The organism is Sorangium sp. So ce295 (genome assembly GCF_051527405.1).
GTDB lineage: Bacteria > Myxococcota_A > Polyangia > Polyangiales > Polyangiaceae > Sorangium > Sorangium cellulosum_B.
This window is the reverse complement of sequence record NZ_CP150324.1, coordinates 11,579,560-11,637,230: the sequence shown is the minus strand read 5'-3', so window position 1 is coordinate 11,637,230 and position 57,671 is coordinate 11,579,560. Positions and strand designations below refer to the sequence as shown.

Genomic DNA, 57,671 nt, shown 5'->3' with positions numbered 1-57,671 from the left:
CGCCAGCGCGTTCCGCTGGAAGAGCGCCTCATCCGGCGAGATCCGCGGCCCGCTCGGCGTCTTTCGCAGGACGAGCACCTGGCCGTTCGACGGGTCCTTCTCGTAGGTCCAGTCCGCCGACTCGCGCTCCGTCCGGCGCCCCAGCTCGCTGAGCGGCGTGAACTGCTGATCGGCCCCGATGAGCGAGCGCTGGATGAGCGCGTCATCGAATGAACGCAGCGTCAGCCGGGCCGCCGGGAGCCTCGCGGCGGGCGCCGTGGCGAGCTCCCGCGCGTCGAACGTGAACCCCTCGAGCGCCTGCGCGGCCGCGGCGATCTCGCTGTCTTCGCCGCCCCCTTCGGTCGCTACCTCCGGCGCCCCGCAGGCGATGAGGGTCATCGAGAGCGCGGCCCAGAAACCAATCGTTCGCGTCGTCATCGTCATGTCTCCTGTCGTTCGAATCCTTCGGGCAACACGCAGCGTTCGTCGTTCATCCGCCGGGCAGCACGCGCCCGTTCGAGGGGTCGCAGCCGGCGATGTAGTAGATGGTCGAGCCGGTCTTCAGTCCGGTGTTCTTCCGGTCGCGCCACCCGCCGTACTCGTACATGAGCTCCCGCGACGCGAACGACGAGCCGAACACGATCGAGACGGGGCAGTCGTCGTCGTTGCTGAACTGGCTGTCGTCGTAGGCCTCGTCGATCCAGTTCTCTCCCACCCCGTTGGAGATGGAGCTGATCGAGTAGTCACCCACGTAGTCCTTCACGTGATTGCCGCACGACGAGTCGCCGTGGAACGCGTTCCACATCGTCATGGTGCTGTCCGAGGTCGTGATCTGCTGACGGTATCCGCCGTTCTTCCACACGTCGTAGTCGCCCGACTGGCACGCTTTGACGACCGCGATCTCCAGATCCCCGCCCGTGCCCGGGTTGCCGAAGAGCATGTTCTCGTTCGTCAGGACGCGGCAGTCGTAGCTGCCGTTGCCCATGACCAGGCCGCTGAAGGCCGGCGTCGACGAACTCCCGGCGTCGTGCCAGCCGTGCGTGTGGATGAAGACGACATCGGCCTCGTCCGCGCCCGAGCCGGACGCCATGTCGTTCGCCGAGCACGCACAGGACGCCGCCTGGCTCGAGTCGGTCCAGTAGCTCCCCCGGGCGCTCGTGTTGTTGCGCGTCGAGACCTCGTCCCAGAGGGAGACCATGCTGAGGAGGTTGAACGTGCTCGCGAAGGCGGCGGCGGTGCTCGTGTGCACCGAGTGCGACAGGCTGGTGTCGTCCTCGCACTCCCCCGTGTGTCCGAAGTTCGCGACCCCGTAGACGTGCGTCTCGTGCTGCGCGCGCGCCGACGACGGCATCGCAAGGAGGCACCCGAGCACCGGAACCCCTGCGAGGACATGGAACAATCGCCTGTTGCTCATACGCTCGACTCCTTCGTTGTCTCGAACGGTGGATGTTCGCCGCGACCCGCCGCCCGGCGCGCGCTCCATGGGCGCGCCGCCCGTGGACCTCGGGCGTGGACCTTCGCCGGGCAGCGTCGACGGGCGCGGGCGTCAGCGCGCCGCGCTCCGTTCAGCGCGGTCGCGCGTCGTTGACGTCGACAACGGCGTCGACCTCGACGACGTCGCCAACGCACCCACGTTGTTCGCAGCTTCCGTGCCATCGCCTGGCGTCCGTCAACCGGGGCGTCGCGTCACCCCAGGCTTCAGCGATCTCCCTGGGATATGCGGGGATCGCGCCCACCCGTGCGCCGTCGACCGCCGTCGGCTGCCGTCGGCCGTCCTACGGTTCCGCTCGAGGTGGCGGCGCGATCCCGCGGGGTGATGGCGCGGGCCACCACCACCTCGAGGCGCCGGGCGGCGGTCCAGAAACTGGAACCCCCCGACGCCCGGATGCGCCGCTGAAAATCGCGGCGCGGCTCCGGAACCTGGGGCGGGCGGCGCTGTCGATCCCTGGCGTGGACGCGGTGAGCCGCGGCGCACGCAGAGAGCGGTGAAGCTCGCCGCGCGTGCGCCGGGGCGCGCCGAGAGAGGCGGGCCCTCGAGGGCTCGCTCCATTCAGACCGCTCGCCGCGCGGACATGCGCGCGAGCGCGAGCAGGGAAAGGGCTGTTCTCCGATGGACACGTTCAAGATGGCTCCGGGCATCGCACCCTCGAATCCATTCCTCAGCAACCTGCCCTTCAGCCCGTACCCGGCCATCGAGGCCGACGTGCCCGCGGACGCGCCGGAGGGCTCCTATACGTACGCGCTCGTCAAAAGCGCGCCGGACGTCCCCGCCGACGAGTGCGAGACCGACGCGCTGTCGCTCGAGGTGATCATCCGGTGGGGGAACACCCCGCTTCACGTGGCGCACCTGACGCCGCCGCGCGCCTTTCATGTCGGCGAGGCGGAGGGGGCCGGGGGCGTGTGCGATTTCTTCCTACCTGCGGAGCGCCTCGGCGCGGCGCGGGCGCCGCTCGTGCTCGTGAGCGAGGGTGGTGAGGTGAGCGCCGTCATCCCGCCGGGCGCGTCGGGATCCATCGACTTCGGCAGCTGCAGGATGACGATCGCGCAGGCGATCGCCGCCGGCCGCGCGGCGCCGTGCGCGGAGCTCGACGGGGCGCGGCGGATCACGTTGCCGCCCGGCGCTCGCGCGAGGCTGGAGCTCGGCGATTTCGGGTTCGAGGTGGCGGTGGGCAGGGCGGGCCGCCGCGTCGCGGGCAAGGCCGGCATGGACCGCCGCAACCTGCCGTTCACCGCGCTCTCGACGCTGCTCCACGTCGGCATGCTCGGGGCCATGGCCGCGTTCATGCCCCCGCTCGCCATGGCCGACGACGGCGGCGTGAGCGCGGAGCAGGCCTACCTCATGGCGCAGGCGATCGGCGCGATCGCCGAGAAGGAGCTGCCCGAGCCGAAGGACGTCGCCGACGCGAGCGGTCAGACCGAGCGCGAGGGCGGCTCCGGCGCGGCCGCGATGGGCGAGTCGGGCAAGGCCGGGAGCGAGACGAGCCGGAAGACGGGCGGGCGCTTCGAGATCCAGGGGCCGAAGGACAACCGCGACGTGCGGATCTCGCGGTCCCAGGCGCTCGACGACGCGGCGCGCTTCGGCATGATCGGCGTGCTCAACGCGGGGTCCGGCGGCGATCCGAACGCGCTCTCGGCGCCCTGGGGCGGCCCCGACACGCTCGGCAACGGCGAAAGGAGCGTGATCGGCAACATGTGGCGCGAGACGATCGACGAGTCGGGCGGCGTGGGCGGGCTCGGGTTGACGGGCGTCGGCGAGGGCGGCGGCGGGCATCTCATGGGCATCGGGATCGGGTCCATCGGCACCATCAACCACGGGAGCGGCGTCGGCGATGGGCCGGGCTTCGGCCCTGGCGGCGGCGCGTCGCGCTTCGCCAACGGCCCTGGCCACAAGGTGAGCGCGCCGCGCATGCGGGTCGGCTCGCCCTCGGTGTCGGGCCGGATCCCGCCGGAGGTCATCCAGCGCATCGTGCGCCAGAACTTCGGCCGCTTCCGGCTCTGCTACGAGAACGGGCTGCGCAACAGCCCGAACCTCACCGGGCGCGTGTCGGTCGGCTTCGTGATCGGCCGCGACGGGGCGGTATCGAGCGTCCACAACGGCGGCTCCGATCTGCCGGACGCCGGCGTGGTCTCCTGCGTGGTGCGCTCGTTCTACGGCCTGTCGTTCCCGCCGCCGGACGCAGGCATCGTGACCGTGACCTATCCCCTCCTCTTCAGCCCCTCTGGCGGCTGATTCCTCGCCTCGACCCCCCGAGAGGCTGATTCGCCTTCTCAGCCTCTCTGCCGGCTGCTGCGTCCCTCTCTTCCGCCGGATCCCTACGGCCCGCCGCGCGCGGCGATCTGCCCGACGGCCCGCTCCGCCTCCGCGATCTCCCGCTCTCGCTGCTGGATCATCACCCCCTGGGGCGGGCCCTGGAAGCGGCGGCGCTCCAGCGCGAACCAGACGACGGCCGTCACGGCGAAGACGATGAGCATGATACCAAGGGCCTTGTCGTTCGGCGGCTGGACGCTCACCACGATCAGCATCAGGCACGCGAGGACGCTGATGATCGCGAGCGGCCGGTACAGCGGGCCGAGGTCCCACGGGCCCATCTTCACCCAGGTGCGGCCGTAGGCGCGCACGCCCATCATCGTGGGCATCACGTACGAGATGTAGAGGAAGATCACGCAGACGGCCGTGATCGTCGAGTAGACGGGCGTGTACACCGTGAAGCCTATCGTCAGCGCGCTGACGACCCAGATCGCCGTCGCCGGCGTCCTGAACTTCGGGCTCACCTTGCGCAGCTGCTCCGAGAGCGGCAGCCCCCCGTCGCGGGCGAACGCGAAGGTCATGCGGGAGGCCGACGTCACCGTCGCCAGCCCGCAGAGGTACTGGGCCACCGAGATGCCGGCGTAGAGCGCGATCCGGAGGTTCTCCGGGATGACGCGCTCCATGACCCAGAAGAAGACGCCGCCGCCCTTCGACGCCGCCTCGTCCATATCGGGAATCGCGAGCACGATCGCGCTCAGCATCAGCGCCCCGAAGACGCCGGAGACGAGCACCGCCCGGACGATGCCCCGCGGGACCGTCTGCGCCGCGCCGATCGTCTCCTCCGACGTGTGCGCCGACGCGTCGTACCCGGTGATCGTGTACGCGGGCAGGAGGAAGCTCAGGAGGAACAGCGTGGTCATGCTGCCCGTCTCCGGCCACACGTCGCCCCCCTTCGGGCCGCTGTAGTTCGTGAACGTGACGAGCCGGCCGGGGTCGATCGCGGGCGCGTAGAAGAGCATCGCGGCGGTGAGGATCACCGAGACGACGAGGATGAGGTACCCGCTGAAGTCGGTGAGCAGCGTGGTGACGCGGATGCCGAGGTGATTGAAGAGCGCCTGCGTCCCCGTGATGAGCGTGACCCCGACGGCCTGCGTCACCAGCGCGCGATCCGGGGGCATCGCGGCGAGATCCACGCCGAACAGCGGGCCGAGCGAGCTCATGATGAACAGGTAGGCGCCGACGTTGATGGCCGCGAGGACGGTGATCAGCCCGATCAGGTTGAACCACGCGGTGGCCCAGCCGAAGCCCCGGCCGCCGAGGATCGAGGCCCAGTGGTACAGGCCGCCCGCGGTCGGGAACGCCGACGCGACCTGGCCCATCGTGAGCGCGATACAGAGCGTGAGCGCGCTGCACACCGGCCACCCGATGCCGATGCCGGCGCCGCCGACGCTGCAAAAGCCCATCTGGAACGACGTGATGCCGCCCGCGATGATGCAGATGATCGAGAACGAGATCGCGAAGTTGGAGAAGCCCCCCATCCTGCGCAGCAGCTCCTGCGCATAGCCCATGCTGTGGAGCGTCTTCACGTCGTCCGCGATCACGCCCTCCACGCTGCCCGGCGCGCCGCCTGCGCGCGGCCCGACGTCCCCCTTCGTCTCACGGCTCATGAGCGGTCCCCTTTCGTCACGGGTCTCTCGCCCGGGGCCGACGGAGCCGTGCGGGCCTCGTCAGGATCGGCGCGTCTCGCCGATGAGCGCTCCCCCGTTCGAGGGCCCTCGCCCGGACCCATGCAGCCTACATGGGGGCACGTGGGCCTGCCCAGGGCTGCGCCCGCGCCCCGCTGCTACCCTCGCCGCCGATGGCCGCCACGACGATCCCCCCGCTCTCGCGCCGGCGCGCGCTGCTCGGCCTCGCCGCGCTCGCCGCGCCCTCGTGCCGGCGAGGCTCCTCACCGCCGGCGCCGGAGGAGGCGTCCCCCTCGGCCTGGAAGGATCTCCCGTTCGAGCCCGCCTCCGAGGGCGAAGGCCCGCAGCGCGCGCTGCTGCTCGCGCCCGAGGCCGCGCCGGCGCCGCCGCTCCTCGTCGCGCTGCACGGGCGCGGCGAGGCGGTGCGAGGCCTCGAGGTCGGCGCGCGCGGGTGGCGCGACGACTACGGCCTCGACGCGGCCCTCCGGCGGCTCCGCTCGCCGCCGCTCACGCCGGACGATCTCGGGCAGATGGTCACGCCCGAGCGGCTCGCGCAGCTCAACGCCTCGCTCAAGGAGCACCCTTACCGCGGGCTCTGCATCGCCACGCCGTTCACGCCCGACCTCCGCGACCGCTCCGTCGAGGGGGCCGCGGGCTTCGGCCGTTTCCTCGTCGAGCGGCTCCTGCCGCGCGCGCGCGCCGAGGGCGGCTGCCAGGCCACGCGCGAGGCCACCGGCATCGACGGCGTGAGCCTCGGCGGCCGCCTCGCGCTGCTCGTCGGCCTGTCGTTCCCCGACGTCTTCGGCGCGGTCGGCGCCCTGCAGCCCGCGGTGCGGGCGGGCGAGGCGGAGGTGTTCTCCGCGCTCGCGCGCCGGGCCATGGAGCGCCGCGCGGTCGCGCTCCGGCTCGTGTCGAGCGAGGCCGACCCCTTCTTGCCCGCCATCCAGGCGCTCAGCGATCGGCTGCGGCAGGACGGCGTGATCCACACCCTGCTCGTCGTTCCCGGCCCGCACGACTACGCCTGGAATCGGGGGCCGGGCGGCGTTGAAATGGTGCTCTGGCACGAGCGGATCCAGCGCGGTTTGCCGCCGCCGTGATCGCGGCGGCCCGGCCGTCACATGCCCCTGACCCAGGCCGCCGAACCGTGTTACTCCCTCGGCATCGACGTGGCCGACCCCACACGCACCGCCCGCGCCGACGGCGCGACCGACCCGCCCACCGTGCGCGAGTGGCTCAAGCCGCTCGAGAGCGCCGGCCTGCGCCGCCACACGAGCGCGAAGCGCGTCGGCGGCAAGGCGGCCTCGCTCGGCCGCCTGCTCCGCGACGGCTTCCCGGTGCCGCGCGGGTGGGTGCTCGACGCGCGGTGCTTCACGGAGCTCGTCGACCGGCAGCTGCCGCCGGGGCACGACCTCGCCACGCTGATCCGGCTCTCGGGCACGAGGGCGGGCGTCGACCGGGCGGCGCGCGCGCGCGACCGCATCCTGAGCGAGCCGCTGCCCGAGGCGCTCTCGACCGCGCTGCGGGCGCTCTGGCAGGCCGTCGAGCAGGAGGCGCCGTGGGGCCTCGCGGTGCGGTCCAGCGCCACGTGCGAGGACAGCGAGGAGACGTCGATGGCGGGGCTCGCGACGTCCGTGCTCGGCGTGCGCGGCGAGGCCGGGCTCGACGCCGCGATCCGGCAGGTCTGGGCGAGCGCCTTCCTGCCGCGCGCGCTCGCGTACCTCGCGCACGCCGGCATCCGCGACGTCGCGATGGGCGTCGTGCTGCAGGTCATGGTGCGCGCCGAGGCCGCGGGCGTGCTGTTCACCGCGCCCCCGCCTGGGCTCGAGGGCGAGCACTGGCACGCCGGCGAGCGGCTCGTGAACGCCACGCTCGGGCTCGGCGCGCCGGTCGTCGACGGCGCCGCGGCGGCCGACACGATCCGGCTCGCGCGCGACGGCGGCAGGGTCGTCGCGTCGGCGGTGGCGCAGAAGCGGCGCGCGCTCGTCGTGGGCGCGGCCGGGCTCGAGGAGGTCCCTGTGCCCGAGGCGAGCGCCGAGCAGCCGGCGCTCGGCGAGGCCGCGCTGCGGCAGCTCGCCGAGCTCGCCGAGCGGCTCGAGCAGGGCGGCAAGGGCCCGTTCGACGTGGAGTTCGCGGTCGAGGCGGTCGAGGAGCGCGGCGAGGACCCGCCCGGCGCGGCGCTCGTGGTCGACGGGGAAGGGCCGTCCGACCCGCCGGAGGCCGCCGCCGCGGCGGGCGCGTCCGCTCCGGTGGCGCGGGAAGCCGGGGAAGGCGCGCCCTCCCCGGCGGCGTCGGAGGCCGGCGAAGGCGCGCCCTCCTCGGCGGCGCGGCGCGTGTGGCTGCTCCAGGTGCGCCCGGTGAGCGGCGGCGGCTTCCCCGAGGGCGGCGACGCCGACACGATCTGGTCGCGCGCCAACGTGGGCGAGGCGCTCCCCGGCGCGGCGACGCCGCTCACCTGGTCGGTGGCGCGGGCGTTCTCCGACCGGGGCTTCCGCGAGGCGTTCGCCGCGCTCGGCTGCCGCGTGCCGCGGGGCGCGCGCCTCGTGGCCAACGTGCACGGGCGCTTCTACCTCAACCTCACCGCCTTCATGCGGATCGCGGCGCAGGTCCCGGGGCTCTCGCCGCGCGCGCTGCTCGGCATGAGCGGCGGGGCGAGCGAGGCGCTCATCGCGCGGCTCGCCGAGCAGAGCGAGGGCGTCTCGCGGCGCGGCTTCTATGCGCGGCTGCCGCTCACCGGGCCGCGGCTCCTCCTCCGGCAGGCGCGGCTCGAGCGCGAGGTGGCGGCCTACGAGGGCGAGGCGCTCTGGGCGCAGCGCGCCCTCTCCGAGCTCGACATGACGCTCCTGCCGGACGACGCCATCGGCACCACGCTCCGGAGCGTCTTCCTGCTGCTCGAGCGGACCGGCACGCGGATGCTGCACTGCGCGTCGGCGTCGCTCGCGAGCCACCTCGCGCTGTGCAAGGCGCTCGAGCGCATCGCGGGCCGACGCGCCTCCGCGCGCTCCGCCTCCGGGGAGGCGCACCTCGACGCGCCGGCCGGGCGCGCGGAGACGAACGTCGAGCACCTGGCGCAGGTGCTCGCGGGCGGCGTGCGCGAGCTCGACAGCGCGGGGCCGGGCATCGAGCTCGCGCGGGTCGCCGAGCTCGTCATGCAGGATCGGACGGCGCGCGAGCGGCTCCTCGCCGGCAACGTCCTGTGGCCGCGCGACCTGCCCGAGGGGCCGGCGCGCGACGCGTACGCGCGGTTCCTCGACGCCTACGGCGATCGCGCCGTGCGCGAGGCGGAGCTCGCGACGCCGCGCTGGCGGGAGGACCCGTCGCCGGTCGTCGCGATGCTCACGGCGTCGCTGCGCGGGGCGCCGGGTGATCCGGAGCGCGCGCTGGCGCGCGCCCGGGCGCTCGCCGATCGGGAGATGGCGATGCTCGAGACGCGCGTGCCGCGGCTGGAGCTCGCGCTCCTGCGCACGCTCGTCGGCCGCGCGCAGCGCTACGTGCGCCTGCGGGAGCGCATGCGCACGTGGGTGACGCGCGTCCTCGGCATGCTGCGCAGGGTCGCGCTCGACATCGACCGGCGCCTCCGGCGCATCGATCCCTCGCTGGAGCCCGGGAGCGTCTTCTTCTGCACTTACGAAGAGCTCGCGACGGCGCTCTCCAGCGGTCGCGCCGACGTGGGCCACCTCGTCCGGCTGCGGCGCGCCGAGCACCTCCGCGACGCCGCGCGCCCCGATCCGCCGGCCACCTTCATCGGCCGGCCGCCGCCGGTCGTGCTGCCGCCCGCGTCCGGGGAGCGCCTGCTCGGGCTGCCGGCGAGCCCTGGGGTCGTCGAGGGGCGGGCCCGCGTGCTCGATCCGGGCGCCTCGGCGCTCGACGCGGTGGCGCCGGGGGAGGTGCTGGTCGCGCGCACGACCGACGTCGGCCTCTCGCCCCTGTTCCTGGTCGCCGCCGCGGTCGTGACCGAGCTCGGCGGCCCCATGTCGCACGCCTCGATCGTCGCGCGGGAGTACGGCATCCCTGCGGTGGTGAACGTCCCCGGCGTGACGCTGGCGATCAAGACGGGCGATCGGCTTCGCATCGACGGCGATCGCGGCGTGGTCGAGCGCCTGGACGAGCGCGCCTCGCCGTCGTCGCCGGGCGTCGTCGCCGGGGGAGCTCCCGGGGGCGGCGTTGCCCCGCGCGCGGCGCTGCCCGGATGACGGCCGCGCGCTTCCGCGTCGGGCCCTCGGACGGCCCCACGGTGGCCGACGTCCTCGAGCGCGCGGGCGGCGCGTCACGGGGCCTCGCGGGCGCGGCGGCGGAGGGGCGCGCGTTCCTGAACGGCCGGCGCGCGCGGCCTGGCGACGCCGTGGCCCTCGGCGACGAGCTCGCGGTGTGGCCGGCGCGGCGCGACGCGCCGGGGGCGCCGCCGGTGGAGGTGCTGGCGCGCTGGGGGGAGCTCCTCGTCGCGTCGAAGCCTGCGGCGCTGCCGACGGAGCCGGAGCGCCGGGGCACGCGGTCGCTGGTCACGGAGATCGCAGAGCTGCTCGGGCTGCGCGACCCGCCGCACGCGGCCTCGCGGCTCGACGTCGGCGTGAGCGGCGCGGTGCTGTGCGCCACGGGCGCGCGGGGCCGGCGGCACCTCGCGGCGATGCGCGAGGCGGGGCGCATCGCTCGGGTCTACGTGGGCATCGCCGGGGGTCGCGTCGACGGGGCGGGCACGTGGGATGCGCCCATCGGCGCGGCGCGGGCGCGGGGCGGTCGCAGCCTGCCTGCGGTGGGCGGCGCGGACGCGAAAGACGCGGCGACGCGTTACCGCGCGGTCGCCTCGGCGGGCGGCGGCGCGGCGCCGGCCACGCTGCTGCGCCTGGATCCGGTGACGGGCCGCACGCACCAGCTCCGGGTGCACGCGGCGCACGCGGGGGCGCCGCTCCTCGGCGATCGCGACCATGGAGGGGCCAGGTCGGTGACCACGGCGAGGGGCCGGGTGATCCCCCTCTCGCGCGTCGCGCTGCACGCCTTGCGGGTCACGGTGCCGGACGAGCGCGGCGAGCTCTGCGCGGCGATCGCGCCGGTGCCGGACGAGCTCCGCGAGCTCTGGGGGGCGCTCGACGGCGACGGCTCGGCGTGGGAAGAGGTGCTCTCCGCGACGCTCGAGGCGGCCCTGCCGCTCGGGCCTCCTTCCGGTACCCGATGACCTCGCCTCGCCCTCTCACCCGCGCCGCCCTGGGGCTCCTCGCTGGCCTTGCTCTTGCTGCCGCCGGCGTGGTTGCCGTCGCCGAGCCCGAGGCTCCGCCGTCCCGCGCGGGGTATGCGCCGGACCCTGCCCCGCGGCCCAGCGCGAAGCAGTGGGTCTTCGACGTGCAGTACGCGAAGGGGAGGGGCTCGATCGTGCGCGTGCGGCCGGTGGCGCTCGACCGGCCCCTGGCGACGGCGCGGGTGATGGGCCGGTTCGCGATCGAGCTGTACGTGGGCCAGGAGCTGCTCGATCGGGTCCGCTTCGACGTGCCGCTGACGGGGGACGCGCCGGAGCGGCCGCCGGGCGCCCTGCTCCGCCGTCCGACGTTCGACAACGGCGTGACGACGCGGCTGCGCGTGCAGATGGCGGACAACCCGCGCGCGAGCTGGGCCAAGCTGGTGGACCGGAAGACGGGCGCGGAGGAGCGCTTCCTCTGGCCGCCGGAGCCGGACGGCCGCCTCGTGTCGCTGAGCGCGCAGGGCGGGGTGGCGCTCGACGGAGGCGCGCCGGGGGATGCGGGCAAGGTGCCTGCGGACGCCGGGGGACCGGCGGATGCGGGCTGGCTGGACGCGGGCCCCGATGGGGGCTCTCCGCCGGTGGACGCGGGGTGGCCGGACGCGGGGAGGCTGCCGGTGGACGCGGGGTGGCCGGACGCGGGGAGGCTGCCGGTGGACGCGGGGTGGCCGCCGGTGGACGCGGGGCAGCCGCCGGTGGACGCGGGGCAGCCGCCGGATCCGTTCAGGCCGCGGCGGAAGTAGCGCGGCCTGCCTGAGCTGCGGTACCTTGGCGGGCATGCAGGACCGCTCGCTCGCTGTCGTCGCATCGCTCGCCCTCGCCGTCGTCTTCTCCGCGGCGCCGGTCGCCGCCCAGCCGCCTGCGGGCAAGGAGAAGCCGCAGGCGGCTGCGCCTGAGCCGGCGGCAGCCGCGCCCGACGCTGCTCCGTCGCAGCGCAAAGATCCCAGCGGGCACACCGGCATCAGCCCCTACACGGAGCAGGTCCTGAAGGGCCAGGCGTCGTTCGTGGCGCGCGACATCCCCGGCGCGATCGCGGCCTTCCAGGAGGCGATCAAGCAGGATTCCTCGAAGATGCTCGGCTTCTATCTGCTCGGCGAGGCGATGCTGGAGTCCGGCAACATGGCGGAAGCCGAGACGGCCTGGACCACGGCGACCGGCAAGAAGGGCACGGAGGAGCTCCACGCCAAGGTGCTCTTCTGCCTCGCCGATCTGCGCGAGCGTCAGAAGAACTGGCAGGCGGTGAAGGAGGCGTGGGGGGCCTACAGCGCGTACCTGACGAGCAACCCCAAGGCGACCGGCTATCCGGCGACCGCGGCGGAGCGGCAGAAGCAGGTCGACCGACGGATGAAGGACGAGAAGGACTACGCCGTGGTCAAGGAGCGTATCGTCCAGCGCGAGGCCGAGCGCCTGAAGGAAGCCGAAGAGAACGCCAAGAAGGACAAGATGAACCGGTAGCGCGCCCCCGGCCGCGCGCGGCGCCCGCCGCGCTCGCTCCCTACCCGCGGCGCCAGCCGTCGCTGGGCTGGGCCCCCGCCTCCGTCCACCGGTAGAACCCTTCCCCCGTCTTCTTCCCGAGCTTCCCCGCCCGCACCATCTGCCGCAGGATCACCGGCGGCCGGAACTGCTCCCCCACCTCGCGGTGGAGGTGCTCCAGGATGGCGAGCCGCACGTCGAGCCCCACGAGATCCGTCAGCTTGAGCGGCCCCATCGGGTGCCGGTACCCGAGCTCCATCGCCCGATCGATGTCGACAGCCGACGCCACCCCGGCCTCCAGCATCCGCATCGCCTCTGCGCCGAGCGCCACGCCGAGCCGGCTCGTCGCGAAGCCGGGCGTGTCGTTCACCACGATCGGCGTCTTGCCCAGGCGCCTCGCCACCGAGAGCGCCGCCGTCACCGTCGCCTCGTCGGTCTCGAGCCCCCGCACCACCTCGAGCAGCTCCATCACCGGCGGCGGGTTGAAGAAGTGCAGGCCGATCGTGCGCCCGCCCGCGCCGAGCCGGCGCCCGAGCTCCGTGACGCTCAGGCTCGACGTGTTCGTGCCGAGCAGCGCCCGCTCCGGCGCCGCCGCCTTCACCCGGCCGAGCACCTCGACCTTGAGGTCCATCCGCTCGGGCACCGCCTCGATCACGAGATCGGCGTCCGCCGCCGCGCGCTCGAGATCCGGCGACGCCACCAGCATCCCGATCATCTCGCTGCGCGCCTCGTTGAGCATCTTGCCCTTCTGGACGAGGCGATCGGTCGCGCGCTTGAGGTCCTCGATCGCCGCGCCGATCCGCGCGGCGTCGACGTCGTACAGGCGCGTCACGTAGCCGGCGACCGCCGTGACCTGCGCGATCCCCTGGCCCATCGTGCCCGCGCCGAGCACAAGCACCGTGCGCATGCGCGCCGCGGCGGGGACCACCGCGATCTCGCTCACTTCGACGGCGCCGGGGCGCCGTCCTTCTGCCGCGCCTCCATGCGCTTGCGCACCTGATCCACCTCCTGCGGCGTCAGCTTGCGCAGGTTCGCCGGGCCCGGCGCGGCGGTGCCCGCCGCGCGCGCGGCTGCGGCGGCGCTCAGGGCCTCCGCGGCCGCCCCTGCCGCGGGCCCGGTCGGCGCCGCCGGGCGCGCGCCGGGCTGAGCCGCGGGGCGAGCCTCGGCGGTCGCCGGGCGCGCGCCAGCGGGGGCGGGGCGAGCGCCGGCCGCGGCCGGGCGAACCTCGGCGGTCGCCGGGCGCGCGCCCGCCGGCGCGGCCTGCCCTGCGGCGCCGTCGTCGTCGCTGCTCATCGCGAGAAACGTGACGCCAGCCACCACGAAGACCGCGAGCCCCAGCGCAGGGACCCAGTTCGGGGTGGGCGGCTCGTCCGCCGGCAGCGCGCGGGCGGGCTCCCCGTCGAAGCCATGGTGATCGCTCACGTCGTGCGCCGGGGCCGCGTGAGCCTCGTGATGGGCCGTGCTCATGCGCGGACAGTTGCCGCACTTCGAAAGCGGCGTCGAGGGGGTTCCACGCGCTTCCACGCGCTTCCACGTCCCGCCCACGTACCACCCGCGCCCCGCCGGCCAGAACGGCCGGGCGCGCTCAGCCCGCGAGCCGCCGGTGGCTGTCGAGCGCCGCGCGCTGATCCTCGAGATCGTCGCCGTAGACGGCCTCGATCGCCTCCGCCGCGAGGCGGTGCTGCCGCTCCGCCGTCTCCTTCGGCTGCATCCCGTACGCGGCGTCGCGGATCAGCACCGTGCAGAACTCGAAGCGGTGCTCCCCCATCCGCGACCAGATCCGCTGCGCCTCGCCGAAGCGCAGGTGATCCACGAGCGCCGAGGCGTCCGGGATCATCCGGGCGAGCACGCGCGTGTCGAACTCGCGCCCCAGCACCGCGGCGGAGATCACCGTCTGCCGCGTGCGCGGCTCGAGCCGCTCGAGCCGCGCGACGAGCAGGCTGTTCACGGTCCGCGGCGGCATGAACCGGCTCGATCGCGCGGCGTCGTGGGCCGACCCGTACCGCCCGTCCTCCAGCCAGTACGCGAGGATCTCCTGCGCGAAGAACGGATTCCCCCCCGCGGTCTGGCCGAGCAGCGACCCGAGCATCGTGGGGAGCGGGCCGCCGAAGAACGGCTCCGCGAGCGCGAGCAGCCGCTCCGCCGGGAGCGGCGCGAGCTCGATCGCCTGCGACGGGATGCCGGCGTCGAGCGGGATGCGGGCGTCCACGCCCTCCCCCGAGGACGCCGCCGGCCGCGCCGAGCAGATCACCGCCAGCGGCAGGTCCCTGCAGGCGGCCGTGATCGCGCGCACCGCGTCGAGCGAGGTCCGATCGGCCCACTGCGCGTCGTCGAGGTGCACCACCACCGGCTGCAGCGAGCTCTCCGCGACGAGCAGCGCGGCGAGCGCCTCGAGGACCTCGTCGCGCCCGCCGGCCTCGGCCCCCGCCTCCTGGCCGCGCAGCCTGAGCAGCCGCGCGAACGCCCCGCGCGACCTGTCGATCCCGGCCCGCACCTCGGTCCAGCTCTCGGGCAGCCGCTCCAGGAGCAGCTCCAGCGCGAGATCGAGCCCCGCCTCCTTGGCCCGCTGGCCGAGCTCCGACGAGATCCCGAGGTACTCCTTGAGCGCGAACTCGAACGCGTAGAGCGGGGTCCTCAGCGTCTGATCGCAGCGGGCCTCGATCCACAGGAGCGGGCGCATGTCCATGAGCTGCGCGCGCTGGTGGCGGTAGCTGTGCACGAGGTAGCTCTTGCCGATGCCCGCCTCGCCGAGGATGTACACGACGCCCGCGGAGCGCCCGGTGAACAGGGGCTCGAGCGCCTGCGTGAGCCGCCCGAGCTCGACCTCGCGGCCGATGGGGCCGAGGTCGTAGAACTCCTCCTGCACCGCGATGCGCCGCCGCTCGAGCGAGTAGACGAGGATCGGCAGATCGAACCCGTCGAACCGGAAGATGTTCTCCGTCGACCACTGGTGGCTCGCCTCGCCCGCGCGGAACGCCCGCTCGTCCGCCCAGATCGACGACGGCGCGGCCTTCCGCGCGATCTGCGCGGCGAGGTGGATGGCGCGGCCGACGCACGCGAACTCGCGGCGGCCCACGGCGCCGAAGAAGCCGACCAGGCAGCGCGCGCGGGTGACGCCCACCGCGAGCCGGGGCACGCCGAGGCCGTTGCTCTTCAGCTCGAGCGCGAAGTCGAGGGCGCGATCGTGGTCGCTCTCGTGCGCGACGGGCGCGCCGAAGTAGAACTGCGCGCCGAAGCCGCGCTCCGTCACGGTCATGCCGGCGAACGTCGCGCCGTACATCGCCGAGATCTCGTGCAGCTGCTGGAGGAGCTCCGTCGGGCTCGCCACCCGATCGAGCGAGACCGACACCGTCGTCACCTCGCGGATCTCGCCCTCCGGCGCGAGATCGCCCGCGCCCGGCGGCAGGAACGCCTCGACGTCCGCGTCCGTCGGGGCCGACGTGATCGTCAGCGAGGGGGGCCCGCTCAGGAGATCGGCCTCGTCGAGCTCCGCCACGCTCTCCCGCGCGCTCGCCGCGGGGAGCCGCTCGCGGAAGCTGCGATCGAGGTGGAGCTCGCTGTCGTCCACCCCGCGGTCGGTCGCCTGACAGGCCTCCATCGCGGGGCCGTAGATCAGGTAGTACGCGCGATCCGGGGCGATGCGCACGATCGTCCAGTGGACCGTGCCCCAGGCGAGCCCGATCCTGAACGGCGTCTGCGCGCCCCCGGCGCCCAGCGCGCGCCGCGCCGCGAGCTCCAGGAGGCTGCGCCGCATCGCGAGCGCCGCGCTGCGGGCGTGCCGGGTGACGTTGCGCCCTGGCCGATCGGGGAACAGCGCCGTGAACCCGCCGGCGGGCGACAGCGTCGCGACGAACCCGCCCGACTGGTGCACGGCCTCGAACAGCGGATCGAAGAACGATCGCAGCGCGTCCGGATCGAGCGCCTGGCGCACGATCATCTGCTCGGCGAGCTCCACGATCGCCGGCAGCGAGACGTGCAGGACAGCCGCGTCGACCGCTCCCGCGTATTGCCCTTCGGCGTCCTGTTCGAGGATGAAGTCCGGGACGAGCGGATTCATGTCGAAACTGTATCGGGTATCTCCGCCCGACACGAGCGCGGCGGGAGGGCCGCTCGATCCCCGGGCGAGCGCGCCCGGGGGGCGACGAATAGGTTGTTACGGAAGCGCGCTGCGGGGGTCGTTCAGGACATGTGAAGGGAGGGGTGCGCAAGAGAGAGCCTCCGCGCGTGGGCGGAGGTCGGTCCCGTCAGGTTCGTCTTCGTCGTCGTCTTCGTCGATTCCGTCAGTTTCGTCCGTTTCGTCAGAACGGCGAAGCCGCCAGGCCGTCGACCGGCACCAGGCGGGAGGTGAAGAAGACGCGCACCGTGCCGAGCTCGAGGCGCGCGCCGTCGAGCGTGAAGGGCACCTTGCGGGTCTCTCCCGCGAGGCGCAGGGTCAGCTCGCCGCGGACCGGGCCCGGCGCGCGGGCCCCCGGGCTCGCGGCGCCGGCGCCTTCCTCGGCCGACGCGCGCGCGATCTCGACGACGTAGCTCCCCTTGGGGAGGCTCCGCAGCGCGAGGGACTCCGAACGCGTGCTCGTCGCGTCGCGCGAGCGCACACCCACCGACGGGAGGGTCGCGCCCATCCACGAGACGCGCCGCCCCTGCGCGTCGATGAGGGAGAGGTCGAGGTCGGCGCCGCCGGTCCACTCGGCGCTGAGCCGCACGTCGCCGGGCAGGTCGGCGGCCGGCGCCGGGTCCGGCTGCGCGAGCCGCCTGTCGATCTCCGCGCGGACGGCGGAGGTCGCGTCGAGGCGGAGCTGGCTCGCGAGCTCGCTCATGCCGCCCTCGCCGGCGCACCGGATCGCGGCGGCGACGAGCTTCGCGTCGGCGGGCGCGAGGTCGGCGAGCGCCACCCGGTGCTGGCACGCGAACGCGGGCCGCCCCGCGGCGTCCCAGAGCTCGGCGAGCCGCGCCTGGGTGGCCCGGTCGCCGGGGCGCACGTCGGCGAGGCCGCCGAGGATGCGCGCGGCGCGGTCGCGCTGCCCCTGCCGCGCCGCGAGGTCGGCCCGGGCGATGAGCGCGTCGGGATCGAGCGCGTCGCGCCCGCTCCAGCGCGCGGTCAGCTCCTGGGCCTCGCCGAGGCGGCCGGTCGTGGCGTAGAGCGCGTAGAGCCCCGCCGTCCTGTCGCGGCTGTCCGGGGCCGCCGCGAGCGCCGCCTCGGCGGCCGCGGTCTTCGCGGCGCTCTCGGGCGCGAGCGTGTTCGTCGCGTCGAAGCTCACCTTGCGATCGAACACCCGGCGCATCGGGATCATCCGCCGCGGGCGCGGGCGCGACCACTCCTCGGCGGCGACGAGGTCATCGCGCGACCTCCGGGCGCGCTCGTCCTGCGGGAGCGCCGGCTTCGGCTCCGCGGGGGCGGCGGCCGTCGGCGCCGGCGCCGGCGCCGGCATGTCGTCGAGCGAGCCCGAGAGGGGATCGAGCTCCTGGGATCGTCGCTTGGCGGGCGACGCCGGGCGGGCGCCGGCCGACGTGCGAGACTCCGCCTTCGCGGCCGGCGCGGCGTCCGGCCAGCCGGAGCCGCCGCCGCCCCTGCCGCTGCCCGACAGGCCGAGGCCCGCTCCGAGCGCGTCGCCCTTCTCCTCGGCGCCCTCGTCCGCCGCGTTGCCGGGCTCCTCCCCCTCGGCGCTCGCGCTCACGCGCTCGGCCTGCTCCTCGCCCGTGAAGGCGGAGGTGAGGCCGTCTCGATCGAGGCCGAACGCCTTGAACATCGCCTCGCTCTCCAGGACGAGCAGCGAGGTGAACCGGCTCGCCACCGAGAAGCGCCGCGACAGCTCGATGACGGCGGGCTTCTGCGCGTCGCCGCCGGTCTCCTCGAGCTCCGCGATCTTCGCCGCGGCGTAGAGGCGCGGGACGAAGGCGTTGCCCGCGCCGCTCGTGGCGACGATGTTGACGGGGTAGGTCTGCTCGAAGCGCTCGCCCGAGACGCGGCCGCGGAGGCGGATCGCGCCGTTGACGTCGGCCCCGGAGCTCATCCGCGCCACGACGAGCGCCTCGCCGCCGGCGCGGATCGGGTCGAGCCGCGCCGGCGTGACCTGGGTCAGGCCGGGCGGGAGCTCGATCTCGGGATCGCGCAGCGCGAGGCCGTACGCCGCGCCGAGGACCGACTGCGCCGCGCTCGCGACCTTCTGGCCGGGCACGTAGGGGACCATCACCCCGCCGCCGCCCCGCGCGAGCGCCCTGAGCGACGTCGTGTCCGCGTCGCTCCCGAGCGCGACCGCGACCACCGCGGCGGCGCCGTCCGCGGGGACCGCGCCGCGCACCGCGGCCTCGATGTGGGCGGGGCGCGTCGGGCCGACCGAGGGCGTGCCGTCGCCGAGGTAGATGATCCGGAGCTCCTTGCCGTCGAGCGGGCCGGCGGCCGCGCGCGCCGCGATCATCGCCGCGGCGAGATCGCTGCCCCCGTCGGGCTCGATGCCGCCGAGGAAGCGCTCGACCTCGCCCGCCGAGGCGGCGCCGGGGGCCATGGGGCGCGCGGCGCCGCCCTGGCCCGCGTCGCCGAGCGAGCGGCAGAGGGTGTCGCACGCGAGCACGACGACCTCGTCGCGCCGGTCCATCTCGCGGACGAGCGACGAGGCGAGCCGCGTCGCGCGGGCGAACCGCTCGCCGACCATGGATCGGCTCGAGTCGACGACGATCGCGTGGCGCCGCGAGGTCGACTCCTGCCACCGCGGGAGCCGGGGCCGGATCGCGATCGCGACGTAGGGCGACGTGTCGCTCGCGATGGCCTGCGCCGCGGCGAGGGAGGCCTCGTGCTCCGCGCCGTCGCGCTTCGACGTCCCGGCCGCGCCGCGCCGCGCGCTGTCCACCCGCGGCGCCGCGGGCGGCGTGGCCGGGGCCGGGGCGGGGGGCATCCGGTAGGCCCAGGCGGTGACGGGCCGGTCGCGATCGGGGAGCGCGTACTCGACCGTGAGGTCGCCGGCCGGCGTGAACCCGCGGGCCTCCAGCGTGCGGCGGTCGGCCGCGCCGTCCGCGGGCGCGGCGGCGAGATCGTAGCCGCGCGTCGCGACGCCGAACTCCCGGTCGTGGCCGAGCACCTGCACGTCGAGCGAGAAGTCGCCGATGTTCGTCGTGCCGCTCTGGTCGTGCGCGAGCGGGTAGGTGAAGCGCCGGACGCCGCCGGCCTGCTCGACGAGCTGCGTGTAGGTGAGCACGACGCGCCGCGAGCCGCGCTTCGGGATGGGGAAGATGCGCAGCTCGAACCGGCCGCCCCGCTGCCACTCGAGCAGCGCGGGGTCGCGCCACGGGCCGGGGACCCAGATGATCTCCTCGCGCGGCTTGGGCGCCTTGGGGGCGGCGTTCTGGAGGACGCCGCGCCAGATCGCGGCCCCGCGATCGCGATCGACGAACGCGCCCTCGATGAGCTTGCCGTCCACCTCGAGCGCGAGCCGCTCGATCTGCGCGCCCGGCGGGAGCGGGAACCGGAAGATGCCCTCGAGCTCCTCGTCGGTGTCGTTGGCGAAGGTCTCGTCGATCTCGGTCCTGGCGACGACGTCGACGATCCGCACCTTGACGGCGTGCCTGGCGAGCCGGACGGCCCGCTCTTTCTCCTGCGTCGCGCCCGGCTTGCGCGCCCTGAGCTCGCCGAGGCCGCGGAGCGCCGGGGCGTCGGCCTCCTCGGCGGAGCGGTCGCTCCACTCGAGCGTGTCGGCGAGCGACGTCGCGCTCGCGACCTCGGGCGCGGCGCCCTTCGCGAGCGTCGCCTCCTCGCCGGCGCGCACCTCGACGGGCTCGCCGCGCTCGCCGGTGACGCGCACGGCGCCGCGGGCCACCTCGACCGAGGCGCGCGCGGCGCCCGCGGTGATCGCGAGCTTGGTCCCGAGCACCTCGATCTGGCCGTGCGGCACCTCGACGCGCGCGGGCGGCGCGCCGGGGCTCGGGGTGACGTCGAGGACGACGGCGCCCTCGTCGACGCGCGCGCGGCGGCCGTCGCCGGCGATCCACACGCGGGAGCCGCGGTCGATGGCGAGCGCGGAGCCGTCCGCGAGCGACAGGTGGGCGCGCGTCCGCGCGTCGGTGCGCAGGGTCGCGCCCTCCGGGAGCGTGGCGCCCGCGGCGAGCGGCGCGCAGGCGCCCGAGGCGTCGCACGCCTCGAGGCCGCCCGACTTGTCGGCCGACGCGCGCGACACCGAGGCGACCTTGCCGGACCACGGCGCCCCGGCCGCCGCGGCGACGGACGGCGCCGTCGTTTCGCCGCCGCGCCGCAGGGCGACCCCGGCCGCTACCGCCGCCGCCGCGGCCAGGGCGGCGGCGGCGAAGGCCGAGCGCCGCCCGAAGGCCATGGGGCGCGCTGCCGGCGCGGTTCGCTCCGGCATCGTGGAGCGCGGTCCGCCCGTGCGCGCCTCGGCCGCGCCGGATCGCGCTCCGGACGTGTCGGAACGCGGCCTGGGCGTAGCGGAACGCCCCTCGGGCGTGTCGGATCGGGCGTCGGCGGTGTCGGATCGCTGCCCGGCGATGTCCGATCGCCCTTCGGCGATGTCCGATCGAATGTCGGCGGTGTCCGATCGCCCTTCGGCGATGTCCGATCGCCCTTCGGCGATGTCCGATCGAACGTCGGCGATGTCCGATCGCCCTTCGGCAATGTCCGATCGAACGTCGGCGGTATCGGATCGCTCTTCGGCGATGTCCGATCGCCCTTCGGCGATGTCCGATCGCCCCTCCGTCACGCCGGATCGCGCGCCAGCGGCGCCGTGTTGCTCCTCGGCGGCCACCTTCAGCACCGCACCGCTCGTTGCGCCCTCCGAAGGGCGCGCCGCCTCGATCCGCCGGAGCAGCGCGTCCGCGAATCCGTCCGCCGGCCGGAAGTCCGCGCCCGCCGCCGCGACCACCTCCGCGGCGCGTGCTGCGTCGTGGCGGAGATCGCGGCACGCGTCGCAGCCAGCGATGTGCTCGTACAGCGCCGGTCGCGCCGTCCCGTCGAGCACCTCCGCGAGCTGCTCCTCGACCTCGCCGCAAAGCCCAACCGAACCCGTCTCTGTCGCGCCCATCGCCCTCACTCCTCGCCCAGCTCGGCCCTGAGCCGCGAAAGCGCGCGGCTCACCCGCTTCCGCGCCGCCGCCTCATCGATCCCGCACGCGATGGCCACCTCATTGAAGGAAAGGCCCGCTTCGAAGCGCAGCACCACCGCCTCGCGCTCGCTCGGCTTGAGCCGCGAGAGCGCGGCGCGGGCGCGCTCGGCCCGCTCGCGCTCCGCGGCGAGCTCGCTCGCGTCGGGCCGCGGCCGGGTGTCGTGGACGAGGCGCAGCCGCGCCTCGCGCCGCGCCCTGAGCTCGGTGTGCCGCCCGCAGAGGCGCCGCGCGATCCCGAAGAGCCAGGCCCGCACGCTCCCCTCGGCGCGGTACTGCGGGAACGCATCGAACGCCGCGAGCAGCGTCTCCTGCACCAGCTCCTCGCTCTCGGCCTGCGACCCCGTGAACGCCATGCACAGCCGGCCCAGCGGCATGGCGTAGGCCTTCGCACACCGCGACAGCGCTTCCCGGAAGTCGCCTGTCCCGATCAGCCCCTCGATCGCGCGCGCCTCGTCGGCCCGCGCGTCGCCCTCCGACCCAACGAGCGCTAACCCAGCTGCCATCGCTGCCTCATCGCCGGCCATGTGCCCCCGTCCCCCGAGTTCGTGACCGGATTTTTTTTCGCCCCCCGCCCCCGGCGGACTCCGGTGTCCGATCCCACGGTACAGCGCGGTCCGACCTTTGCCTTTTGCAATGCGATCCCCGCCGCAGCAGAATCTGCCGTCGCCTCAGGAGCCGCGCTTATGAACGAGACAAGCCCGCCTGGTGTCACCAAGGTCGCCGCGCCCCGAGGCGCGGCGCCGAGCGATCCCGTTGACAGGTCGCGTGTGAAGCGATGGAGACGGTCGCTGGCGCTCGCCGCTGCCGTGTCCGCCGCCGCAGCGCTCGCCGCCCCCGCGGCGCTCGCGCAGGGCGAGGCGCAGGCTCAGGGGGAGGGTGAAGCCCCGCCGGCCGGCAAGCGGGTGGTGCTCCCGACCCGGGCCAGCGCGGGCGGGAAGGAGAAGAAGGCGGCCGCCGCCGAGCCCAAGGGGGGCCCGGCCGAGAAGGACAAGGCGGAGCCGCCGGTGGAGGAGCGCGCCGCGCGCGGCGTGGTGGTCATCGAGCGCGGCGGGCAGGTCCTCGGCCTCGGCGCGGCGCTCGCGGGCGACGGGCGCATCCTGACGGCGCTCTCGCCGCTCGGCGCGGGCAACGACCTCACGGCGCGCCTCGCCGACGGGACCACCGTGCGGGTGAAGCTCGGCCACCACGACCGCGTGTGGGATCTCGCGCTGCTCGTGCCGCAGACCGGCAAGTGGGCCGAGGGGCTCACCGCCTCGTCGCGCGATCCGGTGCGGCCGGACGCGCAGATCCGCTCGTTCTCGGCGGCGCGCGGCAAGGTCGCGGCCACCGCGCTCGTGCTGCGATCGCACAAGACGCTGATCGGCGGCGACGACCGGCCGCTCGATCGCGCGATCGAGCTCGGGTCGCGCGTCTCGCCGCTCGATCTGGGCGCGCCCATCATCGACGAGGACGGCCGCGTGGTCGCGGTCCTGGGCCGCGGCTGCGCCCCGAACGAGGGCAAGCCCTGCACGCCCGTCGCGTTCGGCGTGCCGATCAGCGCGATCAGGGCGTTCCTTCGCGCGGTGCCGCCGACGGCCGTGCCGCCCGCGGCGTGGCTCGGGATCCAGGGCGTCAGCGAGGCGGCGCCGGTCGCGAAGGGGGTCCGGGTCACCGTGGTGCACCCCGAGAGCCCTGCGGACGAGGCCCGCTTGACGGGGGGCGATCGCGCGGAGAGCGACATGATCCTCGCCGTCGACGGCGTGCCCGTCACCAGCCCCGAGGCGCTCTCCGACGCGATCCGGACGCACGCGGTCGGGGAGAAGGTCCCGCTCACCTTGCTGAGCCGCGGGAAGTACCGGCAGGTCACGGTCGTGCTCCGCGCCGCGCCGGATCCGTCGGCCCCCGCGGCGAAGCGGCCGGAGGCCGAGCTCCCGCCGCCGAGCTCGAGCGGCAAGGCGACCGAGGAGTACCGCAAGTAAGCAAAAAATGATGCGGGGCCGCGCGCGGATTCTATAAGCTCGGCGCTCGGGCCCGACCCGGTTGACACCCCGTCAACCGAACCTCCAGGATCGGGCTCGAGCGGCTCGGACGGGCGCGCTCGCGGTTCTCATTCAACCTCGCGCCTCGCGCGGGGCCATCGATCGGGTGATCCGTGTCCCAAACGTTTCGAATCGAAGTGGCCGGCGAGACGAACGTCGGGCGCAAGCGCAACCACAACGAGGACAACTTCGGCATCATGGTGGAGTACGGCCTCTTCATGGTCGCCGATGGAATGGGGGGGCATGCGTCGGGCGAGGTCGCGTCGAAGATGGCGGTCGACGCGATGCAGGACTTCTTCGCCCAGACGCAGGACGACCCGGAGCGGACCTGGCCCTACAAGATGGACCGGTCCAAGGGCTACGAAGAGAACCGGCTGATCACGGGGATCAAGCTCGCCAACCTGCGGATCTACGAGACCGCGCAGCGCGAGGCGAAGAAGCGGGGCATGGGGACGACGTTCGTCGGCATCTTCACGGCGAACGACGGCGTCTACGTCGCCCACGTCGGCGACAGCCGGGTCTACCGCTTCCGCGAGGGCCGGCTCGAGATGCTCACCGAGGACCACTCGCTCCTCAACGACTACATCAAGATGAAGCGGCTCACGCCCGAGGAGATCGCGAACTTCCCGCACAAGAACGTGATCGTGCGCGCGCTCGGGATGAAGGACACGGTCAAGGTCGACACCCGCTTCGAGGTGCCGCAGCTGAACGACACGTACGTCCTCTGCTCGGACGGGCTCTCCGGGCCGGTGAGCGATCTGGAGATGACCCAGATCCTGACGGAGCATCAGGACATCCAGGTCGCGACCGCCAAGATGATCGAGCGCGCCAACGAGAACGGCGGGCCCGACAACGTGACCTGCGTCCTCGTCCGCTGGACGCAATAGTCCGCACGACGCTCGCCGATCCCGCCTGCGCGATGTGCGTCGCAGAGCGACGCTCCCCCGCACAGGAGACGGGTTCAGCTCGGCGTTTTCGGCGCGCAGGCGTGCTCCAGCACGCCGAGCACCGAAAACGTCGAGATGGGCCCGTATCCGCAGCGGGGGAGTGTCGCTCTAGGGCAGGGCGCCGCCGCTCCAGGGGATGAGCACCAGGAAGACGAAGGCGATGAGGGCGAGCATGAAGAGGCTCGTCATCAGGTAGGTCGAGCGCGGCGAACGCGCGGTGCTCCAGCCGTCGCCGTAGAACTTCCCCCTCGAGCGCACCCGGATCCGGCGCTGCACGCCGCGGAGCAGGCTCGGCGGCGCCGCGGGCGGCGGGCGCATCGCCCCGCGGACCAGCTCGCGCAGATCGAGCTCGTCGACGAGCGGCAAGTCGCCGTCCTCGGGGAGATCGCCGTCCTCGGAGAAGTCGTCTCGGGGCGTGGCGGCGGCGGGCGGGCGCTCCACGGGGGGCGCCGAGGGACGGCTGCCGCTCTCCGCGCCCGAAGCGGCCGGCTCATCGGCTCGCCCCGCGCGCTTCGGGTCGTCCGCTCCGCTCATTTCCCGCCTCTCACCTTCTCGCCCATCATCTTCTCGACCAGCGCGCGGAGCTGGCCGCGCGCGCGATGGATCCGGCTCTTCACCGTCCCGTCCGGCAAACCCGTGACCGAGGCGATCTCTTCGTACGACATGTCCTCGACGTCGCGAAGGATGAGCGCCTCCCGGAACTCGGGATCGAGCTGCCCGATGGCGCGCTTCACGACCGCCTCGAGCTGCATCCCCTCCACCAGCTCGTCAGGGCGGCTCACGTCGCCGACGCTCACGCCCTTGGCCGCGGACAGCGGCACCCGCTCGGCCATGGCGTCGACGTCGTCCTGGGCGCCGGCGTGCCGCCGCGAGAGGTACTTCGTCCGGTTTTTGCAGAGATTCACGGCGATCCGATAGATCCACGTCGAGAGCTTCGATTCGCCGCGGAACTGATCGATCGCCTTGAAGACCTGCACGAAGACTTCCTGGGACACGTCCTCGGCCTCGTCACGCCGGCCGAGCATGCGGTAGACGAGCGCGAACACGCGGCGCTCGTACATGATCACGAGCTCGTTGAACGCGCTCTCGTCACGGGCGACGAGCCGCGCGATGAACTGCGCCTCGCCCGCCTCGAGCGGCGCCGCCGACGCGCGCCCCTGCTCCGCGCCCGCAGCGGGCGGAGAGCCGCCTCCGCGGTCCGTATCTACATGGGTAGGGGCTCCGCGTCCGCGGGCCCCTTCATCGCTCGCCACGCCGTCCGGTCCTCCAGGAGCCAGGGGCTCGCGCACGCCGCGCGGCAGGCGCAGAGCCCTCGGTGAGACCACGGTAAACAACCCCGGCTCGACCGCGCCAGACAATAGCGAGCAAGTGACGGCGCAGGACGCGCCCGCGAGGCGGTGCGACCTCGCCCGAGGCGCTCCCGCCCACGCGATGGACATCGGCCGCCATGACCCCCCTCAGAGGGCGCGGGTGCTCGATGGTTCCGGCGCGTGGATTCGAACCACGATTAGGGGATTCAAAGTCCCCCGTCCTGCCCTTGAACGACGCCGGAGTGCTGCGGGACGGAGCCGACCGCCGCGCGGCGCGCACCTTAGCGCGAGTCGCGCAGGATGGCACCCGTCCCGATCCATGAGTCGGCTCTGCGGGCCGGATAGCTGATGCCGCGCGTGGCGTCCGCCTCGGATCGGCCTCGCCTCAGGCGGAACTGCCCGCGCTCGCGGCGACCCGCCGGCGCCGGCTTCGCGCCGGACGCCGAGGCCTTCTCCGCCCGGGGGAGCGGCAGCGCGGGCGCGCCTGTGTCCTCGCCCGGGGTCGCGGTCGCTTCCTCGCGCGCCGGGGCCGCTTCGGCCGCAGCGCCGTCGCGCGCCGGGGCCGCCGCGGGCGCCGCCGCGGCAAGCGCCGCAGCGCCGGCGCTCGCGGCGAGGTCCGGGGCAGGCACGGCGACCTGCGCGGCGGCGGCCGCAACGCCCTGGGCCACGCCGAGGTGCGCAGCCTGCGCGGCCGCAGGCCTCGCAGGCGAGGCCGCAGGGGCGACCACGCTCAGCACCGAGAGGCCCAGCACGAGCACGAGCGCCGCGCTGCCCGCCGCCGCTCCGGCGGCGCCGCGAGAGACGCGGGCGCGCCGCGCGAGCCGCGACCAGGCGCCCGACACCCGCCCGCGCGGCGTCTGATCCGCGTCGCGCGCGCCTCGCGCCGGCCCGGGCTTCGCGGCGCCGGGCTTCAGCGCCCCGGCGCTCGGGAGCGTGTCGGGCGGGGACGAGGGGGCTGCGGGGAAACAGGACGGAATATCAAGAGAAATCGGCTGCGAGGGGCTGTCCCGCCGCAGCACGGCCTCGGCCAGCGGGAACCGGCCGAGGGTGAAGGCCTCGGCGCGCTCGCCGCGCGCCTTCTCGGGGGCGCCCTGGTGGAAGCGGGGCGCCACGGAGCTGAGGTCGTCCGGCGTCAGCGCGAAGCTGAGCGGGCCGGTGGACTCGGGCGCCTCGCCCGCGGCGGAGAGGGCGGGCGCCTCGTCGCGCGGGGGCGGCTGGGAAATGGTCCAGCCGAGCGCCTTCACCTCGCCGGCAGGCGTCCAGCACTCGAGGCCTTCGCGCCAGACGCGCGTGCTGTGGGGGAGCTCCCCCAGCTCCAGCGCGCGCCAGAGCGTGACCGTGCTCATCGCCTCGAGAAAGTCGCCGCGGTCGATGCACCAGGGCTTCGACTCCGCCGGTGCCTCCTCCGCGCCGCCGGCGTGCGACGTGAACGGCATCGTGGGGGCGCTGCAGAGGCTGCTCAGCTGCCCCTGCCCGCACCCCTCCGCGCCGCCCGACGCCGGCACGCCGTCGCCAAGCCCCTCCACCTTGTACGCTGCGCTCGGGCCCATCGCTGTCTCCCTAGCGAGCCGCGGCGGCCCACCCGATGCTGCTTCCGGGTGCACCTCCGCTGCTCTCGTGCGTCGGTAGCGGATGCTGGCGCGGTGGGCCAAGAAAGGTGCCGGGTAGGGCAGGCGCCCAGGCCGGGGGCTGCGTCTGGCGGCAACGCTGCGCGGGCAGGGCGCGGCAACGCTGCGCGGGAGAGGGCGCGGCGGCCGCGGGGGCGTGCCGCGGCCCGGCGTCAGAGGTCGGTGTAGTTGTCGGCGAACATCGCGCGCTGGCCGAGGAAGGCGATCTCGAGCGTGCCGCTGACGTCCGTCCCTCCGGTCGAGCTACGGATCACGTTGAGCGCTGGCATCAGCCGGATGAGCCCGCGGTACTCCGTCCCTGCCGGCGCGCGCGCCAGCGTCACGTGGACCGGAGCGCGCAGGCTGAGGCGGACATCGGCGGGCGCCTCGTCGTTGAGCGCGACCGCCACCTTCGCGCCGAGCGCCGCGCGGAACGTGGCGTTCGCCGCCTTGTCGACGAGCCCGGCGTGCGCCGCGATCGTGAGCTCCTGGCTCTGCACCGGCGCGCCGAGCACCTCCTTCCTGCAGCGCGTGGCAGGGACGAAGGAGGTGGACTGGGTGACCGGATCCACGCCGTGGACGACGTCGCCCGCGGGCTCGCACCACTCGAGCGTGTCCGTCGACGCGGTCCAGCGCGAGTCGAACTTGATCTGCCCTTCGAGCGTGGGCGCGAGCTTCTTCCCGCCCTCGCCGACGTAGACAGCCGCCGCGCCGACGCTCCAGGGGACAGCGGTGAGCTCGCGCGGCGCGTAGGTCGGCGGCAGGCTCTGGTCGCGCCGCTCGGGGCCGGGACCCAGGTAGCTGAACCGGGTGCGGCCGACCGCGCCGCCGACGTAGAGGATCAGCGGGGGATAGGCCGAGCTGCCCTCCCCCTCGAAGTCGAGCCGCGCGAACGAGGCGGAGAGGCGCAGGGTGCCGGTGGGCGTCTGGGCCGCGTCGTCGGTGGCGGAGAACCCGATCAGCGTGGCCAGCCCGTCCTCGGCCGCCACCTCGGCCTCGATCACGGCGCTCACATCCCATGCCGTCGGATCCGTCACCTCGCCGAACCCGGCCAGCACGCCGAAGCCGACCCGCGCGAGCGCCGCGCCCCCGGAGCTACCCGTGATCCCGACCGGAACGATGTAGACGGGCTCGCGGCCCGTGGCGGCCGGCGCGATGGCCGCGCCCCCGGCAGGCGCGAGCGGCGCGATGGGAGCGCCCGACGCGGCCGGGGCGACCGGCGCAATCGCGCGGCCCGGCTGCGCGGGCGCCACGGCCACGCCAGCGCCCGGCGCCGGCGCGGCAGGCGCGGCGGGGGTGCTCGGCGCGGCAGACGGGACCGGCGCCGTGGGGGCGCTGGCCGCCGTGGGGGCGCCGGGCGCCGTGGCGGCCGGCCGGACGGGCGCCGGGGGCGCTGCGCCCGGCGGCACGGGAGCCGACGGCTGCCCCGCGCCCTGGGCGAGCGCGGGCGCGGCCAGCGTGAGCGAGAGCAGCGCTGCGGCGCGCTGGAGCAGCAGGGCGCCCCTCACGGCGCCACCGTGAAACGGAAGGTGAGGCAGTCGGCGCCGCTCGACGTGTCGTATTCGGCGCGGGTGCTCTGGTTCGTCTTGGGATCGAAGGCGAAGATCTGGAACTTGCCGCTTCCGTTCCGGACCCTGAAGCGGAACACGTAGTTGCCGGGATCCAGATCGAACTCGGGGAAGACCGTGTTGCGGATCGAGAACGGCCTCACCCCCGCCGGATCCGCGGTGGGCTCCGGGTCCTCGAACAGATAGCCGACGGCGCTGAGGTGGTACTCGTCGCTGTGGAGCTTGAGCTTGATCCTCTTCATGGTCGAGAGCGATCCTCTCACACGCGCGCGGCACGGTACAGCGGCTGGAGGGCGCGCGACATGGCAGCGATCGGGCTCGCCCGACCGTCCGGACCATTTCTGACGAGCGCAGGTGGGTCATTTCTCGTGAGCGCCGAAGGATGCCGGAGCGGTAATGTTTTTAACCGGGCAACTGCATGGTCGAGCGTCGGGGCGCTCGGGTATCCGTGATGGTTTTGACTTCATGGTGGTACCGGTCATCGGGCGGAGCGGTGGCGACGGGCGCGGGCTTCGGCGCCGACGGGGGCTGTCCGCGAGTTGATTCCTCGCGGCGGCGCTCGTGACGGTCGCGTGTGATGGGAGGGTCCTGGGGAGGATCGGCGAAGACGAGAACGGTTTGGCGTCGAGCGGCGGCGCGGGCGAGGGGAGCGCGAGCTCGTCGTGGTGCGGCTGGTCAGGTAGCCGCCGCCTGCGAAGTGGGGGAGGAGCGTGGCGCCTCGAGGCGCTCAGCCGCCGCTGGCGCGCCGCACGGCGACGCCGACGCCGGCGGTGCTGTAGCAGCCGCTCACTGTCCAGGAGATGGTGGTGTTGGAGCTGGCCACGAGATAGCCGGCCAGCGCGACCATGGTCGTCGGATCGGTCAGGCGCCGGTTCATGGTGGAGGTCGCCGCGGTGGGGCTGATGGTGGCGCCGGTGCTGGCGTTGCGCGCCGCCATCACCGTGTACACGAACGAGTTGGTCGCGCTGAAGTTGGTGCTGACCCCTCGGGACACCGTGCCGCTGCAGTCCGTCGTGTTGGTGTGGATGCCGGTCGTGGTGGCGCTCGCGAACGGGTTCGACTGGTGCACGGCCTTCAGCTCCACCACGTTGGCGAAGTACACGCCCCAGGTGTTCGCGTTCGCCATCTGCACCACCACGGGCTTGTTGCCGGTGGCGGCCGGAAGCTGGCTGTCCAGGAGGTAGTAGATGTGCGCGGCGGAGTTGTTGTCGGCCTGCCGCGTGTTGAAGAGCGTCATCGGCGTGCCGTCGTAGGTGACGCTCACCGGCACGAGCGAGTTCTCGGAGGCGACGATCCCGACAAGGACCATGCGATCGTTGTCCCGCGGTGTCTGCAGGGCGTGGCTCACGTTGATGGTGGGCGCCGAATTCCCGATGGTGCTCAAGGTGCCGGTCGTGCCGGAGTTGACGACGACGATGTCCGGCGAGACGACGCAGTTGCCGTTCGAGCAGATGGACCTCGTCCCCGAGCACACGTGGCCGCAGTCGCCGCAGTTGCTGGCGGTGCCGAGCTGGGTCGTGCAGCCGCCGCTGGGGTCGCCGCAAGCCTTCCAGCCCGGGTCGCAGGTGGGCACGCAGGTGCCGGCCGTGCAGGCGGTGGCGCTCGCGTGCGCCTGGAGGCACTGGGTGTTGCAGGCGCCGCAGGCGTTGACGTCGCCGGAGACGTCCTTCTCGCAGCCGTTCATGCCGTTGCCGTCGCAGCTGCGCCACAGGCCGCTGCACACCGGGTTGCAGCCCGACGAGCTGCATTGATTGCTGGAGACGTGGGCGCTGGCCCCGCTCTGGCACACGAGGTTGCAGCCGAGGCAGTTGTTCTCGTCGTCCCACAGGTCGATGTTGCAGCCGTTCCTCGGTACCCCGCAGTCGTCGTACTGCGCGCTCGTGCATACCGGGTTGCAGGTGCCGTCGAGGCACAGGTTGCTGGTGGTGTGGATTATGTTGCACTGGGTGCCGCAGGCGCCGCAGTTCCCCTCGTCGGTCCTGACGTTGGCCTCGCAGCCGTCGGTCAGCGAGCTGTTGCAGTTGCCGTAGTCCGCCTTGCAGCCGGCGAAGGAGCACGCGCCGCCCTGGCAGGTCGCGGTGGCGTTCGCGTAGATCGTGTTGCAGTTGACGCCGCCGGCGGCCGCGCAGGCGCCGCAGTGGGTCTGGTTCGAGTTGACGTTCGTCTCGCAGCCGTTGTCCGGATTGCCGTCGCAGTCGCCCATCCCGCTGTTGCACGTCCGCACCTTGCAGTCGCCGCCCTCGCACTTGGGGGTGCCGCCGGCGATGGTGCAGGTCTCGCCGCAGGCGCCGCAGTGGCTGAGGCTCGTGTCCGTGCTCGTCTCGCAGCCGTTGTCGTAGCGGCCGTCGCAGTCGGCGAAGCCCGGCTCGCAGCTGCCGATGGCGCAGCCGGTGGCCGTGCACTTGCCGGTGCCGTTGGCGACCGTGCACAGGCCGCCGCACGTGCCGCAGTTCTCCGGATCGGCGGCCAGATTCACCTCGCAGCTGTCCTCGGGGTCGCCGTTGCAGTCGCCCCTGCCGGCCGGGCAAGTCGTCTCGCCGCACACGCCGTCGCGGCACCAGGGCCTGCCGCCCGCCTCGGGCACGCACTCGATGCCGCACCCGCCGCAGTGCAACACGTCACGGGTAGTCGCCCTCTCACAACCGTCGACGACCTGGTCGTTGCAGTCGGTGAAGCCCGCGTCGCACGCGATCTTGCACTCCGACGCCTCGCAATACGCGTCGCCGTTCGCGGCCGGGCACAGCTCGTCGCACCCGCCACAGTGGCTCGAGTCCGTCGAGGTGTTCACCTCACAGCCGTTCTCGGCATTGCCGTCGCAGTCGGCGTAGGGCGCTTCGCACGCCTTGACCTTGCAGGCGCCGCCCTGGCACTCGGCCGTCGCGTGCGGCAGCGCGCACTTCTGGCCGCAGCTGCCGCAGTTGTCCGCGTCGGTGCGGATGTTGACCTCGCACTCCCCCTTGGCCAGGCGATCGCAGTTGGCGTAGCCATCCGGGCAGGTGGGGCCGCACACCCCGTCGATGCAATCGTCGCTAAGGCAGTCCCCGCTCGAGCGGCAGATCTTGCCGTCCTGGCAGCCCCCACAGTCGGCGCCGCAGTCCACGTCGCTCTCGGTGCCGTTGGGCACCCCGTCGGTGCAGGTTGGCGCGACGCATTGGCCGTCCTGGCACACGCCGCTCTCGCAGTCGCTGGCCCGGTTGCACTTCTTGTCGGTCGCGCACTTCTTGTCGCAGCTGCCGCCGCAATCGATGTCCGACTCCGAGCCGTCGCGGGCGCCGTTCATGCAACCCGCTTCCTGGCAGACGCCGTCGATGCACTCGCCCTCGGCGCAGTCGCGGCTCGCGGCGCAGCCGGAGTCGAGCGGGCATGGATCACACTCGCCGCCGCAGTTCAGGTCCGTCTCGCCGTCGGACTGCGTGTCGTCCGTGCAGTGCGCCGGCGGGCCGGATGCCGACGCGAACTCGAAGTCCGGCACGCTGCACGAAGCGGCGGCGGCGAAGATCCCCGCCGTCAGCGCGGCGGCCGAGAACGCGCGGAGCAGCGCGAAGCGACGCAGAAAGCCAAAGCTAGGGGTCGACATCCAGCGACAAAAGTACCATTCGCGGGCGGATTTCGCGGCCATAAAGTGAGAAGGCGGCGTCAGGATCCGCGCATGAAAGCTCCGCCGGCGCGCGCGCACCTCCGACCACGACGCGGTGCGGCGTCGGGCGCGGCGAAGGCCGCGCCCGCCATGTTGACGCGCTCGGCGGAGGCCGCGCCCGCCACGTTGACGCGCGCGGCGAAGGCCGCGCCGCCTCGTTGACAGGAGCGGAGGCCTCAAGTCACCATGGCAGGCGCCGCATGAGGAATTTCCCGCGAATTTTCCGCGTCGCAGCGGTGCTGCTGCTGCTCGAGGCGCCCGCGCTCGCCCAGGACTCCGACGAGCTCAAGCAAGCCCGCGCGCAGTTTCAGCAGGCGACAGAGCTCGAGCAAGCGGGCAACTGGGCCGCGGCCCTGCAGCGGTTCCGCGAGGTCGGCCAGGTGCGGATGACGCCTCAGGTGCGCTTCCACATCGCCGTGTGCGAGGAGAATCTGGGGCGGCTCGTGACCGCGCTCGGTGGCTACGAGCTGGCGCTCGCGGAGGCCGACACGGTGGGGCCCGATTTCCGGGCCGAGGTCGAGCAGTCGATCGGCCGGCTGCGCGCGCGGATCCCGAAGCTCGTCATCGTGCGCGGCAAAGGAGCGGCCTCCGCGGCCATTGCGCTCGACGGCGTCGCCCTCGGCGGGACGTCCATCGGCGTCGAGGTGCCGCTCGATCCGGGGCCTCACGCGCTCACCGCCAAGGCCCCCAATTACAGGCCGTTTCAACAGACGGTGGAGCTGAAGGAGGAGGGGGTGACGCGCGTCGAGGTGACGCTCGAAGCATTGCCGCAAGAGCTGCTGATCCAGGCGGGCGCCTTGCGGGAGAGGCCGCCGTCCAAGGTGGTGCCGTACGTGATCGGGGGCGTCGGCGCCGCGAGCATGATCGGCGCCGGGGTGTTGTTCGGGCTCCGCCAGGGAGCGCTCAAGGATCTGGAAGATGCCTGCGGCCCGGCAGGCAAGTCGTGCCCGGCGTCCATGCAGTCGCGCTACGACGACCTGAAATTCTATCACTATGGCGCGCAGGTGGCGCTCGGCGTCGGCGTCGCCGCGGTCGGCACGGCGACCGCGATCTTGCTTCTTCAGAACAGGAAGCCAAAGCAGCCCGAGAAGACCTCGCTCGAGCTCGTGCCCGTCGCGGGCGGATCCGAGATCGGCGCGAGTCTCTCAGGAACGTTCTGAGGGAGTCGAGCTGGTCCAGAGCGGGGGGCTAGAACCCCGGATCATGCTTCCACGACTTCGGCGGCGTGGGGGTTGGCGTCGGGCTCGGCGAGCTGCTCTGCTCGGCGGGCTTGGTCGGACGGCGGGGCGCCGCGCGCGCGGGTGACACCGGGAGCGGAGCCGGGGTCGGCGCTGCGCTGGCCGAGACGGAGGCAGAGGGCTGGCCCGGGGGCGCGTCGAGCTCGGTCGCAGGGGGCGCCTCCGCCTTGGAGGGCGCCGGCGCCGGGGCGGCGGACGCCGGGGCGGCGGGCGCGGCCCCGGAAGGAAGAGGGGCGGGCGCGTCGCCGCTCCGGAGCAGTACCGCGAGCACGCCGGCGGCGAGGAGGCCGAGGATCACGACGGCGGGCAGCGCGCGGCTCCTGGAGCGCGCGAACGGCGGGATCTCGTCGTCGAGCGCGCTGTTTCCGGCCGCGCTCCGGGCCGCGCCGCGGAGGTTGACGGTCCTGAAGGTGCTCACCGACGAGGGGCCGGCGCCGGTCACGTCGGAGCTGCCGAGGCTGTTGCGCAGCTGATTGCGGTCGGCGCGCTCCAGCGCCTCGGTGAGGGCCGCGCGCGTTTGCTCCTGCTGGTCCTCGAACAGCTCGCGGACGAAATTGGCGACGTCCTCGTCGGTGGCTCGCTGGTTCGGCGGAAGCGCCTTGTCGAGCGCGCGCATCAGCTCGTTGGCCGTGGCGTAGCGCTGGTCGCGCTCCTTTTCGAGCGCGCGCATCAGCACGGCCTCGAGCGACGCCGGGTAGTCGGCCTGGAACTCGTGCGGCGCTTCCACCGGGTCCGTGGACGAGATGGCGAACAGCGTCGCGCCCTCGGATTCCCTGCGGAACGGGTGTTTGCCGGTGGTGAGCGTATAGAGCACGATGCCCATCGCGAACACGTCGACGCGCCGGTCGATCGCGTCGCCGCGCACCTGCTCCGGCGCCATGTAGCTCACCTTGCCCTTGAGCTGCCCGGCCTGCGTCGTGCTGTCGTTGAGCGCTGTGGCCTTGGCCACGCCGAAGTCGACCACCTTGGCCAGGCCGTTGTACGTGACCAGGATGTTCTGAGGGGAGATGTCGCGGTGCACGAGGCCGACGAGCTTGCCGCTCTTGTCCTTGAGCTCGTGCGCGGCGTGCAGGCCGGCGCAGGCCTGCGCCACGATGCGCACCGCGATCGGGATCGGCATGCCGTTCTGCCGCTTCGCGACCTTCATCACCTGGTTGAGCGGAATGCCGTCGATCCACTCCATCGCCAGGAACAGCACGCCGTCCTGCTCGCCGAGGTCGAGGATCTCGACGGCGTTCGGGTGGCGGATCTGGGACGCGAGCGACGCCTCCGAGAGGAACATGCGCTCGAACTGGTCGTCCTCCGACAGCGTCGGCAGCATCGTCTTCACTGCGACGATCTTCTGGAAGCCGCGCGTCCCCTTCAGCCGCGCCGCCCACACCATGGCCATGCCGCCCGCTGCGATCGGCAGCAGCAGCTCGTAACGACCCAACACGGACCCGGGCCCGAGCTCGGCCGGGGTGTTCTGCAGGAGGTTCGGGGCAGGATTCACGCTACTCGGAAGGTTTGTTAAGTGCCCTGACCGTACGAGTGTGCGGCGTCACGAAGCGAGTGCCCAGCACGAAGAAACATCGCGGAGACAAATTGCGGCTATCGCACCAATAACCCCACCTCCCTACATTGGTCGACGGCTGGCGGCGGCGCTTCGTGGCTGGGCAGCTGCCGCGAAAACGTCGCTAGGAAGTCCAAGCGCCGTCCGGAAGTCAAGCTGCTCTTATGCGCCTACCATCGTACAAGGAAGGCGGAAGGGCGCGTTGCCACGCGTCTCCACGCGTCTCCACGCGCTGTCACCGCCGCACGACGAACATCGCGGCGAAATACCCATCCGTGCCGTGCACGTGCGGCAGCAGCCGGAACGCGTCGCCGCCGCCCGCGAGCTCGCGCGCGAGCTCCGCGTCGAACGGCGCCGGCTCCAGCCGGACGCCGAGGCCGTCGTCCGCCGGGGCCGCGAGCCGCGCCGCCACGGCCTCGCACTCCTCGCGCAGCACGCTGCACACCGCGAACACGAGCCGGCCGCCGTCCCGGGCGCGGGTCGCGGCGCGGCGCGCGATCGCGACCTGGAGGTCGGCCAGGCGCGGGAGATCGTCCGCTTCGCGCCGGAGCGCGATCTCCGGGCGCCGCCGCAGCGTGCCCACCCCGGAGCAAGGCGCGTCGACGAGCACCCGGTCGTAGCCCTCGGGGACGTCGCCCGCGCCCACCGTCCAGTCGACGGCGTAGGTCTCGCGCACGGAGGCCGCAGCCCGCCCGAGCCCGTCGCGCGCGCCGGCCTGCGCATCGCCGGCCTCCGCGCCTGCGCCCTCTGCGCTCACGGGAGGCGCGCCGAGCGCCGCGCGGAGCTGCGAGAGCTTCGCGGGGTACAGATCCGCCGCGTCCACCGCGCCGGAAGGCAGCACCGCGCGCGACAGGAGCCACGACTTGTTGCCGCGGCCGGAGCAGGCGTCGAGCACGGCCTCGCCGGGGCGCGCGCCGAGCGCGAAGGCGAGCGCCTGCGCCCCCTCTTCCTGGCCGATCCACGCGACGCCGAAGCCCGGGAGCCGCCGGAGATCGCCCGCCCCCCGCGCGACGATCGCGGCCGGTGAGACGTGCCCCGCCTCGAAGGACCCGGTGGGCGCGGCGGCCCGCAGCGCCTCGAGCCACGCGCCGCGGTCCTCGCCAGGGGCGAGGCAGAGGCCGGTCGGCGGCGGCACCGGGCCGGCCGACAGGAACGCCTCGGCCGCGGCCCGGCCGAGCGAGCGGCGCAGGGCGCCCCGCAGCCACCCCGGCGCGGAGGCGACCACCGCGCTCGCGAGCGTCGGGCGACCGCCGGACTCCACGGCCGCGGCGAGCCGGCGCAGCACGGCGTTCGCGAACGCGCCGACCCGCGGCCCGCCGGCCGCCTGGGCGCCGTCCACCGCCTCCGAGACCGCGGCGAACGAGGGGACGCGATCGAGGAAGCAGAGCGAGTACGCCCCCATCAGCACGTGGGCGCGCACCAGCGGGTCGGCCGTCCAGCGGCTCTTCGCGGCGAACTCGGCGATGCGCGCCTCGAGCGCCGCCTGCGCGCGCAGGACGCCGTAGACGAGCTCCGTCGCGAGGCCTATGTCCCGCGGGTCCAGCGCCGGCGCGCGGCGCAGCTCGGCGTCGAGGGCCGCCGAGGCGAAGGCGTCCGAGCCCCACACCCGCGCGAGCACGCGCGCCGCGACCGCGCGCGGCGCGCTCTCGGCCGGATGCGGCGGGCGCGCCGCGCCGCGGCCCCCTTCGCGCCCGTCGCGCCCGTCACCTTGGCCCCGGTCAGCCAACGAGCTCCTTGAATTGCCCCTGGATCACGTCCCAGCGGCGCTCGACGTCGTTCTTGAAGGCGATGCCCATCAGGCCGATGAGCACCATGAGCCCGACCAGGCTCGCGATCTCGCGGACGCGCAGCGGCAGCGGGCGCCGCAGCACGGCCTCGAACGTGAAGAACAGGAGGTGGCCGCCGTCGAGCACCGGGATGGGCAGCAGGTTGATGAGCCCGAGGTTGATCGAGATGACCGCCATCGCCCAGACGAAGTAGCTGACGCCCTTCGCGCCCTCCTCGCCGATCACGTCGTACACCGTGATGGGGCCGCCCAGCGTGGAGATGCTGACCTTGCCCTCCATGATGCGGACGATCCCGACCACGATGAACCGGATGACGTCGTACGTCTCGTCGACCGCGCTCTCCAGGGCGAACTGGAAGGCCGACGGGCTGTCGACGAACGGCTCGGCCACCATCGGCGACCAGTTCGACGCGCGCAGGTAGAAGCGCGGGCGGTGCTGGCCGTACTCGTCGATCCAGTCCTCGCGGCGGAGCTCGATGGTGCCGCTCTTGCGCTGGCCCGAGCGCTGCCACGTGATGACGTGCGGCCTGTCCGGAGCCGCGAAGAGCCGCTCGACGAAGGTCGACCAGGCGGTGACCTCGACGCCGTCGACCTCCGTGATGCGATCGCCCGGCCGGAGCTCGGCGTCCCACTCGGCCGAGCCCTCGGGGACCTCGGCGACGTAGAGGTCGGCCGGCTCGATGCCGGTGCGCGCGAGCAGGTCGCCGTGGCCGCTCTCCGGCGTCAGCGCGGCGACGCCCGACTCGTAGACGGCGAGCTCGGCCAGCCCGCCGAGCGCGCGCGGCACCGTGACCGGGCGCAGGTACGTGACCGGCACCGTGGCGCCGCGGCTCTCCTCGAGCGCGATCTCCAGGTCGGCGAACGTCTTCACGGGCGTGCCGCGCACCTCCGTCACGACGTCGAACGTGCGCAGCCCGGCCCGGAACGCGGGCGAGTCGGGCCGCGAGACGCCCACCACGGCGGCGGGGCGGCTCGGCCGGATGCCGATCTCGCCCACCCGGTCCACGATCTCGAGCGGCTTCTGGACGACCTTCTCCTCCGGGACGACCGTGACCTCGACGTGCGTCTTGTTGCGGAACACCTTGAGGCGGAGCTCCTGGTTGGGGCTCTTCGTCACGATCCGGTGCAGCTCGGCGAAGGTGCTGACGCGCTCGCCGTCCACCTCGAGGATGCGATCGCCCGGGACCAGCCGGCCCTCGGCCGGGTGCCCCGGCAGGACCACGCCGACCGTCGGCGGGACGAAGCGGGTCTCGCCGATGAAGACGGCGAAGTAGAGCAGCACCGGGAAGAGCACGTTCATCGCCGGGCCGGCCATGACGATGATCACGCGCTTCCAGAGCGCCTGGGACTCGAAGGTGCGCTTGCGATCCTCGGGGAGCACGGCCTCCTGCCGGTTCTCCTCGAGCATCTTCACGAAGCCGCCGAGGGGCAGGAGCGCGACGCAGTACTCCGTCTCCCGGCCCCGCAGGCGCAGCACCCGGGGGCCGAAGCCGATCGAGAAGGTGAGGACCTTCACGCCGAAGATCTTCGCGCACACGAAGTGGCCGAGCTCGTGCACGAAGATGAGCACGGAGCAGAGCAGCGCGAAATACAGGAGGTCCACGGCGGCGGCTCTCTTTACGCGAGGCCGGGCTCGGTGACCACTGGCCACTGAGGGGCGCAGGGCCAGGGCGCCCCCGCGCGAAGGGCGGCCTCCGGCGAAGGGACGGCGTCCGGTCCGTGGAAAGGCGCCCTCCGGCGTGACGATGCCTTCACGGCGCTGGCCCCGGTCGGCCGCCCACAGACACCCGCGGTTCCGCCGCGTGGCGAAATGTCACAGAGCGCGGGCGCGCCCTGCGCGATGCGCGATCGGAAGAGCGCCAGAGGGCCGCAGGCCCCGCGCATCCGTGATATCTCACCGATGGAACCCGGCCGGGCGACGCGCCCGCGAGCGACGCCTCACGGCGCACGGTACCCTGGCCGATTCTCGCGATGTGCCCTGATACGAACTGCGAGGTCCCATCATGAAGCACACGATTGAGCACGACCTGAGCGACACCGAGGCAAAGCTGGCGACCGAACGAGCGATCGCGCAGTACCGAGCGCGGTACGCCGAGTACGAGCCTTTCCTCGTGTGGCGCGACGCGACGCGCGCCGAGCTCGGCTTCTCGGTGAAGGGCGTCAAGCTGAAAGGCAGCATGGAGCTCCGCCCCGGCGCCGTGGACGTGGATCTCGACGTGCCTCTCCTGATGCGCCCCTTCAAGGGGGTAGCGATCGCCGCCATCGACAAGGAGGTTCGTCACTTCATCGCAGAGGCGCACCGCGAACGGGCCCAGGGAGGCGGCAAAGCCACCTGAGCGAGCGGGCTGTTCCACTATGGACATGAGCGCCAGCCGGCGCTATGTTGCTCCAACAGTATCTACTTCGCCGGCCGAAGTACGCCCCGCGACACGACTCACTCCAGTGCTCGGCCGGCAGGGGGCTGTCTCCTCGCTGCTCACCTGCCGGTCTCGCCGTCGCGCTCCCTCGTCGTCGTACTCACCGAGCGAGCGCCTTCACGGCCGTCAGCTTGTGCGAGGCCAGCACGGAGTGGATCGCGGTGATGAGGCCCCCCGCGTCGATCTCGCAGCGCATGACGAAGCGTGGCGCCAGCTTCTCCACGGTGGTCGTGCGCTCGATGACGACCGCCGGGAGGCCGTTGATGAGGCGCAGCTCGTGGCGGAGCGCTCCGGGGTCGTCGATCCTCAGCAGGCCGACGTAGAAGCGCGCGACCCGGTTCGGGCCGACGACGATCCGGCGCGCCGCCTTGAACTCGCCGTTCGCGTCGTTGATGACCCGGACGCCCTCGCTCAGGAGCGCCTCGATGGCGGCGACGTCCTGCGTCGCCAGGGTCTGCAGGAAGCGCACGAGCGCCGCGCCCGACCGCTCGACGAGCTCGGGTGAGGGGCGGCAGCGCTCGCGATCGTACGGCTCCAAGGCGCGGCGGGCGCGGTGGTGGGTCGTCTTCACGCTGGCCTCCGACAGGTCGAGCGCGGCGGCGGTCTCCTGCACCGAGTAGTCGAAGACGTCGCGGAGCAGGAGCACCGCGCGCTGCTGCGGGGTCAGCGCCTCGAGCGCGATGAGGAAGGCGAAGGACGCGCTCTCGAGGAGGTCGTAGCGGCCCTCGGTGCCCTCCTTGCCCGGGATCTCGAACGACGGGGGCTCGGGCTCCGCCTCGATCGGGGAGGGGAGCCACGGTCCGTCGTAGGTGAGGCGCTTGCGGCGCCGGAGGGCGTCGCGGCCGAGGTTCAGCGCGACGCGCGCGAGCCAGGGGCGGACGGGCTCTCCGGTGCGCGCGGGCGGGCGCTCCAGCGCGCGGACGAACGTCTCCTGCACGATGTCGTCCGCGTCCGCGGCGCTGCCGGTGAGCCGGTAGGAGAGGGCCCAGAGGAAGCGCTCGTGCTCGCGGTAGCTCGCGGCGACGAAGCCGGGGGCGACGAGCCCGGCGCTCGGGGCAGGAGAGGCCGTGGAGCTGCTCATGGAGCGTCGGGTAACCCCGTCACGCCGCGCGGTCGAGGGCGCGGCGCGAGAGGATGTCCCGCGCGGCGTCCCGCGCGCTGGCGAGGCTCGCGTCGGCGAGCATGCCCGTCGGCCCGACCCAGTCGCCCGCGAGGAAGAGCCCGTCGAGCTCCGGGACGCGGGCGCCGGGGCGCCCTGCGCGGCCGCCGCCCTCCGCCGTGACCACGGCGTTGGAGACGATGAGCGAGGGCAGGAAGCGGCGCTCGACGATCGCGCCGCGGTAGCCGGGCTGCGCGCGGTCGAGCAGATCCTCGAGCTCGCGCTCGGGGTCGCGGCCGGCGAGCTCGGGGCTGTACTGGGCGGTGTGGATCACGGCGCCGCCCGCGGGGGCGAGGCGCGCGGCGTCGGTGTGGACCGACAGGTAGAGCGGGCGGTCGATGCCGAGCACGAAGCCCGGGCGCTGGCGAGGGAGCCTCGACAGCGCGACGTCGAGGCACGCGGCGCGGACCGGGACGGCGCGCTCCGCGTGCGCGGCGAGCGCCGCGCTCGCGGGCACGAGCGCGGCCGCGGCGCGCGGGCTCGCGGCGACGAGCACGGCGCCGGCGCCGAGGCGGTCGCCGTTCGCGAGCTCCACGGCGGAGACGGCGCCGCCCTCGGCCGCGATCTGCGCCGCGCGCGCGCCGGTGAGGATCTCCACGCCGGCCGCCACGGCGGCGTCGCGCAGGCCGTCGACGAGGGTCCTCCAGCCGCCGTCGAGGTAGAGCACGCCGTGGCTCAGGGCGAGCTGCACCTGCGTCAGCGCCGCGCCGGCGCTCTGGCGATCGTCGTCGGCGCAGTAGGTCGACAGCCGGACGAGCGCGCCGACGAAGCGGCGCACCTCGGGCGTCCGGAAGGCGTCGCGCAGCCAGGCCGAGACCGGGACCGCCGCGAGCGGCGCGGGGTTGGCCGCGGCGAGGCTGCCAAGGACGCGCCCCATCTCGACCTTCGCGGCGAGGGGGAAGAGGCCCGTCGTGAGGAGCGACAGGGCGCCGGACGGCAAGGTGTGGAGGGCGCCGCGGTCGAGCGCGAGCGCGCCCGACGGGGACGGCGCCGCGCCGGTGAACCGGACGCCGAGCTCGCGGAGCACCTCGTGCGCCGCGCCCCCGCGGTAGAGCGCGTGAGCGCCGAGGTTCAGCGAGAAGCCGTGGCTCTCCTGCGTGGAGGCGCGGCCGCCCGGCGCGTGCGCCTTCTCGACGAGGGCGACCGACCGACCCGCCCTGCCCAGGTACGCCGCCGCGGCCAGGCCCGCGAGCCCGCCGCCGATCACCACCACGTCTTTTGTAGTACGCATCACATCGTCCCTTTCCTGGCGGTATCACGATCGGGGGCCCGGAAAGGTTACGCGCGCCCTGACGAATTTTCGGAGCGCGGCGGGACGGGGAGGGGGCTGGACGGCGGGCGAGAAGCGGCGTGCCGGCGCTCAGGTGGCGCGGACGAGCGGCGTGTCGACGAGGTGCTCGGACAGGAACCACACCTGCATCTCGTTCGTGCGGAGGACGTCGCCCATGAGCAGGTCGGCGGTGCCATCGTCGCGGTTCTCGGTGGTGAGCTTCACCGCCTCGCGCGTCTCCGCGAGGATGAGCTCGTGCGCGTCGAGCAGGCGCGAGAGCTGGGCGGGCACCTGCTCGCGGCCGCGGGGCGCCCGCTCGATCCTCGTCGTCTCCGCGACGTCGTGCGCCATGGCGATCGCGACGCCGCCCAGCATCTGGACGCGCTCGGCGAGCATGTCGATCAGCGCGGCTTGCTCCTTGAAGTGCTTGTCGAAGAGCAGGTGGAGCTGGAAGAAGGTCGCCCCGGACACCTGCCAGTGGTGCTTCTTGTACATGTCGCGCAGGACGAGCGTGTCCGACAGGATCTGATTCAGCGCCCGGATGCTCTCCGCGCGCGACTTCGCGGCGAGCGCCAGCGGATAGTCCACGACCGTCCCGAAAGGCTGGATCTCCTCGCTTCGCTGGCGGAGGAGGGGCTGGGCCTCGAGCGCCCGCGCGCCTCCTTCCTTGCCACCACGCCTCTGTTTCCTCTGTTGCTTCCTCTGTACTGCCATGGTCCCCTCCCCGTCGATCGGTTCACTACGTATCTAGAGCCCGAGCCCGCTCCGTCCATGGCTGCACGTCCGCTGTCGTGTCCACGCGGGCCGGCGCGGCGCTCCGCTGGAAGGCGCGCCCGCGCGGCATCGCGCCACCGCGCGGCTCGCATCCGGCTGGGATTTCGTGCAAAGTCCAGCGCAGCATGAAACGGCTCCTGCTCACCAGCGCGCTGCCCTACGCCAACGGGCACATCCACATCGGCCACCTCGTCGAGTACACCCAGACCGACATCTTTGCCCGTTATTGGCGGATGACCGGGCGGAGGTGCATTTACCTGTGCGCCGACGACACCCACGGCACGGCCATCATGATCCGCGCTCGGCAAGAGGGGCGGAGCGAGGCCGACGTCATCGCGGACATGAGCGCGGCGCACCAGCGCGATTTCGCGGCGTTCCAGATCCGGTTCGACCACTACGGCAGCACGAACTCCCCGGCGAACCGCGCGCTGTGCGAGGAGATCTGGGCGTCGCTGCGCGAGCGCGGCATGGTGACCACGAAGGAGGTCACGCAGCTCTTCGATCCGCAGGAGGGCATGTTCCTGGCGGATCGCTTCGTCAAGGGCACCTGCCCGAAGTGCGCGGCGCCGGACCAGTACGGCGATAGCTGCGATCGGTGCGGCTCGACCTACGCCGCGACCGATCTTGTCGAGCCGAGGAGCGCGCTCACGGGCGCGCGGCCCGAGGTGCGGAGCGCGCAGCACCTCATGGTGGCCATCGAGCCGGAGCGGCCGTTCCTGTCGACCTGGACGCAGGGCGAGGGGCGGATGCCAAAGGAGATCGCGAACTACCTCGCAGGGCATTTCCTGTCGGAGCCGCTCCGCGACTGGGACGTATCGCGCCCCGCGCCGTACTTCGGGTTCGAGATCCCCGACGCGCCAGGGAACTACTGGTATGTCTGGTTCGACGCGCCGATAGGGTACATGGCTGCGAGCAAGGAGTGGTGCGCCCGGGAAGGCGAGGCGTTCGACGACTGGTGGCGATCCGAGGAGACGGAGATCGTCCACGTCATCGGGAAGGACATCGTGTATTTCCACACGCTCTTCTGGCCGGCGATGCTGAAGAGCGCGCGCTTCTCGCTGCCGTCGCGCGTGCAGGTGCACGGGTTCCTCACCGTGAACGGAGAGAAGATGTCGAAGAGCAAGGGCACGTTCGTGCTGGCCTCGACGTACCTGAAGCACCTCGACCCGGCGTACCTCCGTTATTACTACGCGAGCAAGCTGAGCTCGAAGGTCGACGACATCGATCTGAACCTGGAAGAGCTCGTGAACAAGGTGAACGCCGAGCTCGTGAACAAGGTCGTGAACCTGGCGAGCCGGTCGTCGCGCTTCGTGGCGCAGACGGGGCTGTCGGCAATTTACCCCGAGGACGGGGGGCTGTTCGCGGCGGCGGCGGCGGAGGGCGACGCGATCGGGGCGGCGTACGCGGCGTTCGACTATGCGCGGGCGACGAGGAGCATCGTGGCGCTGGCGGACCGGGCGAACGAGTATGTCGACCGGATGCAGCCGTGGGCGCTGGCGAAGCAGCCGGAGAAGAAGGCGGAGCTGCAGGCCGTCTGCACCGTGGCGCTCAACCTGTTCCGGCAGATCGTGCTCTACCTGGCGCCGGTGCTCCCGAAGCTGGCCGACGACGTCGCGCGGCTGCTCGGGTGCCCCATGGACCGGTGGGAGCTCGCGAAGACGCCGCTTGTGGGCACGCCTGTGGCCGCGTATGAGCACCTCATGAAGCGGGTCGAGCCGGGCGCAGTGGAGAAGATGATCGCGGAGGGCCGCCCCGCCGAGGAGGCGGCGGCGCCGGGCGGCGCGGCGGGGGCGAACGCCGAGGCGGGCCAGGCGACGGGCGGGGGCGCGGCCGCGGAGGACGACGGCGCGGCGCTCGCCAAGGAGCCGCTCGCGCCGGAGTGCACGATCGACGATTTCACCAAGGTCGACCTGCGCGTCGCGCGCATCGTCGCGGCGGAGCACGTGCCCGAGGCGAAGAAGCTGCTCAAGCTGACCGTCTCGCTCGGAGGGGAGGCGCGGAGGACGGTGTTCGCCGGGATCAAGGCGTATTACAAGCCGGAAGACCTCGTCGGGCGGCTCGTCATCGTGTGCGCCAACCTGGCGCCGCGGAAGATGAAGTTCGGCCTCAGCGAGGGGATGGTGCTCGCGGCGGGGGACGAGACGGTGCATCTCCTGTCGCCGGACTCGGGGGCGAAGCCGGGGATGCGGGTGCACTGAGGCGGCTGCCGGCTGCGCGGGCTCGGTGGGCCCGCGCAGCCGCCGCGCCACGTCCCCTGCTGTCGACGTGGCGGACTACTTGGTGAGGATCGGGGGGACGGTTGACCGCGGGAACGGGCGGACGATCAGGCCCTGCTTCTTGATCTCCACGTTGGTGAGCTCGCCGAACGCGCCCCGCGCGGTGACCGTGATGTTGGTCCTCGTGCCGTCGGCCCAGAAGAGCTCGCGGGCCTCGCCATCGAAGGTCAGCTGGCCGAGCTTGCGCACCTGCTTGTGGACGATGCTGCAGCTCTCGGCGCCGGAGGGCGGGTGCTGGGCGGCCAGCGTCGGGTCCTCGACGATGTGCCAGACGACCACGCTCGAACCGAGCGGCGCGTCGTAGACGTCACCGGCGCCCCAGCGGTTCTCGAGCAGGAAGTACTCCTTGTCGCCGCGCGCGGCGTCCCAGAGCAGCGTGACCTCCTTGCGGGTCTCGATCGAGGCCAGCGGGACGGTCTGGGTGGTCCACGAGCCGATCTCGACGAGGTCCGGGGTCACGAGGGCGCTCTTCAGCTTCTCGAACGGGCCCATGTGGGTGGCCTGCCAGTGCCAGTACATGGCGTCGAAGTACTTTGACGCCGTGCTCGACGAGTCGCAGCCGTACATGTCCTGCGCGTCCAGGATGCGGTGGGTGAGCTCGTGGGCGAGCAGGCCCACGCCGTTGCGGCGATCCGAGTCGAACGGCGACAGGTAGACGTCGAGGAGATCGAAGTTCAGCGGCGTCGAGTTGCCGTCGACCGCCACGTCGACGCTGCGGTTGGTGCCGTAGGCCGAGTTCTGCGGGCGCACAACGACGAGGACGAGCTCGTCGCGGGTGATCTTGCCGTCGCCGTTGGTGTCGTAGTTGTGGAAGTTGATGCTCGGGTCGGCGGCGCGGATGGCGTCGCGCCAGGCCTCGGCGTGCCCGCCGGGCGTGTCCCAGTACCAGTTGCCCTGGTGCGCGGCCGGCGCCTGGGCGAACGGGCCGCAGTTCACGTACTGGAAGCTGTCGAAGGCGAGCTTGCCGTCGGTGTTGTCGGCCAGCCAGCCCTTCATGCTCATGCCGCCGTCGCCGCCCTCGTGGTAGTTGAGGATCTGGGAGAGCGAGGGCGCGGCGTGATCCGGGCGGACCGGGTCGATGCACAGCACCAGGGCCTTGTGGGTGCGCACGCGCGGCGAGTGGCCGTAGCCCTGGCCGATGCCCATGAACGCCTGGGCGAAATCGGAGCCCGAGCGCCGCTTGGCGGTCACGCGGAGGGAGCGATCACGGATGTTGGCGGTGGTGCCGGTGTCGCTGCGCGCCTGCAGGGTCACGGTGTGGTTGCCCGGGCGCAGGTTCTTGAGCACGAAGGTGTGCGAGTTGACGCGCATGAGCGGCTCGCCCTGGATGAGGGTGACGTCGCCGGGCTGCGCCGGCACGCCGTCGACCAGGGCGCGCAGGAACAGGCGGCCGCTCGAGGAGTAGACCTCGCCGGAGAAGGTGATCGCCGCGCTCTCGGCGGGAGCCTGGGTGTTGAGGTTGACCGAGAGGTCGGGGATGTTGGTCCAGTTCAGGCCGGAGAAGGGCACCGGCGCGCCCTGCATGGTGGCCGCAGCGGTCGAGCCGCCCGGGGCCGAGGCCGGCGCGGCGGAGACGGCCATGGTGCGGTCGCCCAGGCGGATGTCGCCGCCGGCGGTGTCGCCGGACCACTGGATCTGCACGGTGTGGTTGCCGGCGGGCACGCTGGGCGCGACGAAGGTCATGCTGCGCGTCCCGCCGCGGTTCGACATGTTGGCGTGGAGCAGGGTCACGTTGCCGACGTCCACGCCGTCGACGAGCGCGCGCACGAACATGCGGCCGCTGTTCGAGGAGGCCTCTGCCGAGAAGGTGACGATCAGGTCCTGCTGGGCGCTCGTGGTCAGCTGGGTCGTGAGGCCCGGGACGTTCTCCCAGGCGGTGGTGGTCTTGATGAGGTCCGGGCCGCTGGGCGCGGCGGCCACGGCGAGCCGGCCGTCGCCGCTGAAGGGCGCGGCCGAGTTGACCACCAGCGAGCGATCGCGCATCTGGGCGTCGCCGCCGTTCACCACGTACCACTGGATCTCGACGATGTGCTGACCGGCCGAGACGCCCGACTTCACGAAGGTGAAGGAGCGCGTGCCGTCGAAGTTCTCGCTGCCCATCTTGATCTTCACGTCGCTCGGCGAGACCGGCGCGCCGTCGACGAGCGCGCGCAGCCACACCGTGTTGGTGGCGTAGATCTCGGCGCTGAAGCTGATCTCCAGGTTGTCGCCCGCGTGCGAGTAGACCGCGCTGGACAGGCCGGGGGCCGAGGTCCATGCGCTCTTGGTCGCGATCGCGTACGGCGCGCCCTCGGCGGGCGAGAGCACGGACAGGTTGCCGACGGGGTTCTGCTGGTAGAGCGAGAGCGCGGCTGCCTCGCTCGCGATGTCCTCCTCGTCCGACACCGCCTGCGAGACGTCCTCGTCGCCCGCGCAGCCGAGCTGGACGGTGGAGGCCGTGAGCGCCATGAGCGCAACGTGCTTGAGACGCATCCGCGGGGCCAGGAAATCTGAGCCGGCGTCGCGCTTGTCCTGACGCTTGAGATGTTGAAAGAACGCCATGATGACACCTCCGAAAAAAGCCAACGCCCTTGTCCTCGAATCGGATCTGGCATGACAGCCCGTGTCCCCATCGCAGAACGCCTGTCGATCGAGCTGTCCGTCAGCGCGTGTCGTCATCGTTAGTGCACACGAGGTGCCAAGCAGGGGATTTGTGTCGTCTGGCTCACTGCCGGGCCGGCGTGCGTGCTACGCCGCCCGAGCCAGGCACGCTGGCCCTTGCCGAGCGCGTGCTTCGGAGCGGGATCCTCGTCGCCCCGCGGGCGTTCGCCACGGCCACGCCGGCGTTGGGCGACCGAGCCAAGGCCGGAGAAGCATGGGACGGCGCGCGGTGAGCATGGGACGGCGCGCGGGCGCGCACGTGGGCCGCCCGGAAGCGGCCGGCGATCGCGCGATGGCTCGCGAACGCGGTCGGATGACACGGGCACGCTGGTTGTAACGTGCGACGGCCCGCTCCACAGCGACCGGCGTGCTGGCGTTCAGGGCCGACTCAGGACCGCCCTGACGATGGGGTGTGAGAAGACAACGAACAGAGGCAATGTTCCGAAGACAGGTCGATACCAGGGCCTGCGAGCAGCCCCTTGACAGCCGCCCAGAACTCGAATCACGTAAGCAGCATGACCCCGCATCATGGCGATCGAGCATCTGGCGATCGGGTCAGTCTCGGCGGCGAGCGCCAGCATCATCCTCGGCTTTTCGCCCGCGACGAGGTGCTCCACGAGATCGACGCGCTCTTCCGGAGGGGCGCGACCACGGTCCTCGTCACGGGAACCCCCGGCGTCGGCAAGAGCGCGATCCTGGCCAGCTATCTTCAGCGGGTCACCGCGGCCTGTCAGGTCGAGCGCGTGCGCGGCAGGATCGCTGACGCGAGCCGGCACCTCGCGCGCTGGGCTGAGCAGGTTGAACGCAACGTACGAGCGGAGGCGCGCTGGGCGGTCGCCTCCCATTTCCTGAGGACCAGCGCGTTCGATCGGCCCGAGTTCGTCGCGAGCTCGCTCGCAACGCAGCTTGAGAACCGCTTCATCGACATGCGTGACGGGCATGCGCACCCCGAGCGCCGCCTCATCGACCTCATCGAGCGCATCTCGAGGCGTGTCCTGGAGCCGGATTCCATGAGCCTCCTCCTGGTCATTGATGATCTCGACGAGGCGGAAGACGAGATCGGTTACTCCGATCTCGCCCGCCTGCTCCCCGCCCCGCTCCCGCCGCGCGTCGTCCTGCTCGCTTCCTCGCGCCCCACCACGAATCTCGGCTGGTTCATGCGTTACGCCCCGGCACACGTCGACCTCGACGCCCCGCGATGGATCCCCTCGAATTACGCGGCGTGCAGGGCCTTCTGGGACGGCGTCGTCCGGGAGCTCGGCCTCCCGGCCTACGTCGCCGACGAGGCCGTGCAGCGCGCCCAGGGCAACATGCTCTATTCCGTCGAGCTCGCCGAGTGGCTGCGGCGGTTGCCCCCCGAGGGCCGCCTTGGCGCTCCGCTCCCCCGCACGCTGCGTGACGTCTTCATCAAGCTATGGGGCCGCGTCAACCACCTACCCGCCGAGTCGGAGGTGCTGGTCAAGCGTAGCCTGGCCCTCCTCTGCGCCGCTCCCTCACCGCTCCCCCTTTCGACCATCGCCGCGCATACCGGCTGGAGCAGCCGTCTCCACGCGACCACCTTTCTGCGCGTCACGCGCCCCTTTCTCCAGCGCTTCACGACCCCGGGCGCCGAAGACACGTTCCGCCCCTTCCATGATGAGCTCCGGACGCTGATCACGGAGCAGCTGACCGTCGAAGCTGCGGCAGCCAGGGCCGCTCCGTACTATGCCGGTGTGGCGCCGGCTGCATCATGGCCGCCGCCTGCGGCGTCGACCCCGCCGCCGCCGGCGCGGACCACGGGCAACCGAGGCACCCTGGTGATGCGCGAGGTAGCGCCGATCCAGCCGCCGGCGCTCGACCAGGGTTCGGCGGCGCGTGTGCAGCGGGCTCACGCCCGCGGCGATGAGGCAGCGCGCATCGCTGACGCCGAGGCGGAACGCGCGATGGCCGCTGCGGAGGAGCAGGTGCTCGGTCCAGTGGCCGCTCGCTACGCCTTCCTCGTCGGGGTACGCCGCTACGATGACCGCAGCATTGGCAATCTGCGTTTTTGTGTCAACGACGTCGTCGCGCTCGGGAACGCGCTCAAGAACGAGCTGGGCTACACCGTCGTGAAGTCGATGCACGACGACGTCGAGGAAGAGCGCATGTTGCCCCTGCGCAACCGCGTCTTGCAGGAGCTGAGCCTCTTCGCGAGTGGGCTGAGCCCCAATGACCTGCTCCTTGTGCATTTCTCCTGTCATGGAGCCCTGCACAACGGCAAACCGCATCTCCTCTTTCGCGACAGCGGCAGCCAGGTGCTCCCCGAGACGTCCCTCTCGGTCGACAGGATCAAGGAGATCCTCCTCGAGTCGCCCGCCCGCCGCAAGATCCTCGTCCTCGATGCTTGCCACGCCGGGGTCGATCTCGGCCGGGCGCCCGGCGCTCCCTCGCTCGACCCTGGGTTCGTCCACGAGGCCTTCGAGCTCGCCGAGGGCATCGCCGTCCTCTCGGGCAGCACTTCCCAGCAGATCGCGATGGAGCGTCCGGAAGCCAAGCTCGGTGTGTTCACGTCGTTCGTGCTCGAGGGGCTTCGTGGCGCCGCCGATAGCACGGGTCGCAAGCGGTTCGTCACCGTGGACGATCTGAATCACTACGTCACGTACAGCGTCCAGCAGTGGAGCCGCGAGCAGTCGCTCTCCCTGCAGACCCCCACGGCGAGGATCGAGGGGACCGGGAGCATGATCCTCGTCGACTTTCGCCATCGGAGCGCCTGAGGGCTCGACGCCCACGGCGCCTGGGCTCACCGTGAGCCGACCTGCGTGGTGACGGCTTTCGGCTTTGTGACGAGGGGATCTGCTGGACCCGTGGGGTTGATCTGGGAAGCTTTCATGCCACTGGCGTCAGTCAACGTGCCGAACTCGGCGGGCCTGGCGTCCTTGTGACCCGCCTGTCCAGGCGCCGGATCGCGACCGGCGAGCGCGGCGGCGATCTCTTTGCGGCGGAGGGTTGTCGGTGAGCTGAACGCAAGGATCTTCCCCTGGGTGGGGGTGACGAGCCACCCCGCTGCTGGAATGCGCGTGGCTTCGCCGGCCTTGGCGTGGATGGCCTCGCCGTCCAGCGGGTATGTCGTGATGGACCGAGTGCTCTCGGCGACCTGCACCAGGTACACGTAGGCGTCGTGCTCGACCGTTCCCTCGAAGGCGATCTTCGTGTTCGCGGGAGCCAGGAACTTCTCGGTCGCGGCGGCGGAGAGGTTCTTCGTCGTCTCGCCGACGAGCACCGAGAGCGCCCACCGCAGGCGGTGGAGCTCGTCGCTCGACGTGGAGGGGGCGCTCTTCCTGGCTTTTTTGCTGGCTGACTTCGCAGGAGCCGTCGTGGACTGTGTTGCCCGCTTGGGTCTCGCAGCGGTGTTCCGGATCGGCATGATCATGTTCTCCTGGAGGCGTGTTGTCTGGATGATTGAAGCGCACGAGGACCGATAAGCTGCGCGAGCGAGGGCGCCGGGCGGCGAAGCGCCCTCTCCGTCCGTTCCTGGTCATGCGGCCGCTGCCGCGCCCTGCTCGCCGCCCTCCGCCGGCGAGGTGGCTCACCGCGAGGCGCACCGGAACCCGAGCCCGGAGCGACCCTCGATGCGCTTCGAGCGGCCGCGCGTCACACCTCGAGACATCACATCCAGCGCCGGCCATGAACCGCCGCGGCGTATGCGCTGGTCCTCCTCGCGCGACACGCCAGGGCCCTCCGTCACGGGATCGATGCAATCGCCGCATGAGCCGTAGTGAGGAAGCAAGAATTGATCCTGCACCCATTCCGCTGCATTGCCGCCGAGGTCCCAGACCCCCTCCGGCGTCCTGTCCTGCAGGGAGGTGCCCACGTCGTGCTCGCCCTTCGGAGACCTCTCGCAGAGGCCCTTCTCGTACACGCCAAAGGCGACCCCGTCGCAGCGGGGTGGATCCGAGCCCCATGGAAACCGGCGCGCCGTCGCGCCACGCGCGGCGAACTCCCACTCGGCCTCGGTGGGGAGGCGTTTCCCGCGGGCTTTGCAGTAGAGCGAGGCGGCGTCCCAGGTGACCTGGATGACCGGCTTGTTCTCGTGGCCCGGCCGGGGCACGAAGCGCCTCTCCGGGCGCAGGAGGATCCCCGAATGCTCGGGGAAGAGATCGACCAGCAGATAGCCGCGCGCGCGCTCGACTACGTAGCGCTGGATGCGGTGCTCGGTATCCTCCTTGATGTCGAGCGCCGGCGAGGTGACATCGAGCCACGCGGCGAACTCGGCGTTCGTGGTCTCGTAAGCATCGATGTAGAAGGGGGAGACGGTCACCTCTCGCACGGGCTGCTCTCGCTCGAGCAGGTCCCGGCGGCACTCGGGCCCGAGGCGCTGGCACTCGGCGTCGATCTCGGCGAGCGTGCTCCCCATCCGGAACTGGCCTCCCTGGAGCCGCACCATGTTGGACAGCGTCACGGGCGCTCTCTCCGGGAACGCGGGCCTCGCTGGTGCGCTCGCCACGAGCGCAGCCTTCAGCGGGAGCCTTCTGGTCAGCGCAGCCTGCGCGGGTCCGCCGCCGACGCCGTTGCTGCACGCGCGAACGAGGCCATAGGACGCGGTCACGAGCAGCGCAGGGATCGCGAGCAGGCCGACCAGGCGCTGCCCCTGCGGCCGCGCGGACGGCGGGGTGACCTCCTGCGTCTCGGTGCGCTCGACGGGCACCTCCACCCGCTCCGGTGTGGTGTCGGCCCCGGGGCCGGGTGACGGCGCGGCCCCGGACGGAGCCACCTCCGCCGCCTCGGCGACCTTCGTTCCGCCTGGCCGTGATCCCCTCTCGTGCGGGATCGTCTCCCGGACGACTGGCTTCTTCACGGTCGTCCTGCCGGCGTACCCCGCCTCCGGTGTCGCTGCTGACGTCGACTCCGCTGCGGATCCCACGACCGCTGCCGGCGTGACCGCGGGCGTCGCCGCGATGTCGCGGCGCATGGCCTCGGCGATCTGGGCGATATCCGGGCGCCGCGACGGCTCCTTCGCCAGCATGCGCCGGATCAAGCTCGAGATCTCCTGGGGCACCTCCGGGGCGACCTCGCTCAGAGGACGCGGATCCTGGAAGAGGTGCATGCGCAGGACCTCGACGGGCTCACCCGTGAACGGCGGCTCCCCGGCGAGCAGCTCGTGGAGGACGACGCCCAGGGAGTAGACGTCGGATCGGCTGTCCACCGGCGATTGGCCGACACACTGCTCGGGCGACATGTACATCGCCGTTCCGAGCACCGAGCCCGGCGCGGTGAGATCGGCCTTGTCCTCGGTGAACCGGGCGATGCCGAAATCCAGCAGCTTCAGGCGCTCCCCGCCGGACGCCTCGTCGTCGGCGACGAGCATCATGTTCGAGGGCTTCAGGTCGCGGTGGACAATCCCGTTCTTGTGGACCGCCGAGAGCGCCGACGCCGCTTGACGGCCGATACGAAGGACCTCCGGGAGGGCGAGCCTCTTGCATCGCATCAGGCGACTCCGGAGCAGCTCACCTCGGAGATACTCCATGAGGATGTACGGCTCGCCCTGGGGCGTCTCACCGAAATCGAAGATCTTCACCAGCCCCGGATGGTCGACCAGGCTCAGCGCGCGCGCCTCATTGGTGAACCGACGAAGCTGGCTCGCGTCGCGGGCGAGCTGGCTGGAGAGCACCTTGACCGCCGCGAGCTGTCCAACGCTCCGATGGACCGCGCGGTAGACAACCCCCATCCCCCCACGGCCGATCTCCTCGGTGATGAGGTACTGGCCGATGCTCGATCTGAGGAGTGAATCCACGCTGCGCCTCGGTTCAGACTCGGCGGCCTCGAACGGCTCGGGTGAATCCTATAACGGTGAACGATGGGGGAAAACGACCTATCGATGCCCGGCCTGCGCGAAGCAGCGGGGGCCAATGCGATATGCCGCCCACGCTGTAATTTGCTTTGCGCGCGGTGAGCGCCACGTCAGCGGCGGAAGCGCTGCACATCGAGGTCGTGATGGGCAATCCATCGATAGATCTGCTTGCGCGACCGGCGCGTCGCCCGCGCGATGTCCGCCACCACGCCGCGGTGCGCGCGGAGCAGCTCCTCGAGCTGGGCTCGATCGGGCGGAGGCTCCCGCTCGTCGGCTGCGTTCGACGCGTCTTCCTCGCTGGAGGGCGCGGGGGCCGACGAAGGGTGTGCGTCGGAGCTGGTCGTCGGTGGAGCTGCGGGCGCTGCGCCGGACGGAGGCCCGAGCCGGTCGGCGACGAGCTCGAGATCCAGCACGCCGGCCTCGCCGCCGCGAATGCGGAGCTGTGCGGCGAGGGCGAACACCTCGCGAACATTGAAGGGCCACGGATGCAGGAGCAGCGCCTCCGCGAGCGCGGAGCTGATGCGCGGGCGGGGCCGGCCCAGCGCGTGATCGAGCAGGGGCAGCACGTCCTCGCGCCGCTCGCGGAGCGGCGCGATCCCGAGCGGGAACTCCGAGAGCCTCGCGAAGAGATCGCCGCGAAAGCGGTGCGCCGCGATATCCGCCGTGAGGTCGCGGTTCGTCGCGGCGACGATGCGGACGTCGCAGGCGACCGGGGCAGTCGCCCCGACGGGGAGCACCATGCGATCCTGCAGCACGCGAAGGAGCTTGGGCTGCACGCCCTGCGGGAGATCGCCGACCTCATCCAGGAAGAGGGTGCCCCCGTCGGCGGCGCGGAACAGCCCGGGGCGGGCCACAGCCCCGCTGAACGCGTTGGCCAGGTGACCGAACAGCTGGCTCTCGGCGAGGCTCTCGGGGATGGCGCTGCAGTTCACGGCCACGAACGGCCCTCGCCGCTTGCTGGCGTCGTGCACGGCGCGCGCCACCACCTCCTTGCCGCAGCCGCTCTCGGCGAGGAGCAGCACCGTGACCTCGGTGGGGCCGACGCGGTGAATAGCGGCGCGCAGCGCGCACATCGAGGGAGCGTCGCCGAGGAGCGATGGCACCGGCGCGTCGGCCTGGGGCTCGGGTTCGGCGCGGACCACCAGGTACGAGTCGCCAATCGAGAGCACGTCGCCGTCGTCCAGCAACGCTTCGTCGATGCGCCGTCCGTTCACGTGCGTGCCGTTGCGGCTCTTTTCATCGACGACCCGCAGCCGGCCGAGCGCGTCTGTATGGAGCGTCGCGTGGAGCCGCGATGCGCGAGCGTCGCGGGGCAGGGCGATGCCGCTCCGCACCTCCCGCCCCATGGGCGTCGCGCCTCGCGACGGCGTGAAAATGACCGGCGGGTTCAGGAGGTCGTCGCCGGAGTACACGAGGCGCAGACGGAACACCCGCAGCAGGCCGCGCAGGATCGCGGGCGCCTTCTCCTCGGTCGTCGCCGCGGGCGGGACGCCGCCTGGCCTGCTGGTGGGTACATCCTTGGGCATTCACTAGACAAATAGCGCATCGAGGCGCTCTCCTGGGGACCGCGAGCGGCTCTCCCGGAGGCCATCCGTCGCGTGGCGGCGCCTCCGGCGATTGCAGTGAGAGTGAACTGGCGCTGCGGCCATCGCGGCCATCGCTCCGCCGGGTGTGCACGGGTCGTGGGACCGCCCGCGGGCCGTCCGGGCGGGGGGCGGCAGGGCTCGATGGGCGTCGCCGGAGCGCAAGGACGGGCGCCGTGCTGCCGGAGGGCGGCCAGCGGGTGTCGATCGTCGCCCGGATATCGGCTCGCCAACGTATCCTCGGCGCATGGCTCGTACCGCCCCGGTCCCGAACATCCCTGCCATTCCAGGCATGAACCCCGGCGTCTTTGTGATGGGAGGCGGCGGCGGTGGTGGTGGCTCCGGCGGTCGTGGAGGCAATGGCGCGGGCGACGGCCAGGGCGGCAGCGGGAGCAACGGGGGCGACGGCGCGGGCGGCGGCGGCAAGGGCGCCGGCTCATGCGGCACCGGCTCGACGGACGGCGGCGGCTGCCCGAACCACCATGGCTCCGGCTCGAGCGGCAAGATGTCGCGCGGCGATCCTGTCGACGTGGTGACCGGACGCGTCTTCACGGTACCTGCCGTCGACGTCGCCTTTCCCGGCCCTCTGCCGCTCGTCATCGAGCGCACGTATTCGAGCAGCGCGCGCGACCGCGATGTCGGCCTCGGGTTCGGGTGGACCCACTCGCTCGCCTGGCAGCTCCTCCAGCGTCGCGGCTCGTTGCACATTCTCTCGTTCGACGGCGTCGAGCACGACCTCGGCAAGGTGCTGCCAGGGACGGGGGTCATCGGCCCTCACGGCTGGATCGTTCACCGCGAAGGCAACGGGTTCCGGCTCGATCTCGTGGATGGGCAGTACCTGTTCTTCGGCGAGCACGTTATCTCCGACGAGGGCGAGCGCTACCTGCCGACCGTCATCGGCGACCGAGCACAGAACCGGATCGTCCTTGCCTACGATCGTGGCCTCCTCGCCGAGGTGACGGACGCCTCCGGGCGTATCGTCCGCGTGCTGCGCGGGCGGGACCGCCGCATCGCCGCCTTCGAGGCGAAGAACACCGTCGCCCAGGGGAGGTGGGTCGCGTTTGCCCGCTACGCGTACGACGCAGGAGGCAGGCTCATCGAGGCAGAGGACGCAGACGGGTGCGTGACGCGGTACGAATACGACCCGAGCCATCGGTTGACATCCATCACGGGCCCGACGGGCCTCATGTTCTCCTTCCGATACGACGCCCAAGGCCGGTGCATCGAGACCTGGGGTGAATACCCCGGCAAGGCAGATCCGAGCCTGATGGACGATGTCCCCGAGATGCTCGCCGATCATGTCACGCGGGCCAAGGGGATCCTCCACACGAAGCTCGAGTACTCAGGAGACGGCTACTCCGAGGCCGTCGACTCGGTGGCGCTCCATCGGTACTTCGGCAACGCGCACGGGCTGGTCGAGAAGGCGGTGACGCCGCTCGGCGTCTTCGGCCGCACCTACGACCGGCGGGGCTTTCTTACCTCGTTCACCGATCCGCTCGGGGCGCGGACGACCTGGACTCGCGATGTCATGGGGCGTGAGATGGAGGTGGTGGACCCGCTCGGCCGGCGCACCGTGATCGAGCGCGACGCATCGGGAGAGATCACCGCTGTCATCGGGCCGGACGGCGACACGACCCGCGTCGATCGCGCGGGCGACAGCCTGTTCTGGACCGATCCGATCGGCGCCGTCTGCTCGGCGCGCTTCGATGCGCGAGGGCTGCCCATCGAGGTCCGCTGGCCCGACGGCAGGACGATCGTCTTCCGCCGCGACGTGCAGGGGAACGTCATCGAGCACATCGACCAGGCCGGAGCGCAAACACGAGCGCGCTACGACGCGTGGGGCCGGTGCGTCGAGCTCTGGGATGCGCGGGGCGGGCGGACGGCGTTCACGTACTCCACGGGGGGCCGCGTCCTGTCCGTGATCTCGCCGGACGGGTCGGTCGAGCGCTACGGGTACGACGGGGCGGGCAACCTCATCAGCATTACCGAACCCGATGGTCAGACGACGCGAATCACCTATGGAGGACTTCACAAACCCGTCCGTGTCGAGAGGCCAAACGGCGAAGTGACCGAGCTGAAGTACAACCGCGAAGGGTGGCTCATGCGCGTCATGAACGGCCGAGGTGAGGTGCACAGCTACGAGAGGAACCTCGCCGGGCTCGTCGTCGCCGAGCGCACGTTCGACGGCCGCGTCCTGCGGTATGGGCACGACGCGATGGGCAGGGTGGTGTGGTCCGAGAACGGGCTGGGACAGCGCACGGAGAACAAGCGCGATCTCGCGGGTCAGATCATCACGCGGATCTTCGACGATGGAACCCAGGAATCGTTCGAGTACAACGGGCGGGGCGAGATCGTCTTCGCCGAGAATGCCGCGGGTCGCTTCGCGTTCAACAGAAACGAGAAGGGATGGATCGTCGCCGAGACGCAGGACATCGCGGGAGCTCCTGTCACGGTGCACACCGATTATCGGAACACCGGGGAGGTCGCCGTCCGCCGCACCTCGCTCGGGCATACGGCGCAGTGGTCCTACGACTTCGCGCGGCATCAAGTCGCGCTGTTGCTCGACGGCCAGGCCGAGGCTGTGTCCACGCGCGACGCCTGGGGGCGTGAGCTGACGCGCTCGCTCAAGGGCGGAGCGCGGATTGACATGGCGTACGACGCGTTCGGGCGGCTCTCCGAGCGGCGGATCGCCTCGAGCACCTCCGGCGTGAGGGGAGGGGATCTCTCCACGCAGCCCGACTGGGTCGGGCGCCTGCCGCCAGGGACGGTGCACGCCGAGTGGCGTCGTTATACGCCGACGGGCCTTCTCCAGGAGCACTGGAGCGCTCGCGGTGGAGTGACGCAGTATGGCTACGATCCGGCCGGCCAGC

At 72.6% G+C, this 57,671-nt stretch carries 37 protein-coding genes and 1 tRNA gene (2 of these 38 only partly in view); 13 read left to right on the top strand and 25 right to left on the bottom strand.

All coding sequences use genetic code 11. The features are described from left to right. Positions 1-417, bottom strand: partial view of a hypothetical protein gene (locus tag WMF11_RS44130; protein ID WP_437905094.1) — the beginning only. 480 nt of this gene lie to the left of the window's left edge; the window shows 417 of its 897 coding nt (coding positions 1-417); the start codon lies at positions 415-417; the stop codon falls past the left edge of the window. Positions 418-469: 52 nt separating this feature from the next. Beyond that, on the bottom strand, positions 470-1,393 hold the full coding sequence (locus WMF11_RS44125) for a hypothetical protein (RefSeq protein ID WP_437975036.1): 924 nt from the start codon (positions 1,391-1,393) through the stop codon (positions 470-472). Positions 1,394-2,089: 696 nt separating this feature from the next. Between WMF11_RS44125 and WMF11_RS44120 the strand changes: the two genes are divergently transcribed. Then, a complete protein-coding gene (locus tag WMF11_RS44120; RefSeq protein WP_437975035.1) occupies positions 2,090-3,709 on the top strand; it encodes an AgmX/PglI C-terminal domain-containing protein in 1,620 nt (539 codons plus the stop codon). An 83-nt stretch (positions 3,710-3,792) separates the two neighbouring features. Here the strand turns inward: WMF11_RS44120 and WMF11_RS44115 are convergent, their stop codons facing one another. Then, the gene (locus WMF11_RS44115) at positions 3,793-5,295 is read right to left on the bottom strand and encodes an amino acid permease (protein ID WP_437911089.1); all 1,503 of its coding nucleotides are present in this window, start codon (positions 5,293-5,295) and stop codon (positions 3,793-3,795) included. A 290-nt stretch (positions 5,296-5,585) separates the two neighbouring features. Between WMF11_RS44115 and WMF11_RS44110 the strand changes: the two genes are divergently transcribed. From WMF11_RS44110 to WMF11_RS44090, 5 genes are read left to right on the top strand one after another with little or no spacing between them, the layout of a single operon-like run. Continuing rightward, positions 5,586-6,509 carry an alpha/beta hydrolase gene (locus WMF11_RS44110; RefSeq protein WP_437975034.1) on the top strand — a complete coding sequence of 308 codons (924 nt, stop codon included), beginning with the start codon at positions 5,586-5,588 and terminating at the stop codon, positions 6,507-6,509. A 21-nt stretch (positions 6,510-6,530) separates the two neighbouring features. Then, on the top strand, positions 6,531-9,602 hold the full coding sequence (locus WMF11_RS44105; protein WP_437975033.1) for a PEP/pyruvate-binding domain-containing protein: 3,072 nt from the start codon (positions 6,531-6,533) through the stop codon (positions 9,600-9,602). Continuing rightward, entirely contained in the window at positions 9,599-10,579 is a 981-nt protein-coding gene (locus tag WMF11_RS44100) for a pseudouridine synthase (protein ID WP_437975032.1), read from the top strand. The genes WMF11_RS44105 and WMF11_RS44100 overlap by 4 nt, the downstream gene beginning before the upstream one ends. Next, positions 10,576-11,379 carry a hypothetical protein gene (locus tag WMF11_RS44095; RefSeq protein ID WP_437975031.1) on the top strand — a complete coding sequence of 268 codons (804 nt, stop codon included), beginning with the start codon at positions 10,576-10,578 and terminating at the stop codon, positions 11,377-11,379. Before WMF11_RS44100 ends, WMF11_RS44095 begins: the two co-directional genes overlap by 4 nt. A 34-nt stretch (positions 11,380-11,413) precedes the next feature. Continuing rightward, the gene (locus WMF11_RS44090; RefSeq protein WP_437905082.1) at positions 11,414-12,091 is read left to right on the top strand and encodes a hypothetical protein; all 678 of its coding nucleotides are present in this window, start codon (positions 11,414-11,416) and stop codon (positions 12,089-12,091) included. Between the two features lie 40 nt (positions 12,092-12,131). On the opposite strand, the gene WMF11_RS44085 is transcribed toward WMF11_RS44090, so the two are convergent. From WMF11_RS44085 to WMF11_RS44065, 5 genes are all read right to left on the bottom strand, one after another. Further along, a complete protein-coding gene (locus WMF11_RS44085; protein ID WP_437911088.1) occupies positions 12,132-13,043 on the bottom strand; it encodes a 3-hydroxyacyl-CoA dehydrogenase family protein in 912 nt (303 codons plus the stop codon). A gap of 5 nt (positions 13,044-13,048) precedes the next feature. Then, positions 13,049-13,576: a hypothetical protein gene (locus WMF11_RS44080; RefSeq protein ID WP_437905081.1), complete on the bottom strand. Its 528-nt coding sequence runs from the start codon at positions 13,574-13,576 to the stop codon at positions 13,049-13,051. 118 nt (positions 13,577-13,694) lie between these two features. Then, a complete protein-coding gene (locus tag WMF11_RS44075; RefSeq protein ID WP_437975030.1) occupies positions 13,695-16,166 on the bottom strand; it encodes an AAA family ATPase in 2,472 nt (823 codons plus the stop codon). Between the two features lie 241 nt (positions 16,167-16,407). After that, positions 16,408-21,132 carry a VIT domain-containing protein gene (locus tag WMF11_RS44070; RefSeq protein WP_437975029.1) on the bottom strand — a complete coding sequence of 1,575 codons (4,725 nt, stop codon included), beginning with the start codon at positions 21,130-21,132 and terminating at the stop codon, positions 16,408-16,410. Between the two features lie 5 nt (positions 21,133-21,137). Then, a complete protein-coding gene (locus WMF11_RS44065) occupies positions 21,138-21,716 on the bottom strand; it encodes an RNA polymerase sigma factor (RefSeq protein ID WP_437975028.1) in 579 nt (192 codons plus the stop codon). 264 nt (positions 21,717-21,980) lie between these two features. Between WMF11_RS44065 and WMF11_RS44060 the strand changes: the two genes are divergently transcribed. Both WMF11_RS44060 and WMF11_RS44055 read left to right on the top strand, forming a co-directional pair. Beyond that, positions 21,981-23,171, top strand: coding sequence for a S1C family serine protease (locus WMF11_RS44060; RefSeq protein WP_437975027.1), 1,191 nt, complete (start codon positions 21,981-21,983; stop codon positions 23,169-23,171). Between the two features lie 173 nt (positions 23,172-23,344). Further along, positions 23,345-24,118: a Stp1/IreP family PP2C-type Ser/Thr phosphatase gene (locus tag WMF11_RS44055; RefSeq protein WP_012240508.1), complete on the top strand. Its 774-nt coding sequence runs from the start codon at positions 23,345-23,347 to the stop codon at positions 24,116-24,118. A gap of 168 nt (positions 24,119-24,286) precedes the next feature. Here the strand turns inward: WMF11_RS44055 and WMF11_RS44050 are convergent, their stop codons facing one another. From WMF11_RS44050 to WMF11_RS44020, 7 genes are all read right to left on the bottom strand, one after another. Further along, positions 24,287-24,712, bottom strand: a complete 426-nt coding sequence (locus tag WMF11_RS44050) for a hypothetical protein (RefSeq protein ID WP_437975026.1) — start codon at positions 24,710-24,712, stop codon at positions 24,287-24,289. Beyond that, positions 24,709-25,431 (bottom strand): sigma-70 family RNA polymerase sigma factor, encoded by a 723-nt coding sequence (locus tag WMF11_RS44045; RefSeq protein ID WP_437546461.1) that lies wholly within the window; start codon positions 25,429-25,431, stop codon positions 24,709-24,711. Before WMF11_RS44045 ends, WMF11_RS44050 begins: the two co-directional genes overlap by 4 nt. A 225-nt stretch (positions 25,432-25,656) precedes the next feature. Beyond that, positions 25,657-25,730: transfer RNA gene (locus tag WMF11_RS44040), tRNA-Gln, on the bottom strand. A 39-nt stretch (positions 25,731-25,769) separates the two neighbouring features. After that, a complete protein-coding gene (locus WMF11_RS44035; RefSeq protein ID WP_437975025.1) occupies positions 25,770-27,038 on the bottom strand; it encodes a hypothetical protein in 1,269 nt (422 codons plus the stop codon). Positions 27,039-27,268: 230 nt separating this feature from the next. Further along, on the bottom strand, positions 27,269-28,603 hold the full coding sequence (locus WMF11_RS44030) for a hypothetical protein (RefSeq protein WP_437975024.1): 1,335 nt from the start codon (positions 28,601-28,603) through the stop codon (positions 27,269-27,271). Continuing rightward, positions 28,600-28,905, bottom strand: coding sequence for a hypothetical protein (locus WMF11_RS44025; protein WP_437546455.1), 306 nt, complete (start codon positions 28,903-28,905; stop codon positions 28,600-28,602). Before WMF11_RS44025 ends, WMF11_RS44030 begins: the two co-directional genes overlap by 4 nt. A 485-nt stretch (positions 28,906-29,390) precedes the next feature. After that, positions 29,391-32,240, bottom strand: coding sequence for a hypothetical protein (locus WMF11_RS44020; protein WP_437905075.1), 2,850 nt, complete (start codon positions 32,238-32,240; stop codon positions 29,391-29,393). Positions 32,241-32,500: 260 nt separating this feature from the next. Here WMF11_RS44020 and WMF11_RS44015 point away from each other — a divergent pair, with 260 nt between their 5' ends. After that, positions 32,501-33,460, top strand: a complete 960-nt coding sequence (locus WMF11_RS44015; protein WP_437975023.1) for a PEGA domain-containing protein — start codon at positions 32,501-32,503, stop codon at positions 33,458-33,460. A 28-nt stretch (positions 33,461-33,488) separates the two neighbouring features. Here WMF11_RS44015 and WMF11_RS44010 read toward each other — a convergent pair whose 3' ends face one another. From WMF11_RS44010 to rseP, 3 genes are all read right to left on the bottom strand, one after another. Then, positions 33,489-35,030, bottom strand: a complete 1,542-nt coding sequence (locus WMF11_RS44010) for a serine/threonine-protein kinase (RefSeq protein ID WP_437975022.1) — start codon at positions 35,028-35,030, stop codon at positions 33,489-33,491. A gap of 295 nt (positions 35,031-35,325) precedes the next feature. After that, complete coding sequence (locus tag WMF11_RS44005; protein WP_437975021.1) at positions 35,326-36,816, bottom strand: RsmB/NOP family class I SAM-dependent RNA methyltransferase; 1,491 nt, start codon at positions 36,814-36,816, stop codon at positions 35,326-35,328. Beyond that, entirely contained in the window at positions 36,809-38,479 is a 1,671-nt protein-coding gene (rseP, locus tag WMF11_RS44000; RefSeq protein ID WP_437905071.1) for an RIP metalloprotease RseP, read from the bottom strand. Before rseP ends, WMF11_RS44005 begins: the two co-directional genes overlap by 8 nt. Before the next feature lie 400 nt (positions 38,480-38,879). Here rseP and WMF11_RS43995 point away from each other — a divergent pair, with 400 nt between their 5' ends. Continuing rightward, on the top strand, positions 38,880-39,212 hold the full coding sequence (locus tag WMF11_RS43995) for a polyhydroxyalkanoic acid system family protein (RefSeq protein WP_437546443.1): 333 nt from the start codon (positions 38,880-38,882) through the stop codon (positions 39,210-39,212). A 181-nt stretch (positions 39,213-39,393) separates the two neighbouring features. Here the strand turns inward: WMF11_RS43995 and WMF11_RS43990 are convergent, their stop codons facing one another. The 3 genes from WMF11_RS43990 to WMF11_RS43980 all read right to left on the bottom strand — a co-directional run bounded on the left by WMF11_RS43990 (position 39,394) and on the right by WMF11_RS43980 (position 42,436). Continuing rightward, entirely contained in the window at positions 39,394-40,374 is a 981-nt protein-coding gene (locus WMF11_RS43990; RefSeq protein ID WP_437905070.1) for a sigma-70 family RNA polymerase sigma factor, read from the bottom strand. Between the two features lie 19 nt (positions 40,375-40,393). Next, complete coding sequence (locus WMF11_RS43985) at positions 40,394-41,683, bottom strand: phytoene desaturase family protein (RefSeq protein WP_437975020.1); 1,290 nt, start codon at positions 41,681-41,683, stop codon at positions 40,394-40,396. 129 nt (positions 41,684-41,812) lie between these two features. After that, positions 41,813-42,436 (bottom strand): Dps family protein, encoded by a 624-nt coding sequence (locus tag WMF11_RS43980; RefSeq protein WP_437905068.1) that lies wholly within the window; start codon positions 42,434-42,436, stop codon positions 41,813-41,815. Between the two features lie 185 nt (positions 42,437-42,621). Here WMF11_RS43980 and metG point away from each other — a divergent pair, with 185 nt between their 5' ends. Next, positions 42,622-44,694, top strand: a complete 2,073-nt coding sequence (metG, locus tag WMF11_RS43975; RefSeq protein ID WP_437975019.1) for a methionine--tRNA ligase — start codon at positions 42,622-42,624, stop codon at positions 44,692-44,694. A gap of 75 nt (positions 44,695-44,769) precedes the next feature. Here the strand turns inward: metG and WMF11_RS43970 are convergent, their stop codons facing one another. Continuing rightward, positions 44,770-47,313: a hypothetical protein gene (locus WMF11_RS43970; RefSeq protein WP_437975018.1), complete on the bottom strand. Its 2,544-nt coding sequence runs from the start codon at positions 47,311-47,313 to the stop codon at positions 44,770-44,772. A gap of 614 nt (positions 47,314-47,927) precedes the next feature. Here WMF11_RS43970 and WMF11_RS43965 point away from each other — a divergent pair. Further along, positions 47,928-50,144, top strand: coding sequence for an AAA family ATPase (locus WMF11_RS43965; protein WP_437975017.1), 2,217 nt, complete (start codon positions 47,928-47,930; stop codon positions 50,142-50,144). 26 nt (positions 50,145-50,170) lie between these two features. Here the strand turns inward: WMF11_RS43965 and WMF11_RS43960 are convergent, their stop codons facing one another. The 3 genes from WMF11_RS43960 to WMF11_RS43950 all read right to left on the bottom strand — a co-directional run bounded on the left by WMF11_RS43960 (position 50,171) and on the right by WMF11_RS43950 (position 54,744). After that, on the bottom strand, positions 50,171-50,650 hold the full coding sequence (locus WMF11_RS43960; RefSeq protein ID WP_437975016.1) for a hypothetical protein: 480 nt from the start codon (positions 50,648-50,650) through the stop codon (positions 50,171-50,173). 306 nt (positions 50,651-50,956) lie between these two features. After that, positions 50,957-53,161: a protein kinase domain-containing protein gene (locus WMF11_RS43955; protein ID WP_437975015.1), complete on the bottom strand. Its 2,205-nt coding sequence runs from the start codon at positions 53,159-53,161 to the stop codon at positions 50,957-50,959. Between the two features lie 167 nt (positions 53,162-53,328). Continuing rightward, positions 53,329-54,744, bottom strand: a complete 1,416-nt coding sequence (locus tag WMF11_RS43950) for a sigma 54-interacting transcriptional regulator (RefSeq protein ID WP_437975014.1) — start codon at positions 54,742-54,744, stop codon at positions 53,329-53,331. Between the two features lie 304 nt (positions 54,745-55,048). Between WMF11_RS43950 and WMF11_RS43945 the strand changes: the two genes are divergently transcribed. Then, a protein-coding gene (locus WMF11_RS43945) for an RHS repeat-associated core domain-containing protein (RefSeq protein WP_437975013.1) crosses the window boundary here: on the top strand, positions 55,049-57,671 show its 5' portion. 1,280 nt of this gene lie beyond the right edge of the window; only the first 2,623 of its 3,903 coding nucleotides appear in the window; it begins with the start codon at positions 55,049-55,051; its stop codon lies beyond the right edge, outside the window.

Bases quoted from the DNA above. Each gene is read 5' to 3' on its own strand.
- WMF11_RS44090 (WP_437905082.1), top strand. From the start codon at position 11,414: ATGCAGGACCGCTCGCTCGCTGTCGTCGCATCGCTCGCCCTCGCCGTC.
- WMF11_RS44025 (WP_437546455.1), bottom strand. From the start codon at position 28,905: ATGAAGAGGATCAAGCTCAAGCTCCACAGCGACGAGTACCACCTCAGC.
- WMF11_RS43995 (WP_437546443.1), top strand. From the start codon at position 38,880: ATGAAGCACACGATTGAGCACGACCTGAGCGACACCGAGGCAAAGCTG.
- WMF11_RS44110 (WP_437975034.1), top strand. From the start codon at position 5,586: ATGGCCGCCACGACGATCCCCCCGCTCTCGCGCCGGCGCGCGCTGCTC.
- metG (WP_437975019.1), top strand. From the start codon at position 42,622: ATGAAACGGCTCCTGCTCACCAGCGCGCTGCCCTACGCCAACGGGCAC.
- WMF11_RS43970 (WP_437975018.1), bottom strand. From the start codon at position 47,313: ATGGCGTTCTTTCAACATCTCAAGCGTCAGGACAAGCGCGACGCCGGC.
- WMF11_RS44015 (WP_437975023.1), top strand. From the start codon at position 32,501: ATGAGGAATTTCCCGCGAATTTTCCGCGTCGCAGCGGTGCTGCTGCTG.
- WMF11_RS44100 (WP_437975032.1), top strand. From the start codon at position 9,599: ATGACGGCCGCGCGCTTCCGCGTCGGGCCCTCGGACGGCCCCACGGTG.
- WMF11_RS43985 (WP_437975020.1), bottom strand. From the start codon at position 41,683: ATGCGTACTACAAAAGACGTGGTGGTGATCGGCGGCGGGCTCGCGGGC.
- WMF11_RS44095 (WP_437975031.1), top strand. From the start codon at position 10,576: ATGACCTCGCCTCGCCCTCTCACCCGCGCCGCCCTGGGGCTCCTCGCT.
- WMF11_RS44065 (WP_437975028.1), bottom strand. From the start codon at position 21,716: ATGGCAGCTGGGTTAGCGCTCGTTGGGTCGGAGGGCGACGCGCGGGCC.
- WMF11_RS43950 (WP_437975014.1), bottom strand. From the start codon at position 54,744: ATGCCCAAGGATGTACCCACCAGCAGGCCAGGCGGCGTCCCGCCCGCG.
- WMF11_RS44075 (WP_437975030.1), bottom strand. From the start codon at position 16,166: ATGAATCCGCTCGTCCCGGACTTCATCCTCGAACAGGACGCCGAAGGG.
- WMF11_RS44080 (WP_437905081.1), bottom strand. From the start codon at position 13,576: ATGAGCACGGCCCATCACGAGGCTCACGCGGCCCCGGCGCACGACGTG.
- WMF11_RS44115 (WP_437911089.1), bottom strand. From the start codon at position 5,295: ATGGGCTATGCGCAGGAGCTGCTGCGCAGGATGGGGGGCTTCTCCAAC.
- WMF11_RS43965 (WP_437975017.1), top strand. From the start codon at position 47,928: ATGACCCCGCATCATGGCGATCGAGCATCTGGCGATCGGGTCAGTCTC.
- WMF11_RS44125 (WP_437975036.1), bottom strand. From the start codon at position 1,393: ATGAGCAACAGGCGATTGTTCCATGTCCTCGCAGGGGTTCCGGTGCTC.
- WMF11_RS44105 (WP_437975033.1), top strand. From the start codon at position 6,531: ATGCCCCTGACCCAGGCCGCCGAACCGTGTTACTCCCTCGGCATCGAC.
- WMF11_RS43990 (WP_437905070.1), bottom strand. From the start codon at position 40,374: ATGAGCAGCTCCACGGCCTCTCCTGCCCCGAGCGCCGGGCTCGTCGCC.
- WMF11_RS44035 (WP_437975025.1), bottom strand. From the start codon at position 27,038: ATGGGCCCGAGCGCAGCGTACAAGGTGGAGGGGCTTGGCGACGGCGTG.
- WMF11_RS44070 (WP_437975029.1), bottom strand. From the start codon at position 21,132: ATGGGCGCGACAGAGACGGGTTCGGTTGGGCTTTGCGGCGAGGTCGAG.
- WMF11_RS43980 (WP_437905068.1), bottom strand. From the start codon at position 42,436: ATGGCAGTACAGAGGAAGCAACAGAGGAAACAGAGGCGTGGTGGCAAG.
- WMF11_RS44120 (WP_437975035.1), top strand. From the start codon at position 2,090: ATGGACACGTTCAAGATGGCTCCGGGCATCGCACCCTCGAATCCATTC.
- WMF11_RS44020 (WP_437905075.1), bottom strand. From the start codon at position 32,240: ATGTCGACCCCTAGCTTTGGCTTTCTGCGTCGCTTCGCGCTGCTCCGC.
- WMF11_RS44050 (WP_437975026.1), bottom strand. From the start codon at position 24,712: ATGAGCGGAGCGGACGACCCGAAGCGCGCGGGGCGAGCCGATGAGCCG.